The 47,027-nt window shown below is 42.4% G+C and carries 41 protein-coding genes; 18 read left to right on the top strand and 23 right to left on the bottom strand.

Features of this window, described 5'->3' with window-relative positions; translation table 11 throughout:
* Nucleotides 1-487, bottom strand: a 487-nt coding sequence (locus K1X84_08175) for a hypothetical protein (protein ID MBX7151602.1), incomplete at its 3' end; no start/stop codon positions are given.
* A 331-nt stretch (nt 488-818) separates the two neighbouring features.
* Here K1X84_08175 and K1X84_08170 point away from each other — a divergent pair.
* Genes K1X84_08170 through K1X84_08155 form a run of 4 tightly spaced genes read left to right on the top strand, consistent with a single transcriptional unit; the run spans nt 819 to nt 3,677 of the window.
* Nucleotides 819-1,547: an HAD family hydrolase gene (locus K1X84_08170; GenBank protein MBX7151601.1), complete on the top strand. Its 729-nt coding sequence runs from the start codon at nt 819-821 to the stop codon at nt 1,545-1,547.
* Complete coding sequence (locus tag K1X84_08165) at nt 1,544-2,200, top strand: HAD family hydrolase (protein ID MBX7151600.1); 657 nt, start codon at nt 1,544-1,546, stop codon at nt 2,198-2,200. The genes K1X84_08170 and K1X84_08165 overlap by 4 nt, the downstream gene beginning before the upstream one ends.
* Nucleotides 2,197-2,721, top strand: a complete 525-nt coding sequence (locus K1X84_08160) for an SPOR domain-containing protein (GenBank protein ID MBX7151599.1) — start codon at nt 2,197-2,199, stop codon at nt 2,719-2,721. Before K1X84_08165 ends, K1X84_08160 begins: the two co-directional genes overlap by 4 nt.
* A 50-nt stretch (nt 2,722-2,771) precedes the next feature.
* Nucleotides 2,772-3,677: a 3-hydroxybutyryl-CoA dehydrogenase gene (locus K1X84_08155; protein ID MBX7151598.1), complete on the top strand. Its 906-nt coding sequence runs from the start codon at nt 2,772-2,774 to the stop codon at nt 3,675-3,677.
* Nucleotides 3,678-3,733: 56 nt separating this feature from the next.
* On the opposite strand, the gene K1X84_08150 is transcribed toward K1X84_08155, so the two are convergent.
* The 6 genes from K1X84_08150 to ychF all read right to left on the bottom strand — a co-directional run bounded on the left by K1X84_08150 (nt 3,734) and on the right by ychF (nt 11,011).
* The gene (locus tag K1X84_08150) at nt 3,734-4,921 is read right to left on the bottom strand and encodes a SpoIID/LytB domain-containing protein (GenBank protein MBX7151597.1); all 1,188 of its coding nucleotides are present in this window, start codon (nt 4,919-4,921) and stop codon (nt 3,734-3,736) included.
* A 250-nt stretch (nt 4,922-5,171) separates the two neighbouring features.
* A complete protein-coding gene (locus K1X84_08145) occupies nt 5,172-6,536 on the bottom strand; it encodes a sigma-54 dependent transcriptional regulator (GenBank protein ID MBX7151596.1) in 1,365 nt (454 codons plus the stop codon).
* 23 nt (nt 6,537-6,559) lie between these two features.
* On the bottom strand, nt 6,560-8,149 hold the full coding sequence (gene murJ, locus K1X84_08140; protein ID MBX7151595.1) for a murein biosynthesis integral membrane protein MurJ: 1,590 nt from the start codon (nt 8,147-8,149) through the stop codon (nt 6,560-6,562).
* 23 nt (nt 8,150-8,172) lie between these two features.
* Nucleotides 8,173-8,811 carry an LON peptidase substrate-binding domain-containing protein gene (locus K1X84_08135; protein MBX7151594.1) on the bottom strand — a complete coding sequence of 213 codons (639 nt, stop codon included), beginning with the start codon at nt 8,809-8,811 and terminating at the stop codon, nt 8,173-8,175.
* Nucleotides 8,808-9,914, bottom strand: a complete 1,107-nt coding sequence (gene aroB, locus K1X84_08130; GenBank protein MBX7151593.1) for a 3-dehydroquinate synthase — start codon at nt 9,912-9,914, stop codon at nt 8,808-8,810. Before aroB ends, K1X84_08135 begins: the two co-directional genes overlap by 4 nt.
* Before the next feature lie 2 nt (nt 9,915-9,916).
* On the bottom strand, nt 9,917-11,011 hold the full coding sequence (ychF, locus tag K1X84_08125) for a redox-regulated ATPase YchF (GenBank protein ID MBX7151592.1): 1,095 nt from the start codon (nt 11,009-11,011) through the stop codon (nt 9,917-9,919).
* A gap of 153 nt (nt 11,012-11,164) precedes the next feature.
* Here ychF and priA point away from each other — a divergent pair, with 153 nt between their 5' ends.
* Both priA and K1X84_08115 read left to right on the top strand, forming a co-directional pair.
* Complete coding sequence (priA, locus tag K1X84_08120) at nt 11,165-13,666, top strand: primosomal protein N' (GenBank protein ID MBX7151591.1); 2,502 nt, start codon at nt 11,165-11,167, stop codon at nt 13,664-13,666.
* 15 nt (nt 13,667-13,681) lie between these two features.
* Nucleotides 13,682-14,989 carry a PAS domain S-box protein gene (locus tag K1X84_08115; protein ID MBX7151590.1) on the top strand — a complete coding sequence of 436 codons (1,308 nt, stop codon included), beginning with the start codon at nt 13,682-13,684 and terminating at the stop codon, nt 14,987-14,989.
* On the opposite strand, the gene K1X84_08110 is transcribed toward K1X84_08115, so the two are convergent.
* The 9 genes from K1X84_08110 to K1X84_08070 form a co-directional block, all read right to left on the bottom strand.
* A complete protein-coding gene (locus tag K1X84_08110; GenBank protein ID MBX7151589.1) occupies nt 14,964-15,323 on the bottom strand; it encodes a DUF309 domain-containing protein in 360 nt (119 codons plus the stop codon). The two genes, K1X84_08115 and K1X84_08110, sit on opposite strands and share 26 nt — an antisense overlap.
* Nucleotides 15,323-15,772, bottom strand: a complete 450-nt coding sequence (locus K1X84_08105) for a CBS domain-containing protein (protein ID MBX7151588.1) — start codon at nt 15,770-15,772, stop codon at nt 15,323-15,325. The genes K1X84_08110 and K1X84_08105 overlap by 1 nt, the downstream gene beginning before the upstream one ends.
* A 150-nt stretch (nt 15,773-15,922) precedes the next feature.
* Nucleotides 15,923-16,390, bottom strand: coding sequence for an SsrA-binding protein SmpB (gene smpB / locus K1X84_08100; GenBank protein ID MBX7151587.1), 468 nt, complete (start codon nt 16,388-16,390; stop codon nt 15,923-15,925).
* Between the two features lie 12 nt (nt 16,391-16,402).
* Nucleotides 16,403-17,338 carry a glycosyltransferase gene (locus K1X84_08095; GenBank protein ID MBX7151586.1) on the bottom strand — a complete coding sequence of 312 codons (936 nt, stop codon included), beginning with the start codon at nt 17,336-17,338 and terminating at the stop codon, nt 16,403-16,405.
* A 2-nt stretch (nt 17,339-17,340) separates the two neighbouring features.
* Entirely contained in the window at nt 17,341-18,063 is a 723-nt protein-coding gene (locus K1X84_08090) for a DUF4292 domain-containing protein (GenBank protein MBX7151585.1), read from the bottom strand.
* A gap of 82 nt (nt 18,064-18,145) precedes the next feature.
* The gene (locus K1X84_08085; GenBank protein MBX7151584.1) at nt 18,146-19,537 is read right to left on the bottom strand and encodes a tetratricopeptide repeat protein; all 1,392 of its coding nucleotides are present in this window, start codon (nt 19,535-19,537) and stop codon (nt 18,146-18,148) included.
* Between the two features lie 67 nt (nt 19,538-19,604).
* Entirely contained in the window at nt 19,605-19,817 is a 213-nt protein-coding gene (locus tag K1X84_08080) for a KTSC domain-containing protein (GenBank protein MBX7151583.1), read from the bottom strand.
* A 93-nt stretch (nt 19,818-19,910) separates the two neighbouring features.
* Nucleotides 19,911-20,570: an endonuclease III gene (locus K1X84_08075; protein ID MBX7151582.1), complete on the bottom strand. Its 660-nt coding sequence runs from the start codon at nt 20,568-20,570 to the stop codon at nt 19,911-19,913.
* A gap of 152 nt (nt 20,571-20,722) precedes the next feature.
* Entirely contained in the window at nt 20,723-21,892 is a 1,170-nt protein-coding gene (locus K1X84_08070; GenBank protein ID MBX7151581.1) for a PA0069 family radical SAM protein, read from the bottom strand.
* A gap of 100 nt (nt 21,893-21,992) precedes the next feature.
* On the opposite strand from K1X84_08070, the gene K1X84_08065 reads away from it, so the two are divergent.
* The 4 genes from K1X84_08065 (at nt 21,993) to K1X84_08050 (ending at nt 28,621) form a co-directional block, all read left to right on the top strand.
* A complete protein-coding gene (locus tag K1X84_08065) occupies nt 21,993-24,404 on the top strand; it encodes a hypothetical protein (GenBank protein ID MBX7151580.1) in 2,412 nt (803 codons plus the stop codon).
* Between the two features lie 72 nt (nt 24,405-24,476).
* A complete protein-coding gene (locus K1X84_08060; protein MBX7151579.1) occupies nt 24,477-26,063 on the top strand; it encodes a M28 family peptidase in 1,587 nt (528 codons plus the stop codon).
* A gap of 91 nt (nt 26,064-26,154) precedes the next feature.
* Nucleotides 26,155-27,018: a 3-hydroxyacyl-CoA dehydrogenase gene (locus K1X84_08055; protein MBX7151578.1), complete on the top strand. Its 864-nt coding sequence runs from the start codon at nt 26,155-26,157 to the stop codon at nt 27,016-27,018.
* Nucleotides 27,019-27,043: 25 nt separating this feature from the next.
* Nucleotides 27,044-28,621 (top strand): GIY-YIG nuclease family protein, encoded by a 1,578-nt coding sequence (locus K1X84_08050; protein ID MBX7151577.1) that lies wholly within the window; start codon nt 27,044-27,046, stop codon nt 28,619-28,621.
* 11 nt (nt 28,622-28,632) lie between these two features.
* Here K1X84_08050 and K1X84_08045 read toward each other — a convergent pair whose 3' ends face one another.
* Nucleotides 28,633-29,385, bottom strand: a complete 753-nt coding sequence (locus K1X84_08045; GenBank protein ID MBX7151576.1) for an SDR family oxidoreductase — start codon at nt 29,383-29,385, stop codon at nt 28,633-28,635.
* A 40-nt stretch (nt 29,386-29,425) separates the two neighbouring features.
* Nucleotides 29,426-31,381 carry a carbamoyl-phosphate synthase large subunit gene (gene carB, locus K1X84_08040; GenBank protein MBX7151575.1) on the bottom strand — a complete coding sequence of 652 codons (1,956 nt, stop codon included), beginning with the start codon at nt 31,379-31,381 and terminating at the stop codon, nt 29,426-29,428.
* A 313-nt stretch (nt 31,382-31,694) separates the two neighbouring features.
* Here carB and K1X84_08035 point away from each other — a divergent pair, with 313 nt between their 5' ends.
* The 6 genes from K1X84_08035 to K1X84_08010 all read left to right on the top strand — a co-directional run bounded on the left by K1X84_08035 (nt 31,695) and on the right by K1X84_08010 (nt 38,827).
* On the top strand, nt 31,695-32,024 hold the full coding sequence (locus K1X84_08035) for an antibiotic biosynthesis monooxygenase (protein MBX7151574.1): 330 nt from the start codon (nt 31,695-31,697) through the stop codon (nt 32,022-32,024).
* A gap of 114 nt (nt 32,025-32,138) precedes the next feature.
* Entirely contained in the window at nt 32,139-32,459 is a 321-nt protein-coding gene (locus tag K1X84_08030) for a hypothetical protein (GenBank protein MBX7151573.1), read from the top strand.
* A 210-nt stretch (nt 32,460-32,669) separates the two neighbouring features.
* A complete protein-coding gene (locus K1X84_08025) occupies nt 32,670-33,893 on the top strand; it encodes an autotransporter outer membrane beta-barrel domain-containing protein (GenBank protein MBX7151572.1) in 1,224 nt (407 codons plus the stop codon).
* 31 nt (nt 33,894-33,924) lie between these two features.
* Nucleotides 33,925-35,001 carry a hypothetical protein gene (locus K1X84_08020; GenBank protein ID MBX7151571.1) on the top strand — a complete coding sequence of 359 codons (1,077 nt, stop codon included), beginning with the start codon at nt 33,925-33,927 and terminating at the stop codon, nt 34,999-35,001.
* Entirely contained in the window at nt 34,998-36,362 is a 1,365-nt protein-coding gene (locus K1X84_08015; protein MBX7151570.1) for a thiol oxidoreductase, read from the top strand. Before K1X84_08020 ends, K1X84_08015 begins: the two co-directional genes overlap by 4 nt.
* Before the next feature lie 92 nt (nt 36,363-36,454).
* Nucleotides 36,455-38,827: a SpoIIE family protein phosphatase gene (locus K1X84_08010; protein MBX7151569.1), complete on the top strand. Its 2,373-nt coding sequence runs from the start codon at nt 36,455-36,457 to the stop codon at nt 38,825-38,827.
* Here K1X84_08010 and K1X84_08005 read toward each other — a convergent pair.
* Nucleotides 38,824-40,812: a hypothetical protein gene (locus K1X84_08005; GenBank protein MBX7151568.1), complete on the bottom strand. Its 1,989-nt coding sequence runs from the start codon at nt 40,810-40,812 to the stop codon at nt 38,824-38,826. The two genes, K1X84_08010 and K1X84_08005, sit on opposite strands and share 4 nt — an antisense overlap.
* 156 nt (nt 40,813-40,968) lie before the next feature.
* Between K1X84_08005 and K1X84_08000 the strand changes: the two genes are divergently transcribed.
* Complete coding sequence (locus tag K1X84_08000; GenBank protein ID MBX7151567.1) at nt 40,969-41,454, top strand: DinB family protein; 486 nt, start codon at nt 40,969-40,971, stop codon at nt 41,452-41,454.
* Between the two features lie 5 nt (nt 41,455-41,459).
* On the opposite strand, the gene K1X84_07995 is transcribed toward K1X84_08000, so the two are convergent.
* Nucleotides 41,460-42,413 carry an RluA family pseudouridine synthase gene (locus K1X84_07995; GenBank protein MBX7151566.1) on the bottom strand — a complete coding sequence of 318 codons (954 nt, stop codon included), beginning with the start codon at nt 42,411-42,413 and terminating at the stop codon, nt 41,460-41,462.
* Nucleotides 42,414-42,496: 83 nt separating this feature from the next.
* On the opposite strand from K1X84_07995, the gene K1X84_07990 reads away from it, so the two are divergent.
* Complete coding sequence (locus K1X84_07990; GenBank protein MBX7151565.1) at nt 42,497-43,255, top strand: hypothetical protein; 759 nt, start codon at nt 42,497-42,499, stop codon at nt 43,253-43,255.
* A 16-nt stretch (nt 43,256-43,271) separates the two neighbouring features.
* Here K1X84_07990 and K1X84_07985 read toward each other — a convergent pair whose 3' ends face one another.
* Genes K1X84_07985 through K1X84_07975 form a run of 3 tightly spaced genes read right to left on the bottom strand, consistent with a single transcriptional unit; the run spans nt 43,272 to nt 46,742 of the window.
* A complete protein-coding gene (locus tag K1X84_07985) occupies nt 43,272-44,645 on the bottom strand; it encodes an MBL fold metallo-hydrolase (protein MBX7151564.1) in 1,374 nt (457 codons plus the stop codon).
* A 21-nt stretch (nt 44,646-44,666) separates the two neighbouring features.
* Complete coding sequence (glsA, locus tag K1X84_07980) at nt 44,667-45,584, bottom strand: glutaminase A (protein ID MBX7151563.1); 918 nt, start codon at nt 45,582-45,584, stop codon at nt 44,667-44,669.
* Nucleotides 45,585-45,608: 24 nt separating this feature from the next.
* A complete protein-coding gene (locus K1X84_07975; GenBank protein ID MBX7151562.1) occupies nt 45,609-46,742 on the bottom strand; it encodes an HIRAN domain-containing protein in 1,134 nt (377 codons plus the stop codon).
* Nucleotides 46,743-47,027: the final 285 nt, after the last annotated feature.

Below are 47,027 nucleotides of genomic sequence, written 5' to 3'. Positions count from 1 at the left end.
TCGTCATAGGAACGGCAGCAGTGTTCGTGAAAACAATGTCGTCCAGTGTGTATTCTGTGTGTAATGAACTATGGCAAGTAGCGCAATCGATTAATCCAAGCGATTCACCCGGAACCGTTGCATAATCATTGGAATACTTTTGTGTCGTCGCATTCAACGTAAACGTCGCTGGCACATTGTGTTCAACAACATATTTGAAACCGCGATCAGCATGGCACGGCGTACAACTTGTATTGCCGGCTTCTTCAAATGCAGCTTCTCCCCAAGAGTGTTTCGAAAATTCATATTCAGCTTGAATTTTGTCAACAAGCAAAGGATTATGGCATTGTTTACACGTTTCATTCGCATCGACGCCGTTTTGGCCATTTTGGCCATTTTGGCCGTCCGCACCCGCCGGTCCTCTTGGTCCCTCGCAGCTGCTTACAAAAAGTAGCGCAATGATAGCTATCGGTAACATCATCGCTGCTAATCGAAATACATTTTTCATATCAACCTCCGCAGTCATAAATTAGAACAGCTCTTAAAAAGGATATTTAGTTATATGTTAAATCTTTCACACTTCAATTGTAATATTTACGTCATAATAAAACTATGATATTTGTCATGTTTTTGTAAAATTTTTCAACAACTTACAACTTATTTTAGCAAAAACAATAAAGGCTGAATTATAAAAGTGTTGTATTTTTGAACACAATGAACTTTAAAGCATTTCTTGCTTTTCGAGGCCCTTTATAGCTTCTTTTCAATTGCATTTCGATTAGAGATTAAATACATTCGTTCGGGTTTTTTCAATCGACAGATTCATTTTTATCCCAACCATGATTCAAGCCATTCTTTTTGATCTCGGCAATACTTTATTGCGTCAGGACAATCTCGACTTGCCCAAGCTTGAGAAAGCAGGATTTTTAAATCACCTCAGTATTTTCAAAAAGCGGGAACTTGGGATCAATCTAAACGATTGGGGCGATCTTTTTTACCGTCTGTATGAACCGCAAAAAAAAATTGCTGAAAAAACCAATTTGGAAATTTCAATCGCTTCCATTTTTAATGCGATGACTGAATTTTATCGTATTCCCAAGGATCTGAATTTACCGTTGATGGTCCGCAATTTTTTTCAACCGTTGATCAATGCCCAGATGCTTTTTCACGATGCGATGCCTACACTGCAATTTTTAAAAGAACATGAAATTCGCCTTGCTGTGATTTCCAATACCCACATGCCGGGAATTCTTTCCATGGAAGTTCTTGAGCGGCTTAATATCAAGCATTACTTTGAATTCGCTTTTTTTTCGTCCGATTTCGGCTGGCGCAAGCCACATTCGATCATGTTCGAATCCGCAATTAATCACTTACATCTCAAACCTAACAATATTATATATGTCGGCGATCAACCCGAAAAAGACGTTGTTGGCGCAGGCTCTGTAGGCCTCAAGACGGCCTGGATTAATCGGGACAACACGAAATTAAAAAAATCAGCTATCTCACCGGATTATACATTGACGACTTTGTCGGAATTGGACTTGTTGATTAAAAAAGCCAAACGATGAACGGTATCCATCAAATTTTATTTGATTTTGATTACACGCTCGCCGATTCATCTGAAGGCATCATCCGTTGCGTCAATTACGCACTAAAGGAAGTTGGAGCAAAAGCGGCAGAACCTTCGGCTATACGAAAGATGATTGGCCATTCTCTTGAAGATACTTTTGGACAGTTCATTGAGGATCAGGCTGTAATTCAAAAATGTAAACAGCTTTTCATGGATCATGCCGATACCGGAACGATGGTTAAAAATACTTTTATGCTTGCCGGTGTTGAAGAAATTCTTGAAATTTTACATGAAAATTTCTATACGCTTGGCATCGTGTCGACTAAACGCCGTTCAACGATCGAAGATACTTTACAGCAAAATCAATTGGACGATTTGTTTGATGTCATCATCGGTTATGAAGATGTTAAAAATCTTAAACCTGATCCGGAGGGTATCATTAAAGCGATTGATCGAATGGGAGGATCGGTCGGCGATACGTTGTATGTCGGTGACAGCGTTATTGACGTTTTGGCCGCTCGCAATGCCGGATTGAGGATGATCGGCGTTACAAGCGGTACGACCGATGCCCAAACATTATTGCAAAACGGTGTGAACGAAGTTATTAAAAGTTTAAGTGAGTTATTAACCGTACTCCGGATTGAAGCATGAAATATTTCAATATGACATTAGTTTGCGTTGTTTCGATTTTAGTATTGTCCTGCTCTGGTAGCAGCAAAATTCAGCAAAAGCAGGTCGTACCTGTTAAGAATGATCAAATAGTAAAAGACAAGCAGGAAAGCGGAGAAAAAAAACAAGATGAAAGTTTCAATCCCTATTCACTCGACGATCGTTGGAGGATCAAACCTAAACAAAAAGATTTGAGTATCCAACCCTATTCGGAAATGAGCCAGCCGAATTTTGGAAATGATCATAAAGAATCGTCCGCCATGGGCTATCGGATCCAAATATTTACTACCAAAGATTATTACGAAGCCATTGCTCAACGTGACGAAGCGATAAAAAAATTTACAGAAGAAGTTTATCTTGATTTTGAACAGCCATATTATAAAGTTCGGATCGGCAATTTTACCGACAAAACCGCTGCGGACGAAATCAAAGAATTTGCAAAATCGGTGGGATACCTGGATGCCTGGGTCATCCAGACGCGCGTTATTATTTCCGGACAATAATCGTTTTTATCATTTAAATAATTACACATCAATCCAAGGAGATCAATCACATGGATGTAAAAAACATCAAAACCATAGGCGTCTTGGGATGCGGGCTGATGGGATCGGGTATTGCACAGGTCGCTGCCGCGTCAGGCTTTAAAACGATTGCGCGCGAAATCAATCAGGAACTGATCGACAAAGGGATCGGCAATATCAAAAAGCAGCTTGAACGTAACGCGGCTAAAGGAAAAATCACGGCCGAAGAGAAAGATAAAACGATAGCCAATCTAAGTGGCTCAACCAGCCTCGATGATCTCAAAAATTGTGACGTTATTATCGAAGCCGTAACGGAAGATATTAAGATCAAAGGCGAAATGTATTCTTATCTGGACAAAATTTGTCCTTCCCATACCATTTTTGCATCGAATACATCCAGTCTGACGATTACGGAAATGGCGGCGACGACTCAACGTCCGGACCGTTTCTGCGGCATGCATTTCTTTAACCCCGTACCGGTGATGAAATTAGTGGAAATTGTCAAAGGCGTGCGCACATCGGAAGAAACTTTCAACACTGCATTTGAACTTGGAAAAGCTCTGGGTAAAACGCCTATTGGCGCTAAAGATAACTCAGGATTTGTAGTTAATTTTCTGTTGGTTCCATACCTTTTGGGAGCGATTCGTGCGGTTCAAAACGGAACAGCTTCTATTGAAGATATCGATAAAGGTATGATGCTGGGCTGCGGATACCCGATGGGACCTTTGACGTTATTGGATTTTGTAGGTATTGATACGACGTACCGCATCGCAGAAATTATGTTCAAAGAATACGGCGAACCGATGTACTCTTGTCCGCCATTATTGCGGAAGATGTTTATGGCCGGCTTCTACGGTAAAAAATCCGGAAAAGGTTTCTATGATTATTCGTCAGGAACACCGGTCGTTAACAAAGAAATCGTGAGCTATATAAAGTAAATTTTTTTTAAACCTGTTTCACAAAAAAAGGCGAGAATTTTTCTCGCCTTTTTATTTTAATACATTTTCTTCAACACAGCCCCTCGATAAAAATATCCTAATATCTGCTGGAATCCATATCCGTCTTTGGCCATTGTTCGGGCGCACCACTGGCACATACCCACGCCGTGACCGTTGCCGGCCCCTTTAGCCGTGACGCTTATGATCGTTCCGTCGGTATTCCGTTCGATGCTGATTTTGAATAACGAACTATACAATATCGATTTTTCACCTTTAAGAATCCGTCGGATCTGCTCGCCGCTAACCGTATACTGATCTTTTGTAAAACCAACTTTGATCGATTGAATCCTTTGGCTCGAATCACGCTGAATAACAGCAAGATTATAAAGCTTTTGGCTTTGTAATTTTGAAAAATCTTCACCGGGCATCTGATCTTTGAGAATTATCGGGAGATTGGTTTTAATCAGGTTCTCAATTTCTTCCCCTGTCCATTTGATTTCCCATCGATATAAGGGAGATTCCATGCAAAAGTTTTTTCCGTTGTAGCTTGTCTGAATGCTTCGCAAATATGGCACGTTGGCTGAATTTTTCCACACGTCGAATGCATTGGCTGTGATGCCACCGCAAGTCGAAAAGAAAACGGCATTAATTGGCTGATCATTGTACTGCAAAATCTGTCCGGCTGTTTCCATGACGGCTTGATTACTCACATCTGTCTCGCTGGATGCGCCTTGATAAACCTGATCTCCTACATCGCTTACGTAATCGTAGGTTTTATATTTATTTCGGTTTTTGACGGCATACGTCCGTGCCGCAATCGCTTGCGCTTTAGCGGCTTCAATTTGCTCCATCGGTAATTTTCCGATCTCATTGCGAACAACGCCCATCAGGTAAGACTCCATATCTAAGGCATTGATTAATATCATTTCGCCATTGATTGCGGTTGCTACCAATAGTCCACGATAGGAGTTGCCACCGGTCGAGAACCGAATTTCATCCGACTTTGCAGAACATGTAGCCGTTGCCGCTTTTCCGAGTGATTTTCCTTGCGCATCATAGATTTCTATTTTATTTTGCGCGCACTTTAATTCAATCTTTTGTCCTTCGGACACATAAGTAATGTCCTGATTGTCTTCACTTTTGACTACAAAAGCCATGTTTGCCGATACGGCAACGGCTTGAGAGGTTTGCCGCAGGAGAACTTTTACTTGCGGAACAGCATCGGACGTCGTGACGGATCGCATACGCGGAGCGGCTGAGCAACCCAAAAAAAATAAACCTACTATCTTAAGACAGTATTGAAGTTTCATAAATATGTGACCGCTTATTTTAGTTTATTGTATAATACTGCACATCATCTGGTTCTTTCATTCAAAATTGTAACAAGTAATTATGCTCAACTCTGCCAATGAAATACTTCTATTAGCTCTTCTTCTGACTGTTTTTGTTTTCTTTTGTTTTACAATCCTGATGATGCACAAATTCTACAAATAATTATTCTTCTGAAATGCTATCCGACGAGATATTATAGTATTTCAGTTTCTTATGCAGGTTTGTGCGCTCGATGCCCAATTCTCCTGCCGTCTTAGTCACATTCCACCCGTTCCGCTCCAACGCCTGAACAATGTACGTTTTTTCAACATCCTCCTTCATGTTTTTTAAACTCTTTCCGGAAGAAATACTTTTGACAGGTACATTTTTTTCAAGCACGGCCTGTGGCAAATCAGATACTTCGATTTTTTCATCTGAACTTAAAATCATTACGCGTTCAACAAGGTTTCTCAATTCTCGAATATTTCCCGGCCATGCATAGCGCACCAAAGCCGCCAAAGCGTCGTCGGAAAATTTTTTTGGACGCAAACCGGTCTCATCGCAGACCTGTTTTAAAAAATAATCTAACAAAATCGTAATGTCGTCTTTTCTTTCCCTCAAAGGTGGCATGAAAATCGGAACTACATTCAGCCGGAAATACAGATCTTCGCGAAAAGTATTTCTTTCAACTTCGGCTTTAAGGTCTTTATTGGTTGCCGCGATGACGCGAACATCGACTTTTATCGTTTTCGTACCGCCGACTTTTTCGAATTCGCCTTCCTGCAAAACACGTAGAACTTTTGCCTGTACTTTCAGGCTCATATCACCGACTTCGTCCAGAAAAAGCGTTCCGGTATGAGCCTGCGAAAATTTTCCTTCGCGATCGGCTACGGATCCCGTATAAGCGCCTTTGACGGCGCCAAAAAATTCACTCTCGATCAAATCTTCAGGAATCGCAGCACAATTAACTTTAATAAAAGGTTTGTTTTTCCGCGGGCTTCGGTCATGGATCGCACGAGCAATCAGTTCTTTCCCGGTGCCGCTCTCTCCCAGAATCAGTGCACGCACCGTAGTCGGTGCAATTTTTTCAATCTGATTTTTTATGGCTATGATCGGCTCGCTTTGTCCAACCATTTCAAATTTTTTAGAAATTTCACTTCTCAAAGAACGGTTTTCAGAACGAAGCGATATTTTTTCAAGAACATTCTTAGCTGTAATGACGACTTTTTCTTTGGTTAGCGGCTTTTCTATAAAATCGTAAGCGCCCAATTTTACGGCTTCAACGGCATTTTCAATCGTTCCGTGACCCGACATCATCACCACAACGACTTCCGGCTCATAATCTTTGATTTGTTTTAGCACATCGATGCCGTTTATTTCTGGCATTAATAAATCTAAAAACACAAGATCGATCGCCTGATCATGAATGATATCGAGCGCTTCTTTGCCGTTTTCAGCGGAAAAAATTTTGTAATCTTCTCCTCCCAAAATCATTTCTAATGAGCGGCGAATGTTTTTTTCATCGTCAACAATCAGAATCGAGTCCACGCGATTGCACCTCTTAAGTAATTTTATTCACGCCTCAAAACTCTATTCATCACCCGGTTCAGTACGGAAAAGTCGGCGCATTTAAAAACAACAGTCAAACCAAGATACAGGACGATACCGACCGAAATCCCAACACCGGCACGGGTCAAATACTGTGTTCGTAATGATTTGGAAAGCATCCATTCCGCGTTTGTCAATGTGTAATTAACAATAACCACGGCGACCGCCATCAGCAACGAACACGCCAGAAGCTTGGATGCATCCATAACCGGCTTACGCAATTCAAATTCCGGAACTTTACGTTTCAATCCCACAACAAAAAGAACAATTTGAATGGAAAATGCAACCAACAATCCCAGAGAAAATGCCGTCGGGCCCATCATTTGTGAAAAAACATAACTAATCACTAAGTTAATCGTTGTTCCGATCAAGCGAAACCAGAATGGCGTCCAAGTATCTTTGATCGCATAAAACGCGCGCGCAAATAAATACCATAAGCTTTCGAGGGGAACAACCATAGCAAAAAAGAAAAGAATTGACGCCGTTAACTTCGTTTGTTCTATACCAAATTTTCCTCCGCCCAGAACTAATCCAATAATTTCATTCGATAAAACCGCCATGCCGACACCAGCCGGAAGCGTCAGATACAATATTTGGCGAATGGAATTTTGAATATTGTAATTATAATTAACAAAGTTTTTCTTACTGGCATTTTCAGCTAAAAAAGGAAATATAGCCGTCACAAATGAAATTCCGAAAATGCTGACCGGAAAACTTTCAAAATCAAACGCATATTTAAAAGCTGAATAACTGCCTTCCGTCATGCTGATTGAAATTTTTGAATACACTAAAAAAACCAATTGTAAAAGAGCCATGTTCAAAATATTTGGAATGGCTAATAAATAAATCTGTTTCGCTCCCTTGTCGTGCCAATTCCATTCAAAAGAATAACGATAATCCGTTCCGCGAATATCGATCCAATTAACCAGGACAACCAAACAGCTCCCGATTAACGCACCGTAAGCGGCTGAATAAATACCATACTCTTCATGAAATAATACGATTCCCAATATGATCGACGGATTGTAAACCAATAGCGCCAAAGCGTATGCGATAAAATGTTTATGCGTTTGTAAAATCCCGCTGTAGATTTTACTCACTGCGAAAGCAATTTGCGTAGCTAAGAAGATCCGTGCAATTAAAACGATTCCGTTTTTCTGATCTTCCGCTAATCCGGGCTTCAGCCACACATCGGTAATTTGCGGCATAAAGATTCCCACTACCACGCATATTCCAGCAAAGAGAACCATTGTCATATTCAGAAAACTGCTTGCCATTTTATTGGCGTCATCGGTGCTCTTTTGCGCTAAATATTCTGAAAAAATCGGAATGAATGACGAGGATGTCACGCCCATAATCAGAACTTGCTGAAGCATATCCGGAATCGTTGTTCCGTAGTTGTAAATATCCGTGTCGATGCTTGCACCAAAATAATGCGCCATGACTTTATTGCGCACAAGCCCTAACAAGGTACTTAGCAACGTAGCGATCGTCACAAAAAGTGCGGCAACGCCTGCTTGCTGTGATTTAAAAATCGATAATACGCTTTTCAAAAACTTTAAAAGCCTTTTTTATATCAAATCGTTTTGTTATGCAAATAGCCGTTGCCGCTGATGATACCTTCGATCTCTTTAGTCGTTTGGTGACGATCGATCAAACGTTTTAATGCCGACGTTGCCTTTTTCAATCGTTCGTTCGTTGAGCGCATCTCAAGAAGCGCTTGTTTTTCATTTAAACTAAAACCCGAACTCGCCGCAATTAAAAATGAAAGTTCTTTTGAATTCATCGAAGGAATGGACACGTCTTTGTCAATAGCGGTCAAGCGAACAGCGTCTTTATATAATGTTATGGCACGCTTCGATAAAGCTTCCATTTCAGGATCATCGTGATCCACGTCGTCAAAAAATTCTACCAAACCGGTGAGATACGGTTTGTCGTTTACAATACGGCTGATCGAAAAACGTCTTACGCCTTCCGTAAGAATATTCATCCGTCCGTCATCGAACGTTTCCATCACACGGCGAATTTCGGACGAACATCCGATTTTATAAAAATTTTCCCCCGTATAATACACAACGCCAAAAGGCTCGTTCTGTTTTAAACATTCGCCGATCATCAATTTATAACGTTCTTCAAAAATATGAAGCGGTAAAGGCATTCCGGGAAATAACACCACTCCAAGAGGAAACAAAGGCAGTTTAACGGGATGACTCATGGTAAGGCCTTCAAGTGTTCAAACGCTTCTTCTACTTTAGACTGATCCGTCACGGCGTGAATTTCGGCGCGGCCGATTTCTTTTAACACAATCAATTTCATCGAACCGGTCGATTTTTTATCAGATAACATTTTATCCAAAATATCCTTCCAAGAAGTTTTTTTGATAAATTCGCTGATCGTTTTTTCTTCATGGCTTTTAATGACGGTTGTCAGAATGCGTTCGATCCTGCGATAGTCCTCTTGCTTTAAAAAATTCATTTTCATTGAATAATACGACGCAGCGATCATTCCGTATAACACCGCTTCGCCGTGTTTAATAGCACCGTATCCGCCTAAATTTTCCAGCGCATGTCCAATGGTGTGTCCAAAATTGAGAATCATGCGCGGCCCGGCATCAAACTCGTCTTTCTCGACGATTTTTGATTTAATGATGCATGATGTATATATGGCTTGCCGGACAAACTTGGTATCGTTACTTAAGATTTTTTCCCAGTTGGTTTCCAGCCATTCAAAAAATGAAAGCTCGGCAATCAGGCCGTATTTGATAATTTCTGCAAGCCCGCAAACCATTTCACGTTTCGGCAACGTGCTCAAAAAACTACTATCTCCAAAAACAAATTTCGGTTGATAAAACGCTCCGATCACATTTTTGGCGAGCGGGTGATTAACCGCAACTTTACCTCCGACGGAACTATCCACCATGGCTAACAACGTAGTCGGAATGTGCACGTAAGGAATTCCGCGCATGTACGTCGCAGCTACAAATCCGGTCAGATCACCCACCATTCCGCCTCCGAAAGCAATTAAACTGCTTTTACGATGCGCACCTTTTTTGAGGAGTTCACCAACCACATCGGCCGTAGTAATCAGGCCCTTATACCGCTCACCGGCAGGTACCACAATCCAGTCATGTTCACAACGGACTTTTTCAAATAACGCTGTGACGGATGCCCGATACAATTTTTCGACATTGGTATCCGTAATTATAAAACTTTTTAAATTAAAATTGGCCGCAATCAATTCCGGAATTTTTTCAAGACGATCCGAATCGAAATAAACCGGATAACTGCGATTACCTAAATTGACCTGCAAATCATTCATGATTACACATTAAATTTAAAATGCATGACGTCGCCGTCGCGAACAACATATTCTTTACCTTCCGTCCTCAAAAGCCCCTTGTCTTTGCACGCTTGTTCCGTTTTATTTTTTACCAAATCTTCCCACCAGATCACGTCAGCGCAAATGAATCCGCGTTCAAAATCCGTGTGAATCACACCGGCGGCTTGTGGACATTTAGTTCCGCGATGAATTGTCCACGCCCGAACCTCGTCCGGCCCCGCCGTAAGAAAACTTACCAAATCAAGCAACAGATACGTTTCGCGTATCAGGGTATGAAGACCGGGCTCCTTCAGTCCCAGGCTTTCAAGAAAGCCCCTACGCTCAGCTTCAGGCAATTCGGAAATTTCAGATTCGATCTTTCCGGAAATGACAACGACGCGGGCATTCTCTTTTGTAGCAATTTCCTGAACTTTTTTAACGTAAGCATTACCGATCAAAACATCGTTTTCACTTACATTGCAGATATACAATACCGGCTTCATGGTCAACAGAAATAAATCGGCTATTACTTTTTGTTCGTGATCGTCCAATCCCAATTGGCGAGCGGGTTTCCCATCATCCAATTGTTTTTTGACTTTATTAAAAACTTCTAAAGCCGCTTTGGCATCCTTATCGCCTGTTTTAGCTGTACGTTCAATCTGGGATAGCCGTTTCTGCACGCTTTCCATATCTTTTAAAACCAGCTCTGTATCGATAATCGCGATATCGCGTTCCGGATCAACGCTTCCTTCGACGTGCACGACGTCGGAATCGTCAAAACAACGAACAACCTGTGCAATAGCATCGACTTCGCGAATATGACTCAGGAATTGATTTCCCAAACCTTCGCCCTCATTTGCGCCTTTTACTAATCCGGCTATGTCGACGAAATTTACCGTTGTATATAAAGTTTTTTTCGGTTTAAATAATTCGGACAATTGATCGATTCGATGATCCGGTACGGTCACAACGCCGACGTTGGGTTCGATCGTAGCAAACGGATAATTAGCCGCTAAAGCGCCGGCAGCCGTCAAAGCATTAAAAATCGTTGACTTTCCCACATTCGGCAGACCCACAATTCCACATTTCAAAGGCATATTCGAATTTTCCTTGTTAAGATAACTTATGGTACAAATGCGGCTAAAGGTATAAAAAAAATCGCAAACTCAAAAGTCAAACTTTTGAGTTTTGAGTTTCAATCTTTAATTAGTAATTTCACCCTGAATAACCAATAATCGTTAATTTTCATTATGCTTTTTGCTCACATCGCTTTTCCGGTTCCTATCGACAAACTTTTTTCGTATCGGATTCCGGATCATCTTCAGCCGCGAATTTGCGCCGGTGCACGAGTATTGGCGCCTTTTGGTAAAAAAAAGATTACGGGTTTTGTTGTTCAATTAAGCGACTCATCTGACGTGAACAATCCAAGTTTTTTAACAGAAATGTTGGACTCATTTCCTGTTTTTTCTGATGAATTGCTTGAACTGGCAAGATGGATGGCGGAGTATTATATGACGCCATTAGGACAAGTATTGAATATCATGCTGCCACCGCGATTGGACAAACAAAGCGAAATCGTTATCAATCTCAAAAAAGACATTGGCGAATTCGAAATTGCTTCCCTTAGAAAAAGCAAGCCTTTGCAAGCGCGTATTTTAAAAGCGCTTTTTGTGTACAAACATCTCACTGTTAAACAATTACAGAAAAAAACTGAAACCAAAGCCATTGCGAAAAGCTTAAAAGAATTGGAGCACCTTGGCATTATCGAATATTCTGAAAAAATTGACGAAGCCGATGTTTCAGTACGTTATGAAAAATTTGTAACACTCAGCGAAGCTTTGGTGGATGAACCGGAACGCATACAGACAACCTTTGCTTTATTGAAAGGCTCGCCGAAACAAGCCAAAATTTTACGTTTTTTATCTAAGCTTTCTGATCGCGAAATCAAACAATCTGATTTGCTCAAAGCGACGCACTCAACCCTCGGATCGCTGCAAAGTCTTGAAGAAAAAAAATGGATCAAGATTTTTGAAAAAGAAAAAGTGCGTAACCCTTACGACCGGCCTTTTGCCGCGCCAATCCCAATCACCCTCAATGCCGAACAACAGAGTATCACTCATAAAATTGCAGAAGCTATTCATGCAGCAAAGTATCAAACTTTTTTGCTTCACGGTATCACCGGCAGCGGCAAAACACAGATCTATATTGAAGCGATCAAAAAAACTCTCGAAGCCGGAAAAACCGCTATCGTATTGGTTCCGGAAATATCGCTTACGCCGCAGGCCGTTGAACGATTTAAATCTCATTTTGGTGAACAAGTTGCCGTCTGGCACAGCCGTATGTCGTTGGGTGAACGATTCGATGCGTGGCGAAAAATTCATACGAGCGATTTTAAAATCGTCATCGGTGCTCGTTCCGCTATTTTTGCTCCTTTAAAAAACCTAGGATTGATCGTCGTAGACGAAGAACATGAAAATACTTACAAACAGAGCGACTCTACACCTAAATACCATGCTCGTGACGTTGCAATCATCAGGGCAACGCTCAATCATTCGGTGGTCATTCTTGGCTCCGCAACGCCCAGCATCGAATCGTTTTACAATGCTCAGACGGACAAATACCGCCTGGTGCAGCTGACTAAACGTATTCAAGACGTACCTTTACCCGAGGTCGAAATTGTCGATTTACGGAAGGAAAAACTCATTCATACTGAAGGTTGGGAGCCGGTTCTCTCCAAACCTTTGCGGGACCGTATTCGCGAGGCCGTTCAGAAAAATCATCAGGTTATTTTGTATCAAAACCGGCGCGGGTTTGCAACCTTCATTGAATGTTATCAATGCGGTTTTGTTGCCGAATGCCCGCGATGCAGTATCACGCTCACGTATCATGCTTCCCGCCAAATCCTACTGTGTCATTATTGCGGACATAAACAGGCTGCGCTTACTCAATGTCCGGAATGTGCGAATTCGTTTTTATCCAGTCTCGGTGTCGGTACGCAAAAAGTTGAAGAGGTTTTGAAGCAAACTTTTCCTGAAACAAAAACCATCCGAATGGATCTCGATACGACAACACAAAAAGGGTCTCACGAACGAATTTTAGAAAAATTCCGATCCAATGAAGCGCAAATACTTTTGGGAACGCAGATGGTTGCGAAGGGCCTCGATTTTGAAAACGTAACAGTGGTCGGCGTCATTTCGGCCGATACTAGTTTATTACTGCCCGACTTTCGCGCATCGGAAAGAACGTTTCAATTATTGACTCAAGTTGCCGGACGCGCAGGGCGGAAAAATAAATTAGGGAAAGTCGTGATTCAAACTTTCAATCCTAACCGTCCCGCGATCAAACATGCGCGCATGCATGATTACCTCTCATTTTATCAAGAAGAGATCGGCTTTCGCAAAGAATTGAATTATCCGCCGTTTACTCGTCTCACTTCCATACTTTTACGTAGTCTTGATGAGAAAAAAGTAGTTGACCATAGCCGGCAATTTTGCGATATTTTGCGCAACGAGGCGTCTAAACACGCGTGGCCACAGCATCAATTCGATATTTTGGGACCCACCGGCGCTCCGATTCTTAAAATCAGGAATTATTTTCGTTGGTACATTCTGATCAAAACCAGTAAAAAACTAGATCGCTCCGGCGTACTAACAAGAGAGGTTATCAAAAAAACTTTGTTGTTATACAATGCAACGTGCCGGGATTCCAAAGTAGAAGTGGTTATCGAAATGGATCCTCATAGTTTACTTTAAATCAGTTGTCAAATCATGAGCCGCAGATTCGAAGAAAAAAAAGAAGCGTTTGAAATTCTCAATAAGGAATTAAGCGACCTTATTCCTCTCGATCAGCGCGTCCTCCGCAAACAACAACAAAAATCCGAAGAAACTCATACCAAAACGCCTTCCACTGCGGAACTCAAGAAAAACGTTCCGAAAGAATGGTTGGATGAGCAAGCTGCGTTGTATGATAAGTACAAGCTTATCGAGCGGGTTTATAAATTTTATCGCAATATTATTCAGAATATGAGCAGCTGCATTATCTGTATGGATATGACGGGCAGCATTACCTTTCTCAACGCCCAGGCAGCTAAAACGCTCGGATATTCTATTGAAGAATTACTTGGACGGAATCTTGTCGATATTTTTGCAGAACCTCAGACGAATGGCCAATTGATCGACCTCATGTTGATCCAAAATAAACGTTTTGAAAGTAAAGAAGTAAAACTTGTAGCGAAGTCCGGAGCGGTCATCCCGATCGGATTCAGTACGTCGCCGCTCATCGAGCACGACGAGCAGCTCGGCGTCATTATTACTTTCCGCGATTTGACTGAAATGAATATTATGCGCCGACAAGTCGAGCGTATGGATCGTTTGGCTACTTTAGGTGAATTGGCGACAGGCATTGCGCATGAAGTGCGAAATCCGCTGGGAGGTATTAAAACAGCGGCGCAAGTTTTGGAGGAATCCTTCGGTGAGGGTGACCGTCGAATCGAATTAGTTACACGGATCGTAAGGGAAATTGACCGGGTTAACAATCTTTTGACCGATTTTTTCAAATTCGCTAAACCGGTCAAACCGTCGCGTGAATATCATGATATTGAATCGATCATCGATGCCGTCTATTTACTTTTAGCCGCTCAACTTAATTCGAAAAAAATTACATTCAGAGAAGAATTCTCGGACATTGTTCCAAAAATTTACGCCGACATGCACCAAGTCGAGCAGGTTCTGATGAATATTTTTCTTAATGCTATCCAGGCTATGCCGCAAGGTGGAGAACTCAAAGTCAAAACTTACATGACCACTGTCGGCGACAGTCCTAATCTGCATTGGTCTGATGATATTTTTGATAAAAATTTACAGTTTGTTGCCATCGAAGTCAGTGACACCGGCAATGGCATTCCGACAGAAAACCTCGAAAAAATATTCAATCCTTTTTATACCACTAAATCCGAAGGACTCGGTTTAGGCCTTTCGATCTGCAGCCGTCTCGTCGCTGAAAACAACGGCAATATTCACGTCGACAGTGTAGTCGGCAAGGGATCGACTTTTACGATTTTGCTTCCAACGCGATAAACGGAATTGAAATCCGTTCCCCCATTTGTTGATTTAAAATATCAAGAATTTTCTGAACATCACAATTGAATAAAGAGCTCGTTTTCATCTGATCGATGGTCTGTAATTTCTGAAAGGCTTTCCGATATTGTAAATTTCTTCCGATCAGATTGCCGGTCTCGTGATGATAATGGCCGACAGCTAAATGAATGATCCCCTGAATAAATCTTTTTGACTCGCCTTCTTCAAGCCCAACCCAAATTTCTTCCAGTGTTTCATGGCATTCAAAAAATTTGCCGGAATTAAATTGATTCACACCTTTCATCCACAACAACTGAATCAGTTCGGTGTCCATTACACGACCGATTGTGGTACATCATGAATATAGGCGTTCATCATCCGTATCTCTTCTTCTTTTTCGTCGATATTGACCTGAAGCAGGTCACGCATTGAGACCATTCCGATCAGACGGTCGCCGTCGACAATCGGTAAGTGACGCGAGCCAATGCGCTTCATGGTTTCCAAACACACATCGTGACTTTCCTTAGCATTGCCAACGGCTACATTTTTGGTCATAACTTCATCGATGCGTGTTTTGTGAATATCCAACCCTGGAAGAACGACGCGTTTCATCAAATCGCGTTCGGAAAATATACCGCGTAAACGCCGGTCGCTTTGATTGTCAACCACTACGACAGCGCCAATATTTTTTTCCGTCATGAATTTGACAGCATGCTCGATAGTCGTTCCCACTGTAATGGAATAAAGTTCGCGTCCGGAAATGATATCACTTACGGATTTCATACAAACCTCCTAGATACTTGGGTTGGACGTTATTTGGTAAATTATTAAAAGATTTTGCGAGATTGGATCAGCAAGAAGGTGAAAACAATATAAGGCTCGATTTTTGAGAAGTCAAGAAAGTGAAACTATTCGCATTTTATTTTGGCAGTTTTATCGATTCCGAAATTCTCGTTGCAAAGATCGAGCCGCATCCCGTTTAGCTATGCTTTCGCGTTTGTCGTGAAGTTTTTTCCCTCGGGCGACTGCTAATTGCACTTTAACCCGATTCCGTTCGTTGAAATAAATCGAAAGGGGAATCAGCGTCATACCTTTTTCATCCACCTGACGTTGGAGCTTTCGGATTTGTTGCCGGTGAATTAAGAGCTTTCGTGGCCGGTATTCTTCGTGATTATTATAATTTGCTTGTCTGTATTCGGGAATATGAACGTGATACAACCATACTTCATTTTTTTCTATACGAGCATGGCTGTCTTGAATATTCACTTTTCCTTCTCGTAAAGCTTTGACTTCACTGCCAACGAGCGCAATTCCTGCTTCAATCGTATCGATGATTTCAAATTCGTGCCGTGCTTTCCGGTTCGTAGCGATCGTCTTAATGTCGTTTTTTTTTTCAGCCATGGTTACGGACAACTATATTTCCTCTCGAACCGGATGCTCTTGAGTTTTTTGAGAATTGTGCGTGATCATTTCGCCGATCAAACCGGTCATTAAAATTTGAAAACCGATCAGCATCAACAAAATTCCCAGAAATAACATCGGTCGATTGGCTAACGGCACACCCAAAAACCAATCGATGGAAAGGTAGCTATTAATTCCAAGCCCGATCAGAAAGATAAAAACGCCGATAAAACCAAAAAAATGCAAAGGGCGTTTCACATAACGTGACAAAAACAGTACTGTCACAAGGTCCAGAAAGCCGCGAAAGAAACGAGCTATCCCGAATTTACTATATCCGTATTTTCTCGGGTGATGCTGCACTACAATTTCCGTAATTCGTCCGTAACCTTCCCACTTCGCCAACGCAGGAATATAGCGATGCAATTCTCCGTAAAGGCTCACATCTTTGACCACTTCGCTCCGATAAGCCTTGAGACCGCAGTTAAAATCGTGAAGCTTGATGCCGGTCAACAAGCCGGTCACAAAGTTAAAAAATTTCGAAGGAACGGTTTTTCCAATCGGATCGAATCTTTTTTTCTTCCAGCCTGAAACCAAGTCGTATCCTTCTTCAAGCTTTTTTATCAGATTCGGAATTTCACGCGGATCATCTTGCAAATCGGCATCCATCGTAATCACGTAGCGGCCGCGTACCCTTCGAAAACCTTCAGCCAGAGCGGCTGATTTACCAAAATTTTTGCGGAATTTTAAAGCGCGCACATTTGCGTTTTGCGATTGCAGTTGCCGGATGATTTCAAAAGAACGGTCCGTACTTCCGTCGTCGATAAATAAAATTTCATACGACCGTTTCATGGTTCCGATCACTTCCGCAATCATCGTTGTCAGTTCCGACAACGACTCTTCTTCATTCAGAAGCGGAATTACTATCGAGATTTCAGGATTAGAATTCATGATTACTGTGTGTATAGATCGATGTTTTTGGGATAGCGGATTTCGAATATGCTGCTGCTAAATGATTTATTGATCGTTCGTAAATCGAAGTAAAGGCTCAACAAATCCTTTTCTTTCGGACGGACCACACGAACGTATCTTGGAAAATAAAAGCCGCTTATTTTTTCAAAACGGGTAAACTCTTTTTCTAATATCAATTCACCGGAAGCGTCGTAGTAATTGATTCGACTCACTGCAAAATCAGCGTACGGATCGATCCATATTTTTTTTGTGCCCGATCCGTTAGCAAAAATCATGACATAGTAACTGCTGTCCACATCAAATTGCGTTAACTGTTTTAATTCCGACTGCTTGATCGGAACCAATCCCAGCAGCAATTCGACCATTTCTTCGAAGCTCACATCGTAGTCAAAAGTTTTGCGAATAGCGTCGGTACTGGTCTTACCTTTAATGACGTATTTATTAATAATATTATATAAAACATAGGTGTCTTTATTGAGAGATGCTTTTAAGCCGTCCACACCCAGAATACCTTCGATTTTAATGTAAACCGAATCGGGATACCGAATGGCGATCTGCGCGCTAAATTGATTGGATGACTTTGGTGACTCGAGCGTCAACGTGCTGACCGCTTTCATGTACCGTAACCGTTCCGTATAAGCGTTATTTTTTTTGACGATTTCAAGCGGTGTAATGTCGTGAATTGAAGCTTTTTCGCGTCGCACGGTCCCGGTTGAAGAGCAGCTTTGTAAAAGAACAACAACCAAAAACAATAAACAAAATTTTTTCAGCAAGGTATGTTTAGCCTTATTCTATAGTGAGTGATTGAATTTTTTTTAAAATTTGCGGTTGATCTTTATTGATCTCCAATGCTTTTTCCCAAAACGATTTGGCTTCGGTTGTTTTTTTCAATTTCCAGTAAATATCGCCCAAATGGTCGGCAACTTCCCAGCTCGAATCGTCGATTTTGTAGGATTGATTGACAAATTTTAGCGCTTGATCATATTGACCCAATTGATAGTATATCCATCCGATCGTATCGAGGTAATGAGAATTGTGAGGCGCTTTGGACAGAGCTTTTTGAATCATTTCAAGCGCTTTATCCAATTTGACGCCGCGCACTGCGAGACTGTAACTATAGTTATTCAGAATGGCTTCATTGCCGGTATCAATAACCAGAATGCGGTCAAACATGGCGTCCGATTTTTCAAACTCTTTATTTTCCTGATACAATTGCGATAAGATGCTCATTGAAAATACGTCTATGCCGTTGAATTCTACCGCTTTTTCAAGATATTCAACCGCTTCTTTTTTTCGCTGAAGTTGATATAATGTGAAACCCAGAGAGCGTTTAATATCTGAGCTGGCGGGAAACGAAATCTCCGCTTTTTTGAAATGTTGAAGCGCCTTGGGATAGTCCGCGGTTTGCAGAGCCAGACTTCCGATGCGAGCATGCACTAAATCGTCTTCTTTAATTTTGACTAAAACCTCATACGTAGCAATTGCGTTTGGAACATCTCTATTGAAAACGTAAGACTGCGCAAGCGCGTCCAGTAAAAAAATATTATTGGGCTCGTTCTGCGATGCCTGAGAATAAACTTTAACGGCTTTGTCATACATCTTGTTCTTCATGTACAAATCACCAAGCTTGGACGACAGCAATGCGTTAGGGCCAAGGATGGCAATCAATTCTTCATAATACTTAGCAGCTTCAAGAGTTTTGCCTTGAAATTCCATCAGCGCAATCAATCGATAACGGGCATCGATATTGGTTACATCAAGCTTGGTGATTTGTTCAAGGGCACTGATTGCTCGCGGATAATCGTGCCATTTGATATAAATTTCCGTAAGATATTCCAACGACTCGATATGATGCGCATCGCGGGAAAGAACTTTATTGATTATACCATAGCTTTTTTCCAATTTGCCTTGTGCTATATAATTGCCGGCAAGCGAGGCATAAATTTCATTGGACGTAGTGTCATACCGTAACGCTTCAATGTAGTTATTTATCGCCGATTCGGATTCGCCGATCATGTCATCGATAATAGCGTCTACAAAACGTTCCAATGCTAGAGGATTGTAGGGCGGTTTTTCGATTTCCGTTTTTTTGGAAACAGTAGTGCCGGCACACCCCGTTAAGATAAAAAAACCGATAGCCCACGCCATCGGAGAATGAAAAATATCTCTTAACTTCATAGTGATCAATATATTTTATTCTGCCTTAAATAACAAGTTTTTGTTAGTTGGACAGGAGTCAAAATATTCAGGATATTCTGGAGTATCGGTAATTGGATCGAATATTAGCGTTGAAATATTTTCCCAAAGATTCGGCGGTGAGCAAACTGTCATATTGATATGCCGGCACATCGAAATATTGGTAAATTCCCCCTTTTTGGAATTCTACCTCCAATATACTATGATCCTGATCGTACCCTACCGATTTTAGCTCAGACGACGTAACCTCGATTCTATCCATAATTTTAATTTCAAACATCTCTGTGACTTTGCATTAAGTGAAAACCATTATCAGAAATACACAAAAAACATGTTTTCCACTGTTGGACAGTAATCATTTTTTGAGTTTCTTTTTTTTCTTACTGATCGTGATTTGGTAATAGTTGCACACGCCGACCATCGGGCATTCGTCGCAGTGAGGATTGGTCGGGCGGCAGATTTCTCTACCGAGAAAGGAAATGGCCATGCCGATCTCGCCCCAGTCATCTTTAGGGATGAGCTTGAGGAGTTCTTTTTCGATTTTGTCGGGTTTATCGCTGGTAACGGCTCCGAGCCGCGGTGCGACGCGCACGACATGTAAATCGACGATGATGCCCTCCGCCGGTCCGCCTGATTCACGAATGATAACGCTCGCCGACTTGCGCCCGATTCCCGAAAGTTCCGTCAGTTTCTCCATCGTGTGCGGGATATTCGCGTCATCCTGGATCGCGCGAGCCATCGAGATCAGCCATTTGATCTTGTTGCCGAAATTACGCACCGTGTCGAGATACGGCAATAATTGTTCCGGCGTCGCTTCGGACAGCTCTTTCATCGACGGGAACGCTTCAAAAAACTTGATTGCGACTTGATTAATATGTTTATCGCTGTCCTGCGCCGACAGCACCGTCATGATCACCAGTTGATAACGGTTTTTGTATTCAAGCGGGTGTTTACGGCCTTTGTATTTTTCGATCAGCGGCTTGAAAGATTCGGCCCAATTCACGGTCGTTTCCATGGTGTGTCCTATGTTAAATTTTTAATTTAAGTCTATGTGTTGTGCTGAACTTGGTTCAGCATATCTGTTTTCTTTACATACCCCGAACCAAGTTCGGGGTGACGTTCAAAATCCATGATAATCCGTTTCATCAGTGTCATCTGTGTTCTATTTCAAAACAAATTAAATTGCTCAATCCCGCCGCGCAAGAACGGCGCGGGTTTCCGACGAACGATTTTTTTGTTCAATCCGTATTTATGTGTAAACGTTTTGAAGACTTTAGCAATGTGTTCGGCCATTTCGCCTTCGCCGGTCATACGTTTGCCAAATTCGGCTGACGCCAATTTACCGTCGCGCGTGTCCTGGATCGCATGAATGATTTTTTCCTTTTTGGTCGGATACGTTCTTTCTAACCAGTCTTTGAAAAGCGCCTTCAAAGCCCATGTGAGCCGGACGACCGTATAGCCCGCACTGGTCGCGCCGGCTTCCGATGCCAGCCGTAAAATTTCAGGCATCTCGTGATCGTTGAGGCCGGGGATCATCGGCGCCGTCATTACGCCGACCGGAATATTGTTTTTAGCCAGTAATTCGATGGCGTGAAATCGTTTGGTTGGAGATGCTGTCCTCGGTTCCATCTTCCGTGCCAATTCGGTGTCGAGCGTCGTAATCGAAATCATTACTCCGACGAGATTCAGTTTAGCGAGCTCGCTTAAAATATCCAGATCGCGCGTGATCAGAAAGTTTTTTGTGATGAGACGAACGGGGTTCTGATATCGCAGAAATACTTTCAAAAGCCCACGCGTAAGTTGGAGTTTTCGTTCGGCCGGCTGGTAACAATCCGTATTACCGGAAACGCAGATCGGCTCAGGCCTCCACGAGGATTTCCGGAATTCTTTTTCAAGCAATTGCGCCGCGTCGTATTTGACTAAAATTTTCGTTTCAAAATCCAGACCCGACGAATAGCCGAGATATTCATGCGACGGCCGCGCGTAACAATAAATGCAGCCGTGCTCACAGCCGCGGTACGGATTGATGCTGTACGTAAAGGGTATGTCCGGCGAATCGTTTTTGGACAGGATTGATTTGGTCGTGTCGCGGATATATTCGGACGGAATTTTCTTTTCGGGATCGACGTCTTCGTCGGTAATATCGTCAAGACTTTTTTCGGAGTGGAATTCGTCGAAACGGTTGGCAGGATTGAATCCGGCCGAACGCCCTTTGGTAGTTTTGGTAAATTGCTTTTGCGGGATTGATTCGAAATCATTATATTCGGACGCATCGTCCTCATGTGTCGGAACTACGGTACGATGATCGTCATTGTTGTTTTGGATGGGGATGGGCATGGATTGAAATTAGACGTTTTTTGAAGAGACGCAAGTTTTTTTACACACCTTTCGTAAGCACACACTTAAATTGAATGCTGACTGCATCAGGAGAAATGACATGATACCGAGAACAGATTTTCAAGGCGCTTCGGCTCTGCCTTTCGGGCTTCGTCCGCGTAAAGCCGCTTTTTACAATATCGATGAGATCATCCAACAAAAAGGATCCGCGTTTTCCGAAGATGAAATAAAACAATTTGAAGAACTTGATCTGGTTTACCGGACGATTGTCGGGATTTTGTATAATTTCGTTCCGTTGTCCGGCCACCCGGGCGGAAGCTTGTCATCGGGCCGTATCGTCGAAGGACTTTTGTACCAGACGATGGACTATGATTTTTCAAAACCGGATATTTTTGAAAACGACATGATCTGCTACACGGCAGGCCACAAAGCAATGGGACTTTACGGAATGTGGGCATTACGCAATGAACTCATCCGCATTGCATCGCCGTCGCTGCTGGCCGCTGAAAAACGGCAATTGCGCCTGGAAGATTTGCTGGGTTTTCGTAAAAACCATACGCAAGGCACGCCGTTATTTGAAAAATTTAAAGCCGTATCGCTCGACGGGCATCCGTCGTGTATCGTTCCTTTTGTAAAAACCGCGACAGGACCGAGTGGTGTGGGCGTTCCGGCTGCGTGCGGACTTGCTTTCGGCGCTTTGGATATATACCCGGACGATCCGCCGCTTGCGCATTTGATCGAAGGTGAGGGTGGTATGACGCCAGGCCGTGTATACGAAGCCCTCGCCGCCGCCGCTTCAGCGCAATTGCACAACGTCATTATGCACATCGACTGGAATCAATCGACTATCGACTCCGACCGCGCCACCGCCGAAGACGATAAACGCGGCGAATACGTGCAGTGGGATCCGAAAGAACTGATGTACCTGAATGACTGGAACGTGATCTGGGTTCCGGAAGGACATAATTTTAAACAGATACTCAATGCGCAAAAACTCGCATTATCGCTCGATACGAAAATTCCGACGGCGATCGTTTATCGCACAGTGAAGGGGTGGAATTACGGTATAACCGGTAAATCCTCGCACGGCGCCGGACATAAATTCTGCTCGGATGAATATTACAAATATATCAGCATGTTCGAAACGCGTTACGGCGTGCAATTCCCGCGTTTCAGCGGTGACAAATCGCCGGAGAATGTTGAAAAATATTACTGGGATACTCTGCTCGTCATTCGTGGCGCGCTCGAAAAACAATCAGAATTGACGAAATGGGCTTCGGCGAAAATTCAGTCGTCGAAAGAACGCTTGCATAAACGTAATTTAAAGAAACGTTCAGATGCGCCAAATCTTGAAAATTTGTACGACGGAACTTACAAATCGACGGTGATCCCGGACGAATTGAAGCTGGAAACTGGAAGTTCGACGACGATTCGCGGTCAGCTTGGCAAGGCATTGGCTGTACTCAACAAAAAAACGAGTGGCGCATTGATCGCAACCGCGGCAGACCTTTTTGAATCGACGAGTATTGCCGGCGTCAATAAAGGTTTCCCGGAAGGCATGTTCAACGCCGTCACTAATCCGAAGACGCGCCTGGTTGCAGTCGGCGGAATTTGCGAAGACGCTATGGGCGCTTTTATGTCCGGCGTTTCAAGTTATCGCAATCATATCGGCATCAGCGCATCATACGCCGCTTTCATCGTTGCAATGGAACATACGGCCGCGCGCTGCCATTGCATTGGCCAGCAAAATTACTGGGAACGTACGGGCGAACCTTTCCGTACGTGGATCATGGTGAATGGTCACGCCGGTCCGAAAACCGGTGAAGATGGCCCGACTCACGCCGACCCACAGTGCCTGCAATTGCTCATGGAAGATTTCCCGAAAGGAAAATTGATCACCCTGACGCCTTGGGAACCCGAGGAAGTTTGGCCGCTTTTGATGGAAGGCTTGCTCAAGCGTCCGGCGGTGCTGGCACCATTCGTCACGCGTCCTGCTGAAAATATCATCGATCGAAAAAAATTAAAAATGCCTGATGCAATCAGCGCCGTCAAAGGTGTTTATGCATTCCGCAAAGCGGATCTTTCGGCGAAACATTATCACGGAACACTCGTCCTGCAAGGTTGCGGCGTGGCCAGCATGTTCGTCAACGGCGTCCTTGAAAAATTGGACCAAGACGGGTTGAATATGAACGTATATTATGTTGCCAGCACGGAATTGTTCCGGCTTTTGTCTGCGGATGAACAGGAAAAGATTTTCCCGGAGAAATTCCGTTACCATGCAATGGGTATGACCGATTTCACTCTACCGACCATGTATCAATGGATTCGTTCGGAAGAAGGAATGCGCCGTACGTTGCATCCCTTTCGTCACGGCCATTATTTATCGACCGGTTCGGGAGAGAAAGTTTTGGAAGAAGCCGGGCTGCATCCGAAAGGACAGTACAAGGAAATCAGCGATTATGCCAAGTGGATCGAAAAGCAGCATGCTGAAAAGAAACTGATCGGCTTTTAGTTAAATTACATAAAACATCATTTCTAAAACAGTGAAGCAGATAATTCTGTTTCATAGAGAAAGCGCTTTATTATGAAAAAGTATGGATGGGTGTTTTTTTGTTTATTGCTAGTTTCGTTTTCAGACAATCCACTTTCTGATGACGAAAAAATGGCGTTGGAAAGTATTCAAGCCAACACGTTGAAAGCGCATTTGGCATTTTTACAAGACGATTTGTTGGAAGGGCGCGAAGCCGGTGAACGGGGTAATCTGATCGCGGCCAATTATATTGCCGGCGAATTTGAAAAACTGGGCTTGCTGCCAAAAGGCGACGGCGGTTCTTATTTTCAATCAGTAAAATTGGTTTCAGCGCCTGTACTGCCTGAAACGAAACTGACATTGAATGCGAAGCAATCCGTTCAATTCGAATTCAGTTCCAATTTCCTTTTGTACAACTATCCTCAGACAGACACCGTAATCAAAAAGGAACTGGTATTTGCGCGCTTCGGCATTACGGCGCCTGAATATAACTATGATGATTTCAAGGATCTGGACGTCAAAGACAAAATCGTTGTGATTTTTGCAGGCGAACCGATATCCGCCGACAGCAGTTATTTCATGGGCTACAAAAATTCAAAATACTCCTTGCTGTCGCATAAATCGAAAGCGATCAAACGTCTTGGCGCAGCCGGCGCTTTAATTCTGGCCACGCCGGAACATGCCGGATCGTATAAATTTCTGTCCAACTATCTCGGACATCGTACGATCAACCTGCATCGTGATTATGTTCATTCAAGTAATGATAACCCTGATTTCTTTTTTCCTATTCTGAATCCTGATGCGTCAAAACAATTTGTTGAAGGCTTGGGCTGGAAATGGGATGATGTTTCGGTTTCATTTCCTAAACAGAAAACCGGTCCGATCAAGAATGCGACGGTTGAAATTACGGTAAAAAGCAATCGCCGGTATTTTGACAGCCCTAATGTGATTGGATTATTGGAAGGCACCGATAACAAGGATGAATACGTGATCTTATCGGCGCATTTCGATCATATCGGAATTACCAAACCGGTCGACGGCGATTCGATCAATAACGGCGCGACGGATAATGCGTCGGGAACCAGCGCTTTGCTAAGTACGGCCGAAGCTTTTGCCAAATTGAAAGTCAAACCAAAACGTTCGATTTTATTTGTAGCATGTACGGCGGAAGAAAAAGGATTGCTTGGATCTAAATTTTATTCAGAAAATCCCACCATTGATCTCTCGAAAGCCGTGGCGGACATCAACATGGACGTGGTCGGGTTTGCTACATCCGAAAAAGCTTCAGCGATCACGTTAGTCGGAGACGAGTATACGACGCTCGGTGCGACCATGCAGAAATGGGCACGTTTTGTGGGCTTAACGCCTTTGCCGGATTTATTTCCACAGGAAAATTTCTTCCAACGAAGCGATAATTATAATTTTTCTGTCAAAGGTATTCCATCGATTTCACCCGGCGGAGGCACCGAATCCAAAGAAGATTTCGATGTATATTTAAAATTTTATCACAAAACGTCAGACCAGCTTGGAAAAGTTCCTTTCAGCTTCAATCTCCTGCGTTTGCAGACACAATGCATTTTCTTATCGGCATTAGATGTGGCGAATACTCAAGAGAAACCGAAGTGGTTAAAAAAATTATAAAAACGGATTTATCGGCCTTAAATGATTTTCTAATTCAATGAAAATCAGTCTTATCGGTATCATCCGCGTTCTATTTATTTCTAAGGAGTTTATGAGTGTAAAAAAAATTACCGTAATCGGCGCAGGCATTATGGGCAATGGTATTGCGCATGTTGCCGCGCAAGCTGGATTTGATACCATTCTTAACGATATTTCTAAAGAGATTTTAAATAAAGCATCGGTTTCTATTACCAAGAACCTCGATAAAGGAATTGAGTTAGGTAAGTTGACTGCTAAAGACAAAGAAACGACTTTATCAAAATTAACTTTTAACGATGATCTTGAATCGTCGATTCAAGACGCCGATTTTATCATTGAAGCTGTTCCGGAAAAAATTGATCTGAAAATTAAGATCTTTTCCACACTTGATAAAACTTGCAAACCTGAAACCATCCTGGCAACCAATACTTCATCGCTCAGCATTATCGAAATAGCGGCCGTTACCAATCGTCCGCAACGCTGCATCGGCATGCATTTTTTCAATCCGGTTCACAAAATGAAACTAGTCGAGATCATCAAAACACTCGAAACTGACGAAACGACGGTCCGAATAACGCAGGAAGTATCGCTCAAAATGGGTAAAGAGATCGTGACCATCAAAGAATCGCCCGGATTTATCACCAGCCGCATCAATGCGATGATAGGTAATGAAGCCTTTTACATGCTGCAGGAAGGCATTGCATCAGCTAAGGACATTGATACGGCATTGAAACTAGGATTGAATCATCCGATGGGACCGTTTGAAATGGTGGATCTCGTCGGGCTTGATACGCGGTTGAGCATCTTGGAATATTTGCATAAGTCATTGGGTGAAAAATATCGTCCGTGCCCTTTGATGATCCAGTACGTCAAAGCCGGACGTCTCGGCCGGAAAGCCGGCAAGGGAGTGTACGATTATTCAAATGAGAAGAAATAACCGAAATAATATTTAAAAACTTCTTGTGAATTCGTCGGTTAACATACCCGATCTTTTTCCTCTTTTCGATCTGAATGCTCCTTTTTCAGTCGTTGACGTTGAGACGACAGGTAACAGCCATTCTATCGGCCACATTATCGAAATCGCGATTGTTAGAGTCGAAAACCGCGCTATAGTCGACCAATTTCAATCTTTTATACGCCCACCGATTCCTGTTCCGAGTTTCATTACTAAACTGACGGGAATAAGTGATACTGACTTAGCCGAAGCGCCTGTATTTGCCGATATTCAGGCAACCATCGCCGGAAAGCTCCAGAAAAGTTTTTTTGTAGCACACAACGTTAGTTTTGATTACAGCTATATCAAAACAGAGTTCGAGCGAATCGGACGCCGTTTTTTCATGGACCGTTTTTGCACGGTTAAATTGGGGCGCAAACTTTATCCCGGTCACCGTCTTTACAACCTTGATGCTCTTGCAGAACGTTTTGAAATAACGGCGAACGGCCGTCACCGAGCACTCAGTGACGCATTAATTACAGCCGAAATTTTTGAACATTATTTGCGCCATCCCGACGCGGCTGAAGTTTTTTCCAAATATCAACGGTCGTTCGAAAAGAAGGAAAAATGGTTGGAAGAATTTGAAGACGATATTTTTAAATTGCCTGCAACCAAAGGCGTTTATTTCTTCAAAGATCGTTTCGATCTTCCTTTATATATCGGTAAAAGTACGAACATCCGTTCACGTGTTCTTTCGCACTTGCGGGAAGATAAGCTTTCAAAAAAGAAACGGCTCTTCCGCAGTACACATCGCTTTGACTTTGTAGAATGCCGGACGGAATTGGAAGCGCTGATCCTTGAATCACGATTGATCAAAAAACATCAACCGCCGTTTAACATCCAACAGCTCGATAAAAAAAACTATGTTTATCTCAGAATCACTGATGATGCCTATCCCAAAATTTTGATTGCGAAGCACCGGAATGCCGATGCTACGTATGTCGGACCTTTCCGGTCGGTGCGTTTACTGGAGCACGTATTGGAACGCGTGCGCAGACATTTTAAGCTGTGCCCGGAATTGCTCAGGGAACGTCGTTTGAATAAAGGTTTTTGTTTTGCATATCAGCTTAATCAGTGCTGTGGCGCCTGCGGCGAAGCCATTACACCTGAAGATTATCAGCAGATAGTACATGCAGCAACAACTATGGTTGAAAATTATTTGCAACTTAATACTAAAGAAAGCATCGATAATTTTTTGAAATCGGCAATAGCACGACAATCGGATTTGAAGGAAGTGAAGAACGCGTTGAAGCGCACTAAAAAGATGATGTTGGCTATCCCGGAAATGTATTCTGAAAAACTTATTCTTGTGGATGAACTTGAAAAAGCGGCTTATTTGATCAATGAGGGCTTATTATCCGGCATTTTGACGGCGCAAGATACGGACAGAGTCAATTGGGAAGAATGGGCAACGACAATTCCGCCGGATCGAACTGACGAAGATTGGATTCTACTAGATGAAAGAGAGACGATTCAGCGTTTTATCAGGACCAATCGTGATAGAATCCGGCTGATTCCGGTCAATAAACTTGTCCCAACATCCTGATCAAGGTATTGTCAGCTATTCATAATAGCGCCGTTATTAATGTCCAGAGCCTGTCCGGTAATGCTTTTTTGCTGCAGAAGATAATCGATTAAATCGGCCACTTCCTCAGGTTCAGTCATTTTACCGAGCGGAACAGGTTTCATCGCCATGGCCATTGCTTCATTTTTTGTAATACCAACAGCGTCGGCAATCCCCTGAATTCCATCATGTGCCATTTTAGTATTGACCCACCCGGGACAAATTGCGTTGACCAGAATTTTTTCTGGAGCCCATTCCACCGCCCAACTCCGCATTAACCCTAACAGCCCTGATTTGCTCGCACAATACGCACTATAACCGGCAACGCCTAGTCGTGCCAGGATTGATGATGTAATGATCACATGCTTGAATTCAGAAGGACTTTTCCTTAAAAAAGGAAGAAAAGAGTTTACAAATTGGTAGGTTCCTGTCAAATTTGTTGAAATGATTTCATCCCATCGGTCATTGATGCCAAAAGTATTTTTTCCTCCGACCCCTGCGTTGGCTATTATTCCATCAAGCGTGATTTTAGGAAAGGATTGAATAGCCGAATTCAGGCTTGCCGGTGAACGTACGTCAACAGCGAGTACCTGATGCCGTGCAGGTTCAGGTAAATCCTTGAGAGTTGCTTGCAACTTAGCAATATCACGACCGCACAAAATTACTGCATGCCCATTTTGAGCTAGTTTAACGGCAATAGCCCGACCAATACCTGATCCGGCGCCGGATATAAGATAGTGTTTCATGATTTTAATTTAATTGATAGACGGAATTTGAAAGTACGGATTAACTGAGGTTAGTATGATATTCTTGAATACTGGTTACCGAGAGTTTTTCTTCGGCAATGGCCCGAATGCCTTTCACCAAACCGATGGCTCCCGGGATTGTAGTGATCATCGGAATTTTATACAGCATCGCCGCTTCCCCGATATAACGTTCGTCAAGTTTTGCAGCTTTACCGGTCGGAGTATTGATAACGATTTGAATTTCTTTGTTTTTGATCCGGTCAATAACGTGCGGGCGGCCTTCCTGTAATTTAAAAACGTGTTTTGTGTCAATACCATTGTCATTCAAAATTTTAGAAGTCCCATCCGTGGCGTAGATAACAAATCCAAGATTTTGCAGATCTTTGGCAATAGGGACAATTTTCGATTTATCCCGGTCATTGACGGTAATAAAAACCCCTCCGCTTGTCGGCATTTGCATACCCGCTGCAAGATGTGCTTTAGCCAAAGCTTTAGGAAAAGTATCGGCAATACCCATCACTTCTCCGGTCGAGCGCATTTCCGGCCCAAGATACATTCGGATGCCCGGAAATTTACTAAAAGGAAAAACCGGGTCTTTTACAGATGTATAAGCCGGAACAATTTCCTTCGAAAGGCCAAGCTCTTTTAATGTTTTCCCGACCATGATTTTTGCTGCCATCTTAGCAAGCGGAACACCGATAGCTTTGCTGACAAACGGCACTGTACGTGATGCACGAGGGTTAACCTCCAATACATATACGTCGCCATTTTGTACAGCATACTGAATGTTAATTAGACCGATCACGTTCAATTCTTTGGCAAGTTGCCGTGTAAATTGACGCAATTTATCGACAACGTCTTGCGACGCCGAATAAGGCGGCAATACGCATGAACTGTCGCCCGAATGAATACCGGCTTCTTCGATATGCTGCATCACGCCGCCGATAAAAACATCTTTACCGTCGCACAATGCATCGACGTCAAACTCGACCGCATCCACGAGAAATTTATCCACCAATATCGGATGTTCGGGCGATACGTTAATTGCATGTACCATGTAGCGTTCGAGCGCTTCTTCGTCGTAGACGATTTCCATCGCCCGTCCACCCAAAACATACGAAGGTCTGACGAGAACTGGATAGCCGATCCGGGTTGCAATATCGCGCGCTTCTGCAAATGATGATACCGTACCGTATGCGGGACATTGGATTTTCAGGCGTTCAAGTAAAGCACCGAATTTTTTTCTGTCCTCCGCCGCATCGATATTTTCCGGAGACGTCCCAAGTATTTTTACGTCGGCTTTCATGAGTGGGATCGCCAATTTCAAAGGTGTCTGTCCGCCGAATTGAACGATCACACCTTCAGGTTTTTCAGCCTCGATGATATTCATCACATCTTCGAATGTAAGCGGTTCAAAAAACAGCCGGTCGGATGTATCGTAGTCCGTACTCACAGTTTCGGGATTACAGTTGATCATGATCACCTCAAAACCCTCTTCCTGCAGAGCATAAACGCCATGCACACAGCAATAATCAAATTCTATTCCTTGGCCGATTCGATTGGGCCCCCCTCCCAAAATAATGATCTTTCGTTTTCCGGAATCGATATTTTCAGTTTCTATTTCGTACGTCGAATAGAAATAGGGCGTTTCTGACTCAAATTCAGCCGCGCATGTATCAACTGTTTTATAAACCGGGCGAACACCGTGCGATTTTCTCAATTCGCGAATTATTAGTTCATCCGTTTTCCAAATAAAAGCTAATTGTTTGTCAGAATAACCGAGTTGTTTGGCTTGGAGTAAAAGTTCAGGAGAAATTTTTTTCTTCAATACATCGAGACTGAATGTGGACACTCCAATAACTCCTTTATGAATTGAAAGACTTATAAATAAACTCTTTACGGCGGGTTGTAAACTACAAATAAACGCTCTTTGTAGCAAGTGATTTTCAAAAATTCTCAAAGAAATAGCGTGAAAACTTCGTAAAATTTTTGTCATCACACATGAAAATTCTTGACAAAGCAGGTTTTTATATATATAATTACGACGTCCTTTTGATTGAGAATTATTCTCAATTACTCAACGCTCATTAAGATCAATGAGCGTAATTTTGGTTTAAGTATTGAGAATGATTCTCAATACTTGATTTATTCTTTGTAAATGCTCTAAATCAGAGCATAATTTTTAACTTTTTAATTGAGAATTATTCTCAATAATGCTCAGTAGGTTTTATTTTGAGCATTATTTTTGGAATTATAGATGAGAATGGGTCTCAATTGTAATTTATTCAACCTTTAATTCGCGAGGATTCATGAGCCATAATTTTGTTGCGATTAACTACATTTCATGCCAAAAAAATTATAAACAAAAATTCGAAGAGCTTTTTAAGTCACGGGCGCATGCTATTGATCGTATGCCTGGATTCGTTGATATGCAAGTTCTGAAGCCGAGCAAAGATGGAGATGATTACCTAATCGTGAGTTTTTGGGAAAACGAAAATGCTTTTAAGCAATGGACTTCTTCTCCGGAATTTATCGAAGGTCATCGGCGCGGATTCGACGATATCAAACAAGCGATTCAGCGCGGGGATACTCCTCCGATGCAATCCAGCTTTAAAACCTATGAAGTTTTAACGCGATGATGACAGAATGGATTAAAAAAATAGGTTTAATAGGCCTGTTGTTTTTTCTGATTAAAGGATTGATCTGGCTTGCTATTATTTTAATTCCAATGTTTTTTGCAATGGAATAATGTTATGAAATGCAAACACACCATACTCGCACAATCGGATTTCGGCTATGTCGCACATTGTGAGACTTGCCACAGGCTGCAAATCGGTTTTGGAACGGTCGTACTCTCGCTAACAGCGGTAGAATTTACTCATTTTCGTCAAGCAGTCATCAGAAAATATGGTCTGATGGATCCGAACAACAGAACCAACAAAAATATTTTTGTGGAAACATCGGCCAATAACGTTCAACTCGCGTTTACCGGGCTAGAATTATTTCACTTGAATAGCCTGATCGCACAAGGTGAAGCGGTAATGCCTGTTGCATCGCAAGGACTACTATCATGAAAAAATGTTGTAAAAATTATGAAGAAAAAAAGGCATGTAAAGATTGCCCGGTTTTGGCTGCTCTCAGAACTTACAACGATAAATTAAAAAGAAGAGAAGTTAATCTTTATCTAAAAACTGTAAAACGTCATCCTGACGAATATTCACGGATTTATGAATCCATATTGGAGTAATTAAATAACCTTCATTCATATTACACAGGACTTATTCATGTACCGCTGGCTATTGTTGTGTATCACACCTTTGGTTTTACATGCCTCTGAAACCGATTCAACTTTTAACATTAAAAAATTTCATCTGCGCGGCTATGGCACGATGAATTATTTTGCTTTTGACTGGCAAACCGATCCGCAGAAGCGAAATGTCATTGATCTCGAGCGTTTGACTTTATATCCGTCCTATAAATTAAATGAACGCATGAAAATTGAATCCGAAATCGAAATCGAACACGGCGGAACAGGTGTTACAATGGAGTTTGATAAATTTGAAGAATTCGGTGAATTTGAAACTGAAATTGAAAAAGGCGGCGAAGTTAAATTAGAGCAAATGAATTTTGTTTATCAGTACAGACCGTATTTGAATTTCCGTATTGGACGATTTAAGCTTCCGATAGGACTTAATTCACAACTTGACGAACCGTCCGAATATTTTACGACTACCCGCAATGAAACCGAATCGTCGATCATCCCGACGAATTGGTATGAAAACGGGATCCAGATTTTCGGCAGCCTGGCACAAAATTGGAAATATACTTTCTCGCTGGTCAATGGCCTTGATGCAACCGGGTTCAGCTCGTCTTCATGGATTGTTCGCGGACAACAACTGCGTTTTGAAAATGTAAATGCCGAGGATATGGCCATCAATGGACGATTGGACTATGCCTGGGGCACAGAAAATCTTATCGGCGTTTCTGCGTATTACGGAAATTCCACTCATAATCGCCCTAAACCGGATATTACGGTCGACGGGCATGTGAGTATAATCGAATCCCATGTTGCGCTTGAATATGAGCCGGTTATTTTTCGATCCATGGTCATTCTGGGCCATTTGGAAAATGCCGATAAAATTTCAGAAGCCAATCGCAATTTATCCAACAATCTCAATGTCAAACGCTCACCTATCGGAAGCCAAGCATTAGGCTATTACATCGAAGCAGGATTGGAGCTATTTGATTTTCTGCATTATGTAGGAGGCGAACATCCGACTGACAGCGAATTGATTTTATTTGGACGCTATGAGTTTTATGACACAATGTATAAAACTTCCGGCAATATTTTTAATAATCCGCGCTGGGAGCGGAAAGTATACACGGCGGGATTGAATTATCAACCGTTGAAAAAATATATCGTTTTCAAAACACAATATTCAATGCGCAAATTGGGAATCTCTCAAAATGAGAATACTTTTTCATTAGGAATGGGATTTGAATTTTAGTTCTCCATGCAAAATATCAAAGGAGCTTGTTATGATGAAGCGGTTTTTTATGTTGACGTCTGCATTCTTGTTGATAACGAGTTGCGGCAATGATGATTCACTTCCTCCGATTGAATATGACGCCACGGCTTTGCTGGCTAATGTTGCCGATTCAGTGATTTTGCAAACTTACGAAGATCTTGATACCAAAGCTGGTTTGCTGTTGACCAGTGTTCAAACTTTGTCCTCCGATCCCACCGAGCCACATCTCGAAGCCGCTCGTTCAGCATGGGTCGCGGCGCGGGCTCCATGGGAAATGTCGGAAGGATTCCTTTTCGGTCCGGTTGACACAAAAGGCATCGATCCTGATATCGACAGTTGGCCTGTCAATGTTGTCGACCTTGACAATGTTCTGGCCGGAAGTGCAACTTTGAATGAATCATATATTAATGGACTTGAAGGCACTCTTAAAGGATTTCATACCATTGAATATTTGCTATTTGGGGATGAAGCTACTCCGAAAACCCTTGGGTCATTTACCACGCGCGAGTTTGATTATCTTGTTGCATGCGTCCAGAGTTTTAAATCAGAAACACACGATCTTGCAATGAGCTGGGCTCCATCGGGCGAAAATTACACTTCGCAATTAAAAAATGCCGGAAGCCCTTCCAGTTTATACATTAGCCATAAAGCTGCATTGCAGGAAATCTTGCAAGGAATGATTGCGATTGCCGATGAAGTTGCAAACGGTAAAATTCAGGATCCGTTTGCCCAAAGCGATGTAACCTTGGAAGAATCACGTTTCAGTAATAATTCAAAGGCCGATTTTCAAAATAATATTCGCAGTATTCGCAATCTTTATTTAGGAGAATATACGGGACTGGGAACAGGAAACCTTGTGGGAATTTCACATTTAATCAATCAAGTCGACGCTAATTTGGATGAACATTTGAAAGACGAATTGGATGAAGCCATTGAACTCATCGGTGCGATCGGCGGAACGAACGGAACCTTTACCGATGCTATTACCAACAATCGTTCGTCGATTGAAGCAGCGCAAAATGCAGTCCGAGCCATTCAACAAACCTTAGAATCAGAAATTCAACCAATTATTGACAGGGTACAATGAAATTCAAATTTGAACTCGCTTCCTGCGTGCTGTTGGTTTTTATTTTTGGCTGCGAAACCAATGATTCAGATGCGGACGGTTCACCGGATTTAGCGGGCGGTGCTACCACCGTTTTCGTAAGCGGCAGCAATGCGTATTCAACCCCGTCTCCCAATCTTTCCGGGATCGGGATTGAACAGCACGCGGACGGTGATGCGGCATTCGAACAAATTTTTGTCACAGCGCCTGCAGGCGTAAATGGCGGACTTGGACCTGTCTTTAACAATACTTCTTGTATCAATTGTCATGTGCGCGACGGTCGCGGCCTTCCGTTTGTAGAAGGAAGTACCGGTTCATTATTATTTCGATTGAGTATACCCGGCTCAGACGAACACGGGGGACCAGTAGGGATTGATGGTTTCGGAGGCCAATTGCAGGTTCGTTCTGTCGAAGGCTTTATCGCAGAAGGAAATGTAACGGTGAATTATACAGAAATTGACAGTCTTTATCCGGATGGAAATCCTTATTCACTATTGCAACCGGCCTATACCGTCACACAAACCTATACTAATTTGCCATCAAATTTTCTGTTATCGCCACGATTTGCGCGATCCGTTTTTGGCCTGGGTTTATTAGAAGCTATATCCGAATCGGATATTCTTGATTTGGCGGATGAGAACGATACCGATCAGGACGGGATTTCAGGACGGCCGAATTATGTGTGGGATATCGTAAACCAAAAAAATTCTTTAGGCCGTTTCGGATGGAAAGCCAATCAGCCAAATCTATTACAGCAAAATGCTACGGCGTATCAACAAGATATGGGTATTACTTCATACGTTCATCCGCTTGAGAATTCTTTTGGCCAAACAAACAATGATACGCTTCCCGATGATCCTGAAATCGATTCTTTGACAATTGCCGCCGTGACCTTTTACACGCAAACTTTAGGCGTGCCGGCTCCACGCAATCAAAATGATCAATCCGTTCGTGAGGGAAAGAAATTATTCGAACAAGCGCTTTGCCAAAACTGTCATGTTGCTCCGTTTAGAACAAATAATCTGAATGGCGTGCCGGAAGTTTCAAACCAAGTTATTTATCCCTATACCGATATGTTATTACATGATATGGGAGAAGGTTTAGCCGATAATCGAAGTGACTTTTTGGCCAACGGGCGTGAATGGCGCACACCGCCACTGTGGGGAATCGGATTAAGCGAGGTTGTGAATGGACACACTTACTTTCTACATGATGGCCGTGCGCGTAATATTGAAGAAGCAATACTATGGCACGGTGGTGAAGCGCAGGAATCAGTTTCGATTTTTAAACATTTGACGAAAGAACAACGCTCGGCGTTGCTGCAATTCATCAACTCATTATAACTTATAATACTATTCTTCTTTGATCAGCAGTTGCATTCCTGATAGGGTTTGATTAATTTCATAACGAACATCCACCGCCAATCAAACTCTTCATGGAAAAATTCAAGGAACTGCTTTTCAAATTATATTCCGACCGACGACGGGCCGAAATCCTTTTGCCTTTTGCTATCGGTTTAATTGCTCTTTATTTTTTTTATCAATGGGTCGTCAAAGACCGTATTCTTTTTATCGGCGGTTTTTTGATGGCAGTATTTTTTCTTACCGCTATATTTACACTTAATTTTTCCAAAGCTTCCCGCATCGCTAAGCGTGTCACGGCCTACATTATTACCGGACTTGCGTTTACATTTCTTCTCACCGGCTTCTTTTTTTACGCTTTTAATCAATCGGTTATCAGACAATTCGACCTGAAAAATAATCTTCGGGTTCTCGAATCGTACAATAAAACCATCGATCAATATTTTGCCGAGCGACTGCAATGGGCCAATGTTCTGCGTGATCGCCTTTTAGTGAGCGAGCCGCCAGGATACAATACACTGATTAATGAATTTTATTATAATCATCCGACGGATTTTATTTCAATCTACCTACTCAACTCTGAAGGTTTTAGCCGTTTTGGCGTTCCTGTCAACTACGATTACCTCGAACGTTCGGATTTTAAAACCGTCACAATAACTCAATATACTGAGCCTTCCGTCAATGTATCGTTGGGACAAAACGTTGAAACTCAATTAGTTTCAGTTAAATTGATCGTTCCATTTACTTCCCCGGATAGTACGCTATGGTATATTTTGATGAATTTAAAATTGGAAGATCTTACTAAGCGCGTTAAAGAAATCACATCGAACACACGTTTTTATATTGTTAGAAAAAACGAAGTTCTTTATTCCAATATTGCCGATAATAGCAGTCGGGATTTTCGCGACTTTACTGAAACCGGTTATACAGAAACTGACGATAGGACATTCATTACAAGGCACAATCTTCAATCCATTCCATGGCAAACGGTCAGTGTTCAAACGCTTGATCAGGCATTTCCCGGCCTTTTGATTGCCGATGGGGAATTAACCAAAGTAGTCATTTTGTGCGGAGTACTCGGTCTTTTGAGCGGATTATTATTATCACTTTATTTGACTAAAAGCATCTTGCTCCCCGTTTCAAAATTGAGCATGGATGCCGGCATTATCTCTCGCGGAGAAATCGACCATCCGATCGGAAGCGCTTCCGAAACAGATGAAATTAATGACTTAGCCGCTTCGGTTCGCACGATGGTTAATACGCTAAAAGAAAAAATGAGTGAATTGAACACGGCCAATGAGCGATTAGTTTATACGCAATCGGAGCTGGATCAGCAACTGCAAGCAGCGCATAAAATTCAATTAGGGCTTACGCCTCATGATGCTTTGTTGACATCAGGGTTTGATATCTACGGACGATTGATACTGGCTCACCAAGTTGGAGGCGATTATTTCGATTATTTCGAGATTGATGAACACCACGCCGGCATTTTGTTGATCGACGCTGCCGGAAAAGGCATTAGCGCATCGTTTTACGCCGCTCTTGTCAAAGGTGTGACCGAGATTCAGTTGAAGTCGTTGTCATTTCACGAACAGAATCTGAGTAAATATTTTCACATCATTGAAGACTTGTTGTTTCATGTTCGGGATCAACGCACGCGAACCGTTGCAATGCAGTTTGCCGTTCTCGACACTCAAAACGGTCACATTCGCATTATCAATGCCGGATTAGAAAATCCTGTTCTTGTGCGGGACGGAAATCCCAGTATACTTAATATTTCCGGCCGGGCAATGGGCATGCCACGCTGGCTCGGCGATTTCCAGGAAGTAGAATTTGATCTGCAGCCGAACGACACATTATTATTTCATTCCGATGGCCTGGAGAATCTGGAATCGGCGATCACTCCCTTATTACAGGAAGATTTTTTTATCCGTTCTTCACAGCAATTGTTATCAGAAATGCAAACGCATTTTATTGACGGACAACGGCTTTCAGATGATATCGCTGTCGTATTGTTACGCCATTATCCTATCCAAAAACATTATGTAAAAATCGAAAGCGCTCCTGACGCGGAAAAAGCCTTGATCGATGATATTGGCAAACGCATGGAAAGATCGGGATTTTCTGAAACAAAAATTAATGACTTTAAAATTGCTGTTCGTGAAGCAGTAGTAAATGCCGTAAAACACGGTAATCAGTATAATTCATCACGGTCGGTTGACATCGGTATTTTTTATACGGAAAAATTTATCGAAGTCAAAATTCACGATTATGGCAAAGGTTTCGAGTGGTCAAAAATTGAAAAACCGGAAATGCATAAAAAATTAAACGGAGAGCAGAAAGCGGGTGGATGGGGATTGCATGTAATGCAGAAGCTGGTTTACGATTGGTCCGTCCATCGCAGCGACACCGGAAATACGTTATGTTTACGGATGATAGAAAATTAATGCTTTGAGGAGCTTTTTTCGCGGGAATGTGATTGCAGTTGTTCTTTGTATTCTTTTTCTGCGTCTTCGATCAATCCCACCACGCGCGTATCGTTAAGATATTGACGGATATCTTCTTCAAGAACTTTCGGATCCATTTTACCTTCGATTAAATTATCACGGCGCGTTCTGAATCCAACCGTCACTTCGTCCAAACGGCTTATCAGATCGCTGCTTTGGCCATCGAAGGCTTTTTGAATTGTTTCCAAACGAAAAACACGTTCCGTCAGTACGCTTAACAATTCGCGTTTTATATGACTTTGTAGCTGAAGCTGTTTTGCGGCCATCGACGCATCGCTGCGAAGATGATCAATGGTTTTGGAAACTTCTGTAATGGTTAATCGATTTTCTTTTGACTGATCAAGAAGTGCGGATAATTGCGCCGTCAAAAACGTGACTGTCAGGCTTTTTACGACAATATCATCGATGCTGTTGATGCGCGATTGTACGTGATCCAGCATTTGATTTTTAGTCATGCTGTCATTTTCTGCAACCAGGTATCCACGCCGCACGTAAATTTCCAAAATAATGTTGAGCTCAAACGTATTGATCAGTTCCGGCCAGTAATTGCCGTCGACAATCTGAAGCAGTCCGGGATTTGAAAAAATATGGTCTTCAATCAAATCAACGATGGCAAATTGCCGCTCAAAATCATTGCATTGAGAAAGGCGATTGCGTATACCCTCTAATACGCTTTCTTCATTGACGTCATATTCATCTAAATACGCATCGAGGCGCGAATACAAATACGTTAAAACAAGATTGGCCAACGTAATACGGTCTCCGGATTTTTCTTTGGCATCGGCCAGTTTTTTTAAGCGAAGCCGGAATTTCAGGATCGTTTCTCTGAAAAAACGATTGTTGTGATCGCATTCACCGAGAATTTCGAAAAATGAAAAAATGTCTCGTGTGAGAATCATCAGCGGGGAAAATTCTTTGGTCAGCAATTTTATCTGATCGATAATGGCCAACAATTCCTCGGCACTATGCCCGCGCTCTTCAGGATTGTCCAAACGGTAAGTAATCGATATGATTGCCAGAGTTTCGTCTTTCAGCTCGCTGACGTCGTCAAATAAGTGATGAGCTTCCGTGTAAAGTTCAGCAATTTCCATATCCGATTTTTCGACTTTGTCCTGTGTGATATATTGTTCGAGCGCAATTTTAAGTTCATATTCATTGATCAGCCGAATCCAGAAATCTTTGCCTTTTTCGTGCATATCATGCGTTGTAAGTCCGAAGAAATAACGTTCAAGTTGCTGCACGATCATGAATTGACGTTTCATGTTGTTGGACAAAGCGATGCGGTTGCTGATTTCTAAAATCATCTCTTCATCGAGGCCGTACTCGCTGATAACCACCTGTAAAACCGTATGGAGATAGAGTACCACTATTTCTTTGAGATTCATTCGACCGCGAAGCGCTTCTTGACGAGCAGCATTCTCAGCTATATAATTCAATTTGAAAACGCGATGAATGATCTCGCCGACGCTCAATTCTGTGTTTTCAACAACCTCGATAAACGTAGCCGCATCTTCTTCGCCGATATCCGTTTCCATCAACATTTCGGAAATTTCTTTACGCTCATAATCATGATAACTTTCGCTGTGAATAATTCGGCCGGTTTCTTCGGTTGACCGAATTTGAAGGCCTTCGATAATATTACGCGCCGATTTGTCAGAAATGCCGTTTTCAGTTAACCAAACCTGAAACTTGCTAAAATCGAGCATTTGCATCATTGCTTCGATTTTAAGATGGCCTTTCTGAGCGCCTTCACGCTCAATCAATGCACTGCTGAGATTGGTACGGAAAGTTTTGTGGATAGACGTTGAAAGCGGTTCGATCTGGCGAAGGAACGTTTTTATAAAATGATCGTTGGGCTTATTGCGTATGTCGAGTTGGAGAAGCTCTTCGATCTTCTCTAACTCAGAGTTTTTTGATGTTGTCATAGCAAGGGTCAGTGCTCTTAATGACGGAGATATTTTAATATAGCGATATTTCGTGCGATTTCAACGGCATTTTTTTATGTCTTCGCTTACAAAAAAAGTTGCATTTAAAATCATGCCTGATGTATTTTTGATCAGACTATAAAAGTGAGAGAATCTATGTACAACGTTTCAAAAAATTTATTACAAGTCTTGAATGAAGCCAGACCAAAACTGCTGGCGATAACTGAATTACAAGCATCTGAAAAGCTTTACAACGACAAATGGTCGATTAAAGAAATTTTGGGACATTTGATCGATTCGGCAGCTAATAATCACCAACGGTTTGTCCGCATGCAGGAAGTTAAAGATTTAGGAGAATTTCGATATACTCAAGAACATTGGGTCAAAGCTCAGCACTATAAAGACAAACAATGGGAAGACATTATTAATACCTGGTATTACTATAACCATCATCTTGCACATGTAATCGCTCATATTGACAAAACCAAATTAAATAACACATGCGATATGGGATATCCGTCGCCGGCGACATTGCAATTCATCGCTGAAGATTATGTTCGTCATTTGCAACACCATTTGAATCAGATATTTTCAGGAGCCGATCCGAGACAGAGAGAAAAGTGGACAACACAATTACGATAGAAAAATTATTTCAACTTTTTAAGAGTATTTTTGAAATCTTCCGGCAATTCCGAATCGAACGATACATGTTTACGCGTCGTGGGATGCATGAATCCTAATGTTTTTGCATGCAAAGCCTGGCGCGGCATCAATGATAAAAGATTCTCAGCCATTTGCCGTTTCTTTTTTTCTGCGCCGGATAAATTTACATTATCACCGCCGTACGTTTTATCGCCAAAAACCGGATGTCCGAGATGAGCCATGTGAACTCTGATCTGATGCGTCCGGCCTGTTTCCAGATGTAAACGGATTAAACTCAAAAAATCATATGCATCGATAACTTCATAATGCGTAACCGCGTGTTTGCCATCTGAAGTTACCGCAAATTTTTTTCGGTCTTTGGTGCTCCGTCCGATAGCGCCTTCAATCTTTCCTTTTTTGTGTTTTAATTTTCCCCAGACAATTGCCCAATATTCCCGATCGATTTTATGCGCACGAAATAAACTGCTTAAATAGCGATGGGCTTTATCGTGTTTGGCCACCAGCAGCAATCCGCTTGTGTCTTTGTCAATGCGATGAACGATGCCCGGCCGCAACTCACCATTTATTCCCGACAAATCTTTAATGTGATGCAGCAGCGCATTCACCAACGTTCCGGTATAATTCGAAAACGCCGGATGCACGACCATGCCGGCCGATTTGTTCACAATCAAAATATCGTTGTCTTCATAAATTATTTTTATTGGAATATCCTCCGCTTGTGCTTCTACTTTTTCAGGAAGCGGCAAGGTCACATCGATCACATCTTTTGGCCGGATCTTATACGATTTAGCTACAACCTTTTTGTTGACAAGGATCATGTGCAAGTCGATCAATTGCTGCACGCGAGAGCGTGAAATATTCTCAATTTGCCGCGAGAGAAAAGCATCCAAACGTTCCGTTCGCTGGTTCGCCGCTACGATGATTTGAGTTCTACGCATTTAAAAAGATAATTGAATACTGACAAATTTTTTGGTAAAATAGTCAAATTTAATGTTAAATCCAACCTGTGTCAGGTCTGCCCGTGCGGTATTTTCAGGTTCGACTCATCGATTCGCACTTGTATCTGAATCGTAAAGACTATTCCGATCTTTTTGGAGAAATGAAAAATCTTTTCGGCGAAAACGCCGTTATTCAACACGGTAGCGCATCAATTACCATCGATAAAATTATAGCTTCCGACGAAGACCGGCTTGAGTTGACGCCAACTGATTCTGAAAAGCTTAAAATCGACGCTTCGACTATTATCAATTCCAAAGATGTTCAATTTTTGCGGCTTGCAATCAAACTTATTTCACGAGGCAAAGAAATTAATTTCTCAGGAAAGCTTCAACTTATTCCACGCACACTGTTCCTAAACGGTGAAGAATCAAAATCTCTCGGTCTGGATTCTTCCAAAACAGTTTTCGTGGCAGCGAACACGTCAAGACCAACTATTTTTGGTGATGTCCGCGTAGCATCAACTCTTGAAAAAGGATATTGTATTTTGAGTAAAGAGGAAGCCGCCGGCGCTTTACTTAAAGAAAATGACCTGGTGTATGTGGTTTCCTCGTTGTCTGCAAAAGCGGCAGAGTCTCCAACTTCAACCGTTGAAAAATTACCATCCAGGTTTTTAGACCTAGATTTGACTTTGAAAGGAAATAATCAATTTGTCTTGATTACGGAGGCTCACGTGTGGAAGGCCATTCGGGCGAAGAAAAAAATTTGGGTTCCTAAAAATGCGCGACTAACTCCGGCAGCTAAAGATTTAGGTAATTCCAGAAAAATTTTTGAATTTGAATAAACCTTAAAAACATTTTTCATAATTTCACAGTTTCCCCAATTTCCGGTAAAAACACTTCAGTTTTAGCATTCCAATCTTTTACTTGTTCTTGCATCCATTCCAAAGCCGTATCATTTCCACCATGCACCAGCACTAATTTCTTCGGATTGATATCCTGAATCATTTTTAAGATTTCCTGTCGGGTAGAATGCCCGCTGAAGTGCACGCGTTCAATCCGGCAATTTCTCGGTACCGGTTCGGTGAGTCCTGGTAAAGTGATTGATTCGTGTTTTTTACTATGAGCAACGACATGCGCGGCAGAATCCGGACTGGTATATCCAACAAAACAAATCGTGTGCTGCTGTTCACGCATCATCTTATAAGCGAGCCAATAGGATGGCGTGTTCTCGTGCATCATGCCTGAACTTGCAATAATAACCGAAGGCCTCTTCAGCCATAACCCGTGAGACAAAATGTCTTGTTGATCGATCACATTAAATTCTACATCATCGAAAAAATATTGGTCGTCGACACGATGACTGTACTCAATCGTCAAATCATAAATCCGTGCAATAGCGCGTCCCATTCCTGAAACATAAATATCGGCGTCAGGAATAAGCTTTCGTTGTTTCAAATTATTGACCAGCCAAAGCATTTCCTGCGTTTTTCCCAGTGCAAACGCCGGGATCAATACGGAACCTTTTTTATCGAATGTTTCATTAAGAATTTTTATTAGCGACTGAACTTCCTGTTTTCGTTTGATGGACTCCGCTTCTTCATTGGCGCCAAGCGTGCATTCCGAGATCAGTACGTCAACCGGATCTTTCGGGTTGATCGCTCCACGAATTAAAAATTGATTGGACGCTGATGTGTCACCGGTATAAAAAACGCGTCCTTCGCGCCCATGCAAATACAATCCTCCCGCTCCAAGCGTATGCCCGGCCGGATACCATTTTCCTTCGATCCCGTCATGCGTGTTTTCGTGGCCGTAAATTTTAAAAGATTTGTCAAATTTCATTCCTTGCACGATGTATGAAACAAGATCAACATCTTCATGAGAATATAGCGGATATTCAAGAATGTCTTTTTCTTCTTTGAGCAGCTTCATGACCGTCACGGTATTATGCAACAACGTGGAATACAGAAAACTCGAAGCATACGTCATGAAAATGCGTGAATGCGGAAAATTTTTAATGGCCATCGGCAAGGCGCCTATATGATCAAGATGACAGTGGGTAACCAGAATCGCATCAATCAGGTGATCGCGAACATGATCGAATGAAGGAAGAGATTCATAACCATAACGAACGGGATGCATCCCGGCGTCAAGTAACATTCCGATGCGATCAAGCTGAAGAAAATGTGAGTTGGCTCCGATATGTTTTGCGCCGCCGATAGATTGAAATTTCATGATAAATCAGGCACCCACTTTTTATCCGAAAACGGATAAACTTAAATCATGCGATAGATTTTCGAGAATTTTAATGCCGCCGAGACTGTTTCCTTTTTCGTCGAGTGCCGGTCCGAACACCGCTATGGCCATTTCACCCGGAACGATCGCTACAATACCGCCGCCAACGCCGCTTTTTCCCGGCAAACCGACGCGGCTTGCAAAAGCTCCCGACCCGTCATAAAGGCCGCACATTGTCATCATAGCATTAACAAATTTTACCGTATCCGTCGTCGTAACGATTTGATCGGAACTGCTGCTTTTGCCGTCGTTGGCAAGGAACACACACGCTTGTGCCAACTGCTCACACGTCATCACGATCGAACATTGCCGGAAGTATGCATCAACAGCCGCATCGACGTCACCGTCGATTTTGTCGAAATGCTTCATAAAATGTCCGACCGCACGGTTACGATGACTGGTCTGATATTCCGAGCGGTAAACAGTTTCGTCCATCGAAAGATCCGAATGGTTTGAAATTTTTTTTACAAATTCGAGCAAATGATTAAATTTTTCTGGCGCCGTTGAACCCTCGATCAGGCTTGTTACGGCTATGGCGCCGGCGTTAATAAAAGGATTTCTCGGCTTTCCATCTTCGTATTCCAATTGTACCAGTGAATAAAAAGGATTGCCGCTCGGTTCGAGACCAACGTGATTCAATAATTTTTTCTGTCCAAAGTGGTTGATCACATACGTCAACGAAAAAATTTTTGAAATGCTTTGAATGGTAAACGGGACCGTCACGTCGCCGGCCGTATACGTTTGCCCGTCAGCCATGTGTACACAAACGCCCAAATGATCCGGATTCGCTTTGGCTAATTCAGGAATATACGTGGCCACTTTTCCACGACGGATAAAAGTCCGGGCATATTCAACCGCATTCAATAAAATGTCTTGCATGGAAAAATTATAATAGGTGGGGAATCAATTAAAATGATACATGACTTTTTCGATCATCAGGTTGACGCGCGAATTGGAATCGAGCATCTCCGGCAGCACTTTCGCTACCGTGGCGCGGTATAAAACGCCTTTACGGATTTCGTCGTACATGATTTCGGAAAGTTCTTTTTTGAGGTATCCGATCATCTTGCCTTCGGCGGTTTGAACCGATACGGCAAAAGGATCGTGCGGATTGCCGGGCTCCGGAACGAGCATCACGCGTGAGCTTTCGGATAAATCGTCTAGATTAATATCATAATGCCGAACTCCAACTACGCGTGTAAAAAAACGCATTTCGGCGAGATAGAATTTTTTAAGTTCGTTTTCCAACTCGATTTTGATCGTGCGATCAACAGGATCGGGTTCCGATTCGCTTTCAGAAAACTCCGCTTCGTCGTCTTCCTTCCATGGTTCGGAAGAATCGTCGATCGGCTGTTCCGGAGAATCCTTTTCCTCCTCTGCATTTTCGAGAAATGGCTCCTGTTCCTGCCTTAATTCTTCTTCCTGCAAAAATTTATCAACGCTGGGCAAATCCATTTTGCCTAAAAACCAGATGAGATTGAAATCGATATAGTCTTCAGGCTTTTCATCAAAATTCATTAACTGGTATTCAGCCAGAATATTGATTTTCAGTTTGTCCGGGAGAACGCGGGATAAAAATTCACGCACCGGAACCATCGCCGTAATGCCACTATCGATCAGCATTTCAAGCCGATGAATACCGGGATAAATCGCGCCTTTGGCGAATAAATAAATGATCTCAAACGATTCAATCAATTCCTCCGATAAGTCGGCCAAAACCGAATCGCCCGGAAGATCTTTATATTCCAATACGACCATTTCAAGAAAAGACTGGTTATCCAATTCAATCGTAAACGTATCGACGGTCTCAAATTGATCCAGCGGCAAACTGGACTTGCTGTTAAACCGATGCGTTTTTTTCGTTTCTTTCTGCTGGAAAGTAGACACTTCCGTCAGAAAAAGCTGCGAATATTCGGTTTGAGCAAAAGAGGCAAAAATGTTAGTAAAGGGGGAAGATTGTAAAGAAAATTCAGTATAAAGATGCACCAGATAATAACGAACGACGGGAATTTTTAGGTGGGGCAGCTTAGATTTCATTCAGCTCCTCCAAAAAAATTAAAAAATAAATCCGTAAACGAAGCAGAATGGATTAATAAAAGATAGCACCTCCGGCAGGGTAAATCAAGTTATATTTTTGTTGCGCAATCTATGGCTTATTATTGCATACTGAACACAGGCTGATTGTAATTTCCCCGTTGCTTCCAATTCCCTTCTTCGTTAAACTTATCTACCTCAGACCCAAGACTTATACAAACCTGGTTCCATGAACTTCAAAATTTTAATTTTCCTGTTTGCCGCCGTGTCTTTAGCCGCACAGGATGA

The sequence above is a fragment of the bacterium genome (genome assembly GCA_019695335.1).
Classification (GTDB): domain Bacteria; phylum CLD3; class CLD3; order SB21; family SB21; genus JABWBZ01.
The sequence above is the reverse complement of the archived record's forward strand: the minus strand, read 5'-3'. Positions and strand labels throughout refer to the sequence as shown.

Bases quoted from the DNA above. Each gene is read 5' to 3' on its own strand.
- K1X84_08030 (MBX7151573.1), top strand. From the start codon at position 32,139: ATGAAATGCAAACACACCATACTCGCACAATCGGATTTCGGCTATGTC.
- aroB (MBX7151593.1), bottom strand. From the start codon at position 9,914: ATGAATGATTTGCAGGTCAATTTAGGTAATCGCAGTTATCCGGTTTAT.
- K1X84_08000 (MBX7151567.1), top strand. From the start codon at position 40,969: ATGTACAACGTTTCAAAAAATTTATTACAAGTCTTGAATGAAGCCAGA.
- K1X84_08010 (MBX7151569.1), top strand. From the start codon at position 36,455: ATGGAAAAATTCAAGGAACTGCTTTTCAAATTATATTCCGACCGACGA.
- K1X84_08025 (MBX7151572.1), top strand. From the start codon at position 32,670: ATGTACCGCTGGCTATTGTTGTGTATCACACCTTTGGTTTTACATGCC.
- K1X84_08020 (MBX7151571.1), top strand. From the start codon at position 33,925: ATGATGAAGCGGTTTTTTATGTTGACGTCTGCATTCTTGTTGATAACG.
- K1X84_08065 (MBX7151580.1), top strand. From the start codon at position 21,993: ATGATACCGAGAACAGATTTTCAAGGCGCTTCGGCTCTGCCTTTCGGG.
- K1X84_08115 (MBX7151590.1), top strand. From the start codon at position 13,682: ATGAGCCGCAGATTCGAAGAAAAAAAAGAAGCGTTTGAAATTCTCAAT.
- K1X84_08060 (MBX7151579.1), top strand. From the start codon at position 24,477: ATGAAAAAGTATGGATGGGTGTTTTTTTGTTTATTGCTAGTTTCGTTT.
- K1X84_08080 (MBX7151583.1), bottom strand. From the start codon at position 19,817: ATGGATAGAATCGAGGTTACGTCGTCTGAGCTAAAATCGGTAGGGTAC.
- K1X84_08155 (MBX7151598.1), top strand. From the start codon at position 2,772: ATGGATGTAAAAAACATCAAAACCATAGGCGTCTTGGGATGCGGGCTG.
- K1X84_08095 (MBX7151586.1), bottom strand. From the start codon at position 17,338: ATGAATTCTAATCCTGAAATCTCGATAGTAATTCCGCTTCTGAATGAA.
- K1X84_08015 (MBX7151570.1), top strand. From the start codon at position 34,998: ATGAAATTCAAATTTGAACTCGCTTCCTGCGTGCTGTTGGTTTTTATT.
- ychF (MBX7151592.1), bottom strand. From the start codon at position 11,011: ATGCCTTTGAAATGTGGAATTGTGGGTCTGCCGAATGTGGGAAAGTCA.
- K1X84_08045 (MBX7151576.1), bottom strand. From the start codon at position 29,385: ATGAAACACTATCTTATATCCGGCGCCGGATCAGGTATTGGTCGGGCT.
- K1X84_08135 (MBX7151594.1), bottom strand. From the start codon at position 8,811: ATGAGTCATCCCGTTAAACTGCCTTTGTTTCCTCTTGGAGTGGTGTTA.
- K1X84_08150 (MBX7151597.1), bottom strand. From the start codon at position 4,921: ATGCGATCCGTCACGACGTCCGATGCTGTTCCGCAAGTAAAAGTTCTC.
- K1X84_08165 (MBX7151600.1), top strand. From the start codon at position 1,544: ATGAACGGTATCCATCAAATTTTATTTGATTTTGATTACACGCTCGCC.
- K1X84_08005 (MBX7151568.1), bottom strand. From the start codon at position 40,812: ATGACAACATCAAAAAACTCTGAGTTAGAGAAGATCGAAGAGCTTCTC.
- carB (MBX7151575.1), bottom strand. From the start codon at position 31,381: ATGACAAAAATTTTACGAAGTTTTCACGCTATTTCTTTGAGAATTTTT.
- K1X84_08170 (MBX7151601.1), top strand. From the start codon at position 819: ATGATTCAAGCCATTCTTTTTGATCTCGGCAATACTTTATTGCGTCAG.
- K1X84_08055 (MBX7151578.1), top strand. From the start codon at position 26,155: ATGAGTGTAAAAAAAATTACCGTAATCGGCGCAGGCATTATGGGCAAT.
- K1X84_07975 (MBX7151562.1), bottom strand. From the start codon at position 46,742: ATGAAATCTAAGCTGCCCCACCTAAAAATTCCCGTCGTTCGTTATTAT.
- K1X84_07995 (MBX7151566.1), bottom strand. From the start codon at position 42,413: ATGCGTAGAACTCAAATCATCGTAGCGGCGAACCAGCGAACGGAACGT.
- K1X84_08085 (MBX7151584.1), bottom strand. From the start codon at position 19,537: ATGAAGTTAAGAGATATTTTTCATTCTCCGATGGCGTGGGCTATCGGT.
- smpB (MBX7151587.1), bottom strand. From the start codon at position 16,390: ATGGCTGAAAAAAAAAACGACATTAAGACGATCGCTACGAACCGGAAA.
- K1X84_08105 (MBX7151588.1), bottom strand. From the start codon at position 15,772: ATGAAATCCGTAAGTGATATCATTTCCGGACGCGAACTTTATTCCATT.
- K1X84_08075 (MBX7151582.1), bottom strand. From the start codon at position 20,570: ATGGAAACGACCGTGAATTGGGCCGAATCTTTCAAGCCGCTGATCGAA.
- glsA (MBX7151563.1), bottom strand. From the start codon at position 45,584: ATGCAAGACATTTTATTGAATGCGGTTGAATATGCCCGGACTTTTATC.
- K1X84_08035 (MBX7151574.1), top strand. From the start codon at position 31,695: ATGAGCCATAATTTTGTTGCGATTAACTACATTTCATGCCAAAAAAAT.
- K1X84_07985 (MBX7151564.1), bottom strand. From the start codon at position 44,645: ATGAAATTTCAATCTATCGGCGGCGCAAAACATATCGGAGCCAACTCA.
- K1X84_08070 (MBX7151581.1), bottom strand. From the start codon at position 21,892: ATGCCCATCCCCATCCAAAACAACAATGACGATCATCGTACCGTAGTT.
- K1X84_08110 (MBX7151589.1), bottom strand. From the start codon at position 15,323: ATGGACACCGAACTGATTCAGTTGTTGTGGATGAAAGGTGTGAATCAA.
- K1X84_08160 (MBX7151599.1), top strand. From the start codon at position 2,197: ATGAAATATTTCAATATGACATTAGTTTGCGTTGTTTCGATTTTAGTA.
- priA (MBX7151591.1), top strand. From the start codon at position 11,165: ATGCTTTTTGCTCACATCGCTTTTCCGGTTCCTATCGACAAACTTTTT.